Origin of the sequence: Achromobacter piechaudii NBRC 102461, assembly GCF_001571245.1 — a bacterium.
Classification (GTDB): domain Bacteria; phylum Pseudomonadota; class Gammaproteobacteria; order Burkholderiales; family Burkholderiaceae_B; genus Achromobacter; species Achromobacter piechaudii.
Map to the genome: position 1 here is coordinate 286,317 of NZ_BCTK01000006.1, position 57,401 is coordinate 343,717.

Genomic DNA, 57,401 nt, shown 5'->3' on the forward strand with positions numbered 1-57,401 from the left:
CTGAAGCCAGCCCCGCGACGATGCGGCAACTGCCCTTGAGCAAGGGCGGCGATACCAGGCCCAGCCGCGATTATTTTGCCGATGGCAAGCGCGTTTATTTTCATGAGACGCGGCTTGCGTTATCGGATGCCCCCGCGCTGTCCGCGTTCCAGGTGGGCGACATGGATCGGCAGACCTATCTGCGCGATGCGCGCGACGGCATGGTTTATGTGGGCGCGCAGGCATTTGATGCGGCTAAGGCCCCATACCGGCTGTTGACCGATCGCGGCCAGCATATCTACCAGGCGCTGTTCGCGGGCCGGGACGGAATCTATTTCTATAACAGCCAGCAGCAGCGAATCGAGCGGGCGGGCGATGATCCATTTGCGTCGGGCCGGTTTACCGCGCTGTCGCCGTTTGTATTCACGGACGGCAAGACCCTGCTATTTCTGCAAGGCGAAGAGTCATGGGGATCGTCGCGCGGCGGCCGAGGCGGGCTGATCTCCCGGTCTACGTTGATCAAGCGCATGATCGACGCGCCCGTCGGACAGTGGCAAAAGCTGGGAGACGTCTACCACCGCTTTGGATCGGTCTGGCAAAACGGCGAGCAGCTTTTCTATTTAGACGAAACCGGCAGCAGCCAGCTTGTCTTCAGCCCCATCTACCGAATTCTCGATCGCGCGGCGGCGGATTTCCTGGTGGGTTCGCCGCAGACTAAGGAAATCAGGATGGACGATATCCGCAAGCTGATCCGCGAGGGGAAACTGGCCGCGCCTGCCAGTGAAGAGGTGCTGCAAGCCAAGACGCGGTATCGCGGCCTTCTGTCGCTATTTTGAAGCGGCCTTGAAAAGTTTCCGATAGCCCCCACATCAACAGGGTTTCCCGGAACTCGCGCGGGCACTGGTCCGCCGGGCTTTCCTGGCTTGCGATTATCTGATCGTTTCGTCCCTAATTTTTTCGACTTCTTATAAAACCCATGAGCCAAACCGCCACGTCTTCCACGTCCGAAACCCTGGGGTTCCAGGCCGAGGTGAAGCAACTGCTGCACCTGATGATCCATTCGCTGTACAGCAACAAGGAAATTTTCCTGCGCGAGCTGGTGTCGAACGCATCGGACGCCTGCGACAAGCTGCGCTTTGAAGCCATTGACCAGCCTGAGCTGCTGGAAGGCAACGGCGAGCTTGCCATCACGGTCAGCTACGACAAGGCCGCCCGCACCATCACCATTTCGGATAACGGGATTGGCCTGTCGCGCGAAGAAGCCGTGGCCAACCTGGGCACGATCGCACGTTCGGGCACGCGCGAATTCTTCTCGCAGCTGACGGGCGACAAGCAAAAAGACGCGCAACTGATCGGTCAGTTCGGCGTGGGCTTTTACTCGTCGTTCATCGTGGCGGACAAGGTCACTGTGGTCAGCCGCCGCGCTGGTGCTACGGACGCCATCCAGTGGGAATCGGACGGCCAGGGCGAATTCACGATTGCCGCCGCCGAGAAGGCCACGCGCGGCACCGACGTGACGCTGCACCTGCGCGCCGACGAAGACGAATTGCTGAACGGCTGGAAGCTGCGTGAAATCCTGCGCCGCTATTCCGATCACATCTCCTTGCCGATCCGCATGGCCAAGGAAGAGTGGGATCAGGAAAAGGGCGAACAGGTCAAGACCGAAGAACTCGAAACGGTGAACCAGGCCAATGCGCTGTGGGCCCGCAGCAAGTCGGAAGTGACCGAAGAGCAATACCGCGAGTTCTACAAGACGGTGTCGCACGACTACGACGACCCGCTGGCCTGGACGCACAACCGCGTCGAAGGCCGCAGCGAATACACGCAACTGCTGTACGTGCCCAAGCATGCGCCGATGGACATGTGGGACCGCGACGGCCGCCACGGCGTGAAGCTGTACGTCAAGCGCGTGTTCATCATGGACGACGCCGACCAACTGCTGCCGTCGTACCTGCGCTTTGTGCGCGGCGTGATCGATTCGGCCGACCTGCCGCTGAACGTGTCGCGTGAAATCTTGCAGGAAAGCCGCGACGTGCGCGCGATCCGCGAAGGCTCGGCCAAGCGCATCCTGTCGCTGCTGGAAGACCTGGCCGAGAACAAGCCGGAAGACTACGCCACGTTCTGGGCCGAATTTGGGCAGGTGCTCAAGGAAGGCGCGGGCGAAGACTCCGCCAACCTGGAACGCATCGCCAAGCTGATGCGCTTTGCGTCGACGCATTCGGGCGACCAGGCGCAGACGGTATCGTTTGCCGACTACGTGTCGCGCATGAAGGAAGGCCAGGACAAGATCTACTACGTCACGGCCGACACGTTCGCCGCCGCCAGCAATAGCCCGCACCTGGAAATCTTCCGCAAGAAGGGCATCGAAGTGCTGCTGCTGTCCGATCGCGTGGACGAATGGATGCTGTCCTACCTGCGCGAATTCGATGGCAAGTCGCTGGTGTCGGTGGCCAAGGGCGGCCTGGACCTGGCTGAACTGGCCGACGAAGAGGAAAAGAAGCATCAGGCCGAAGTGGCCGAAGACTTCAAGCCTTTGGTCGAGCGCCTGCAAAAGACGCTGGAAGATCAGGTCAAGGAAGTGCGCGTCACGTTGCGTCTGGTGGATTCGCCGGCGTGCGTGGTGGTGGGCCAGAACGAACTCAGCCCGCACCTGCTGCGCATGTTGAAGGCGGCCGGCCAGGAAGCGCCCAACGTCAAGCCGGTGCTGGAAATCAATCCTGAACATCCGTTGCTGGCACGCATCCGCGCTGCCGAAGATGGCGAGTTCGACCAGTGGGCGCGTCTGCTGCTGGATCAGGCGTTGCTGGCCGAAGGCGCGCAAATCGCCGACCCGGCCGCGTTCGTCAAGCGCTTGAACGCGTTGCTGTTGAAGTAATCGGCACGTTGCTGGAACAGGAGGGCGCCTGCGGGCGCCCTCTTTTGCTTGTGGAGGTGGGTTGCGGGGATTGTGGCACGCTGCGCCTTTCCGTAGCCAGGATTCGGCTATCGCAACAGCCTGCCCGTTTCCGAAGCCGGGATTCGGCGATCACGACAGATTGCGCGAACTACCGTTGTGCCACGCGCTAGCCGCCAGCCGACAACCGCCAACCTTAACGCTTACCGCCCATCGCCAACCGCGAATCCGCAATCCGCAAGCCTGACGTCACTGCGCGTCGACCGCCGTGTTCGGAATAAGCACAGCGTCCAGCGCCAACGCACCCTGTCCCTCAGGCAGCGCCAGCAGCGGGTTGATTTCCAGCGACGCAAAATCATTGCGATGCACATGCGCAAAACGCGAAAGCGCCACCAACGCATCGGCTAACGCATCGATGTCGCACGGGGGCGCGCCGCGTGCGCCTTGCAGCAGCGCATAGCCCTGGATTTCGCCGATCATTGCCCGCGCCTGGGCGTGGTCGAAGGGCGCGAGCCGGAAGCTGACGTCTTTAAGCACTTCGACGAACACGCCGCCCAGGCCGAACATCACCACCGGCCCGAAGATCGGGTCGCGGTGCACGCCCACGATGCACTCCACGCCCTTGGGCGCCATGGGCGCGACCAGCACGCCGTCGATCCGCGCATCGGGCCGATGCAGGCGCAGGCTATCCAGAATCGCTGCATAGCCTGCGCGCACGGCGTCTTCGCCGGACAGGTTCAGCTTGACGCCGCCTATGTCGCTCTTGTGCAGGATGTCAGGCGACACGACTTTCAAAACCACGGGTCCAGCGAGGCGGACGGCGGCGGCCACGGCGGCGTCGGCGTCCGTAGCAAGCGTGCAGTCCGGCACCGGCAAGCCCGCTTCGCGCAGCACCTCCATGGCCTGCACTTCGTTGTAGGCATCGCGTTGCAGGCCGGAGCGGGACAAGGCATTGCTGCCGGCATCGGATGTGGCGGCGTCCTCGACCTGCTCAGGCACTGCATCGCCCGCTTCCAAGCCGGACACCGCGCCTATCGTTCGGATCGCCGCGCTGGGGTCCACGAACACCAGCGCGCCCAGGCGTTCGAGTTCGCGGCGGCGTTCGGGGGGGAACAGCGCGCACAAGGCTAGCGGCACGTTGGGATGGCGGGCGCGCATTTCGCGGGCAAAGGTCTCGAAGGTGGGCCACAGCGCTTCGGACGATCCCGCTGCCGCCAGGAAGACGGCCAGCGCATCGTAGCGGCCGTCGGCCAGCATGTCGTCGGCGGTGGCCAGCAACAGGCCGGGTTCGGACACCACCTGGCCCGTGACGTCGACGGGGTTGCGCGGACCGGCGAACGGCACGCGTTCCAGCAGGCGCGCCTGTGCGGCGAGGTCGGGCTCGGGCAGCGACAAGCCGGCCTCCTGCGCCTCGTCCGCCATCAACGCACCCACGCCACCCGAGATCGTGAAGATGCCCAGCCGCTTGCCGGCCGGGCGCTGTTTCCAGGTGTCCAGCGCGTAACCCAGGTTGAAGAATTCTTCGATGCTGCGGGCGCGCAACGCGCCGTACTGGCGGAACAGCGCGTCGTAGACGGCGTCGTCGCCGGCCAGCGCGGCGGTATGAGACGCCGCTGCCTGGGCGCCCGCCTGCGTGCGCCCGATCTTGGTGACGACCACGGGCTTGCCGGCCTCGCGCGCGGCGGCCAGTGCGCGGCGCAGCTTGCCGCCGTCGCGGCAACCTTCCATGTAGGCCATGATGACGCGGGTGTCGGCGTCGCGCGCCAGCCAATCGATGCAGTCCGCCACGTCGATGTCGGCTTCATTGCCGGTGCTGATCCAGTGCGACAAGCCCAGCCCGCGCTCGCGCGCCATGCAGTACGCATAGGCCCCGAACGCGCCGCTCTGCGACACCATGCCGATGCCGCCCGGCGCCACCGCGCCGTTGGCGGGCGCTGGCGAGAACGTGGCGTAGACGTTGTGGCGGACGTTCATGAAACCCAGGCAGTTGGGCCCCAGCAGGCGAATGCCCCGGCTGCGCGCGATGTCGCACAACGCCGCCTGCATGGCGACGCCGGACTCGCCGGTTTCCGAGAAGCCCGACGTGAACACGACCGCACCGCCGACTTGGCCTGGCCGCGCGCATGCCAGCGCCTGCGCAGCCTGCGCGGCGGGCACGGCAAGAATCACCAGGTCCACTGGTCCATCCAGCGCGGCCAGGTCGGGCGCGGTGGGCAAGCCCTGGATGTTGTCGGCGCGCGGGTTGATGGGCAGGATGCGGCCGTCATAACCATGTTGCCGCAGCAGGCTGACGGGCATCGCGCCGATCTTGCCGGGTGTGGCGGATGCGCCGACGACGGCGATGCTGCGGGGGGTGAACAAACGGGTCAGCGAGGAATCGGGATGCAGGCTCATGGGGGCGACGGGTCAGGTTCAGGAAAAGCGCACGACGCTGCGGCCGGTGCTGCCGCGTTCCAGCATGGCGGCCAGCGCGCGGGGCAGGTCCTCGGGCGCGATCACGCGCGCGGCAAGGTCCAGGCGAGTCGGGCGGTAATCGGTGGCAAGCCGTTGCCACAGCGCGCGGCGCAGGGGCATCGGGCTGTTGGCGTTGATGCCCAGCAGCTTCACGCCACGCAGGATGAAGGGGATGACTGAGGTGGGCAGGTCCGCGCCGCCCGCATTGCCGAAGGCCGCTGCCACGCCGTCAGGGCGCAGCGTTGCCAGTGCGTGCGCCAGCAAAGGGCCGCCCACGGAATCGACGACGCCCGCCCAACGCGCGCTCATCAGCGGCTTTACAGGCCCGGACAGGTCGGGTGGCGCGATGACGTCGGCCGCGCCCAGCGAACGCAGATAAGCGGCGGCGTCCGGCTTGCCGGACATGGCGCACACGCGATAGCCGCGCTGGCTGAAGATGTCGATGGCGATGCCGGCCACGCCGCCCGTCGCGCCGGTGATCAGCACGTCACCCTGCTCGGGCGTCAGGCCGCAGTGTTCCATCCAGTGCAAGGACAGCGCCGCCGTGTAGCCGGCTGCGCCCAGCACGGCGGCGTCGCGCAAGTTGATGCCATCGGGCAGGGGCAAGACCCAGTCGTGCGGCACGCGTGCGTATTGCGCATAGCCGCCGTCGCAGTCGACGCCGATGCCAAAGCCGTGCACCACGACCTGCTGGCCGGGCGCAAGTGTCGGGTCGGCGGAGTGCACCACCGTGCCGCTCAGGTCGATGCCGCCGATGCGGGGATAGTCGCGGATGACATTGCCGCGTCCGGCCTGGGCCAGCGCGTCCTTGTAGTTCAGGCCGGCATAGGCCACGCGGATCAGCGTGTCGCCGGGGGATAGATCGTTTTCCTGAAGGGTGTCGAAGCGGCCCTCTGGCGGCGCGCCGTCGGGGCCGGCGTGCAAGCGGTACGCCTGGAATGTCGGGATGGGCATGGGGTCTCCGAAGCGGGGCTGGGCAAGTCAGGGGTGCGCCAACAGACGGCGCGCGAGGGTGGCGCGGTGCAGTTCGTTGGCGCCGTCGTAGATGCGGAAGGGGCGCATTTCCTGCCAGATCATCGCCACGGGCGTGTCGTCCGACAGCCCCGACGCGCCCATCATCTGCACCGCGCGATCGGCCACGCGGTTCACGGCTTCCGACACGAACACCTTGGTCATGGCGCTCTCTTGTTTGACGGACAGGCCCGCGTCCATGCGGTCCGCGCAATCGATCGTCATCAATCGGCTGGCGTGCAGGTCGATGTGCGAATCGGCGACCATCGCCTGAATCTGCTGCAAGTCGGCCAGGCGCGCGCCGAAGGACTCACGCTGGCTGACGTAGGCTTGCGCGGTTTCCAGTGCGCGGCGGGCGCGTCCGATGTAGCGCATGCAGTGCGACAGGCGCGCCGGCTCCAGCCGCAACTGCGCGTATTGCAGGCCGCGCCCGGGTTCGCCCAGCACGGCGTCGTCGCCGACTTCGCACTCATTCAATTCGATTTCCGCATGGCCGCCGATCTGATAGCCGGTCACCATGCCGATGTCGCGCACGACGCGATAGCCGGGCGTGTCGGCGGGCACGATGAACAAAGTTGCGCCGGCCTCGGTCTGCGCCAGCACCAGCGCGAAGTGCGCGCCGACGCCGCCGCTGATGAATTGCTTGTGCCCGGTCAGCACCCAGCGTTGGCCGCGCCGTGTGGCGCGGGTGCGCAGCATGGACGGGTCCGATCCCGCGCCCGGCGCGGGTTCGGTCATGGCGAAGCAGGCGCGTTGTTCGGCACGCACCAGCGGCAGCAGATAGCGTTCGCGCTGCGCGGGCGTGCCCAGCCGCAGCAGCGTCAGCATGTTGGGCTGGTCGGGCGCGGCGCAGTTCAAGGCGGCGGGGCCGAGAAAGCCGCGCCCAGCCGCTTCCAAGACCTGCGCCAGCGCGCGCCAGCCCAGACCCAGGCCGCCAAGTTCCACGGGCAGCTGCGGCGCATACAGGCCCGCACTGCGAGCCTGCTCTCGCAGCCGCGCCACGCAAAGGTCCAGCGCCGCGACGTCACGGGCGATGGCGGGGGATTCCGCCGGGATGGCGATGTCGTCGACAAAGCGGCGAACGCGTTCGCACAAGTCGGCGATGTCCGGGCCGGCGCTGGAAGCTTGAGTGGTCATGACGGCAGCCTCATCGCGGGTCATTGAATGCGGGTGCCGGTGGATTGCACCAGCTTGTTCCACCACACGGTCTCGTCCGCGATCTGCTTGGCGAATTCCGCGGGCGAACTACCCAGCGGTTCCGCGCCCAGTTCCTGGAAGCGCGCGCGCAGTTGCGGGTCCTGCAAGGCCTTGACCACGGCGGCATGCAGACGATCCACCACGGCGGGCGGCGTGTTGGCGGGCGACATCAGCCCCTTCCATGCCATGACCTCGAAGCCGGGCATGCCGGCTTCGCTGAACGTGGGAATGTCGGGCGCGGCGGTGGCGCGGGCATCGCTGGGCACGGCCAGCGCGCGCAGGCTGCCCGCTTTGACCTGCGGCAGCAGCGCGGGCATGTTGTCGATCATGAAGTCGATATGGCCGGCCACCAGGTCGGTGATGGCCGGGCCCGTTCCCTTGTACGGCACGTGTTCGGCTTGCAGTCCGGCCTTCTGCTTGAGCAGTTCGCCTGCCAGTTGCGCGGGCGAGCCATTGCCGGGCGAACCGAACGACAGCTTGCCGGGATGGCTGCGCGCGTAAACCAGAAATTCCTGCAAGGTCTTTACCGGCATCGACTTGGTCACCACCATCAGGTTGTGTTCGCGTTCGATGCAGGTGATGGCGGTCAGGTCCCGCGCGGGGTTGAACGGCATGTTGGCGTACAGGCTGGGGTTGATGACCGTAGGGCCGGCCGCCGCCAGCAGCAGCGTGTAGCCGTCCGGCGCGGCGCGCGCAACGAAGTCCCCGCCGATGTTGCCACCCGCGCCCGGCTTGTTTTCCACGATGACCGGCTGCCCAAGGATGGGATGCAGCGCCTCGGCCAGCAGCCGCCCGAGGATGTCGGTGGAGCCGCCGGGGGCGAACGGGATGATCAGCCGGATCGGCTTGTCGGGGTAAGCGGCGGCGGCTTGGGGCGGTAGCGCGGCGCACGCGAATGCGGCTGTCAGGGCGCCGATCCACTTCGGCAGGTGCTTGTGCAGCATGTCAGTCTCCTTGGGGTTGTGGGCCGCGCGCTTCTGGTGGCGGCGGTCCCGAAAAAGCGTCCGTGCCTAGCGGCCGGGCGCGTAGCCTGCGCGCGCCAGCGTATGGCGGGCGATGGTCAGTTGATGGATCTGGCTGGTGCCTTCATACAGGCGGAACAGCCGCACGTCGCGATAGAAGCGTTCGATGCCCTGATCGGCGATGTAGCCGTAGCCGCCGTGCATCTGCACGCAACGATCCGCCACGCGGCCGCACATTTCCGACGCGAAGTATTTGCAGATCGACGCATTCATGGTGACGTCCTGACCCGCATCGCGCTCTCGCGCGGTTTGCAGCACCAGCGCCAGCGCGGCCTGGATGTCGGTCTGGCAGTCGGCAAGCATGGCCTGGATCAACTGAAATTCCATCAGCGGCTTGCCGAACTGCTGGCGTTCGGCCACGAAGCGCAGCGTGTCGTCCAGCATGCGGATGGCGGGGCCGATGCACAGCGCGGCCAGATGGATGCGCTGTTTGTTCAGCACCTTCATGGCCGTCTTGAAACCCATGCCTTCCTGGCCGCCGATCACGTTGGCGGCGGGCACGCGGCAGTTGTCGAAGTAGATGGCGGACACGGGCGAGCCCGCCTGGCCCATCTTCTCGTAAGGCTGGCCGGTGGACAGGCCCGGCGTGCCGCGTTCAACGATGAAGGCCGAGATGCCCTTGGCGCCGGGTGCGTCGGGGTCGGTGCGCGCCATGACGGTGAACAGGCCCGCAAGGGGCGCATTGGTGATGAAGCACTTCTCGCCGTTCAACACATAACTGTCGCCGTCGCGCACGGCCGTGGTGCGCAGGGCGGTCGCATCCGAACCCGCCTGCGGTTCGGTCAGCGCGAAGCAACCCGTGAGTTCGCCCGACGCCAGGCGCGGCAGGTAGCGGTCCTTCTGCTGCTCGGTGCCATCGGCGACCAGCGCTTCCGAGCCGATGCCCGTGTTGGTGCCGACCCGCGCGCGGAACGCCACGGAGCATTGCGACAACTCGATGGCCGCGCGGATCAGTTCTTCGGTGCTCATGCCCGCGCCGCCGTAGGCCTCGGGAATGGAATAGCCGAACATGCCTTGCTCGGCCATGGCGCGCACCAGGTCGTCGGGCACCTCGTCCAGGCGCGCCACCTCGGCTTCGCGGGGAACCAGTTGCTCGCGAACAAAGCGCCGCAGCGAATCGATGAAGGCGGCAAAGCCGTCGGGGTCCCTGATCATGGCCTGTCTCCGTTTTTTGTCTTGGGTGGGCCGAACGGGTCGACGGATCGGCTCGGGGCATCACGGAATTCAAGGTAGCAAAGCGGCGCGAAATGCGAGACAACTGTTTTGATATCTTGAACGCGTGCGACGCTTCGGCACGCGCGGCTGCTCTATCATCGACATCACTGTCCGGCGCCCGTGCGCGCCCCGCCTTGAACCGGAATGCGACCATGACCACGCCCCTGGGCGGCCGTCACCCCGACCCTGATTTCGCCACCACGTTGGCCCACGGCCTATCGGTGCTGCAAACCTTTCGCCATGGCGAGCCGGCATTGAGCAACCGCGAGCTGGCCGACCGCACCGGGCTGTCCAAGGCCACGATCTCTCGGCTGACCTATACGCTGGTGCAGCGCGGGCTGTTGCGCTACGACGCCAGCCTGCGCCGCTATCGGCTGGGCACGGCGCTGCTGTCGCTCAGTTACCCCTTGCTGGCGAGCATCAAGCTGCGGCAATTGGCGCGGCCGCTGATGACGCGGCTGGCCAACGCGGCGGGCGGCTCGGCGTCGTTGGGCATGCATCACGGCACGCACATGGTCTATGTGGAAACGTGCCGGGGCCATGATGCGGTGGCGTTTCGGCCCGACATCGGCGCCATGCTGCCGCTGCTGCCCTCGGCGATGGGCCGCGCCTGGCTGGCGCAGGCAGAACCGGGCGAGGCGGACGCGCTGCTACAGACGCTGCGCGAGCAGGATCCGATCGCCTGGCAACGGCATGCCGCCGGTTGGGAAGCCGCGCGGCGGGACTATGCCGCGCACGGGTATTGCGTGGCCGAAGGCGAGTGGCATGCGGATGTGCACGCGGTGGCGGTGCCTATGCGCCGTCCGGTAGATGGGCAGGTGTTCGTCTTCAATTGCGGGGTGCCCACGCGGCGGCTGCGGGCGGGCGATCTGCGCCGACGCATCGCGCCGCGCTTGCTGACCTTGGTGGCGCGCGTGGAAAAGATGCTGGAGGCTCGGGATGGCGCTTGAGCGCGACCGCGATTTCGCCACTACCTTGGCGCATGGTATCGATATCCTGGGCTGCTTTCGGGCAGACCGCCCCGAGCTTGCCAACAAGGATTTCGCGCAGCAGACCGGCCTGTCCAAAAGCGCCGTGGCGCGGCTGACGCATACGCTGGTCGAACTGGGGTTCTTGCAGCGCGTGGGCACGCCCGCGCGCTACCGGTTGGGGGCGGGGGTGTTGGCCTTGAGCTACCCCCTGCTGGCCAGCATGCAGATCCGCCAGTTGGCGCGCCCGTTGATGAAGCAGCTGGCCGACCACGCGCGCGGCGCGGTGTCGCTGGTGGTGCGCGATCGGCTACAGATGGTGTACGTGGAGACCGCCCGATCCAATGACGCCTTGCAGACGCGTCCCGACATCGGCGCGGCCTTGCCCTTGCTGTCCAGCGCGGCGGGCAAGGCGTGGCTGTGCCGCGTGGCGGACGCCGAGCGGGCTGCGGTGCTGAACCAGTTGCGCGTGGCCGACGCGGCGCATTATGCCCAGCACTATCCCAGCCTGGCCTCGGCGGCGCGCGACCTGGAACGCAAGGGGTATTGCGGCAACAACGTGCAATGGCGTCCGGACGCCTACGGGTTCGCGGCGCCGTTGTGGCGTCCCTATCAATCGCTGGTCTACGTCTTCAACTGCGGCGTGCCTTCCGGGGACGGACCCTACCGCGAACGCGCGGCGGACATCGGCCCCCGGCTGGTGGCCCTGGCGCGCGAGACGGAGCGGCTGCTGGGCTTGGAGTAGGGGAGTGGGAGCGGGGGCGACGCGGGGCGATTCGTGACTCCAAGTCAAAAGTGTTTGCCCGCTAGGCGGCTTTTTCCGCAAAGATCGCGCCGTCATACTGCACGCCTGTCTTTCCGAATTGCTCCAAGGAATTCGCATGAACCCGCAAGATAATCAACCGGTCAAGGCCGGACTGCCGTTGCTGGCGCTCGCCGTCGGTGCGTTTGGCATCGGCGTGACCGAGTTTTCACCCATGGGCCTGTTGCCCGTGATCGCCGACGGCGTGGGCGTTTCCATTCCCAGCGCCGGCATGCTGATCAGCGCTTACGCCATCGGCGTGATGCTGGGCGCGCCGCTGATGACGCTGGCGTTTTCGCGCTGGTCGCGGCGCAAGGCGCTGATTCTGCTGATGGCGATCTTCACGATCGGCAACGTGCTGTCGGCCTTGTCGCCCAATTACACGACCTTGCTGCTGGCGCGTTTGGTGACCAGCCTGAACCATGGCGCGTTCTTCGGGCTGGGTTCGTTGGTGGCCGCCAGCGTGGTGCCGCGCCACAAGCAGGCCAGCGCGGTGGCGACGATGTTCATGGGCCTGACTATTGCCAACGTGGGCGGCGTGCCGGCCGCGACGTGGTTGGGGCAGGTGATCGGCTGGCGCATGTCGTTTGCCGCCACCGCCGTGCTGGGGCTGATCGCGATGTTGTCGTTGTGGTTCGCCTTGCCCGCGGGCGAGGCCGGCCGCCGTCCCGACGTGCGCCATGAACTGGCGGTGCTCAAGAGCCCGGTCGTGCTGCTGGCGCTGCTGACCACGGTGCTGGGCGCGGGCGCGATGTTCACGCTGTACACGTATATCGCGCCGACCCTGGCGCAAATTACCGGCGCATCGCCCGCCTTCATTACCGGCATGCTGGTGCTGATCGGCTTGGGCTTCACGCTGGGCAACGGCCTGGGCGGCCGCATGGCGGACCGTTCGCTGGACGGCACGCTGATCACGTTCCTGGTCATCGTCATCATCGATCTGCTGGCGTTTCCGTGGGTGGCGTCTACTGAGATCGGCGCGGCGATTTCGCTGTTGATCTTCGGCATCGCCACCTTTGCCGTGGTGCCGCCTTTGCAGATGGGTGTGATGCGCGCCGCGACGGCCGCGCCTGGACTGGCGTCGTCGGTCAACGTGGGCGCGTTCAACCTGGGCAATGCGGTGGGCGCGGCGGCGGGCGGCGCGGTGATCTCGGCGGGACTGGGCTATGCGGCGGTGCCGATTGCCGGCGCCATCATCGCCACTGCCGGCCTGGCGCTGGTGCTGGTGCAGCGGGCAGGCAATGTGCGCCGCCGCAAGCTGGCGGTTCAAGGTTGCTGAGGGGCGATGCCCCCTGGCAACCCGAACCGTCAGCCGGCGCGGGCGGGCTCAAGCGGTTGAACGGCCAGTCGCAAGCCCAGGGCTTTCAGGATTGCCATGAGGCTGCTCAGGGCGGGGTTGCCCTGGGGCGAAAGCGTGCGATAGAGCTGCGTGGGATTCAACTGCGCTTGCGTGGCCACGGCTTGCACACCACCGAAAGCCTGCGTCAGTTGTCGTAGCGCGATCAAGAGTTCGGCCTGGGTTCCGTCTTCCAGCAAGCTGTTGATCAGGTCGACGGCCAGCGCCGGGTCGTCACGGTAAAGCTCTGCCATCGCTTGATCATGGGGTTTGCTTTTCATGGTTGCTCCTGGTTCCAGTGTTGCCAATAGCGCACCGCGCGTTCGATGTCTTCGGCTTGTGAGCGCTTGTCGCCGCCCGATAACAGCAGCTCCACGCGCCGCCCCGCCAGCCCGTAATACACGCGATACCCAGGGCCGACGTTGATCCTGAGTTCCCAGACGCCCGCGCGGCAAGGTTTGTGATCGCCGAAGTTGCCTTGCTCGATGCGGAATACGCGGCGGATGATTGCGACTCTGGCGCGGTTGTCGCGCAGGCTTTTCAGCCATGCCACATACAGGTCGGTACCAGTATCGGCGGTCACGTAGTGTTCAATTTCAAACATGGCCATATTCGTTTATAGACGAAAATAAGTCAAGCTGCTTATCCGTGCCGTCTCGTCCCCGGCGGATATGACTCACCGGGCCTGATGGTCGTTTTTGCGGGGGAAAAGTCAAAGGCGGCAAGGGATGTTCTTCTCTCCTTTCACGGGCGTTCAGGCGTCATCAGTCGCAAAAAAAGGGCGCCGTGCATCCGGCGCCCTTGGTCCTTCCAACCTGTTTGAATCAGGCTTCTATCCGCTCGACTTTGCCGACCAGCAGGATGTAGGACAGCGCGCCCAACAAGGCCAAAGACGACACGTACACGATGGCGGGCGCGAAGTTGTCTTTGGACACCAGGTAGCCGATCACGATGGGCGTGCAGATCGACGAGAGATTGCCGACGAAATTGAACACGCCGCCCGTCAGGCCCAGCAGCCGCACCGGCGCCAGCGCCGACACCAGCGACCACGTGATCGACGCCAGGCCATTGCCGAAGAACGCCAGCGCCAGAAAGAAGATGACCCACGGCGTGGAGTCCGTGAAGTTGGCGCCGATCATCGACGTGGAAATCAACAGGCCCAGGATGATGGGCAGCTTGCGCGCCAGGCCCACGGTGGCGCCGCGCCGCACCAGGAAGTCGGACAGCACGCCCGAGCACAGCACGCCGACGAAGGCGGCCAGGAAGGGCACGGACGCCAGGAAGCCCGACTTGATGAAGTCCATGCCGCGATACTTCACCAGATAGGTCGGAAACCACGTCAGGAAGAACCACAGCGTGGACGTCAGGCAGAACTGGCCCAGATACACACCCCACAGCTTGCGCTGCGACATCACCAGGCCCAGGTCGTTCCAGTTGAACGGCGCTTTCTTGGCGCGCGCGTTGCGGTCCAGATCGACCACGCCGCCGCCTTGCTGGATCAGTGCGATCTCGGCTGCATTGGCGCCCTTGAACTGTCGCGGCTCGCGATAGATCAGATACCACAGCACGCCCCAGGCGATGCCCAGCAGACCGGTGCTGACAAACACCATGTGCCAGCCGTAATGGTGTTGCAGCCAGGCCAGCACGGGCGTCAGGAAAGCCAGGCCCACGAATTGGCCCGAGGTGTAGAAGCCGATGGCGGTGGCGCGCTCTTTCTCGGGGAACCAGGTCGTGACGACGCGGTTGTTGATCGGATAGGCCGGCGCTTCCAGCGCGCCTACGGCCAGCCGCAGCACGAACAGGATGATGAAGCTGCTGGCAAAGCCCATGAAGAACGTTGCGGCCGACCACAGGATCAGCGCGGCGGCGTACAGCACGCGAGGCGACACGCGGTCCACCAGCCAGCCGCCGGGGATCTGCATCGCGGCATACGTCCAGCCGAAGGCGGACAGGATCAGCCCTTCATGCCAGGTGTCCAGCCCGAACTCGTCCTTGAGCGCGGGCGCGGCGATGGACAGGTTGCTGCGGTCCAGATAGTTGATGACGACGGTGATGAACAGCATCACCATAATGATGTACCGGCTGCGCGTAGGGCGCTGGGCCTCTTGCAGGCCGGCGTGGGTGGCGGTCGACACGGATTGTCTCCTCTTGCGCCCTGCGTGGGGCGGGGCCATCGGCAGTTATGCCTTGGGGTTATTGCTGTAGGGGAAAAAAAGCGGCGCTCGTGACCGAAGCAAGAGACGCCGCGCGGGGATCAAAAAATGCGAACCGGCCTCACCACTCGGCGAAGCTGCCGTCGGCGTGACGCCAGATCGGATTGCGCCAGCGGTGTCCCACGGCCGCGCGTTCCTTGACGTATTCCTCGTTGACCTCGATGCCCAGGCCCGGCCCCTGGGGGATGGCGACCATGCCGTCTTCGTACTTGAAGACTTCGCGGTTGCTGACGTAGTCCAGCAGGTCGTTGGCGGCGTTGTAGTGGATGCCCAGGCTTTGTTCCTGGATGAAGGCGTTGTAGCAACCGGCATCGATCTGCAAGCACGTGGCCAGCGCGATGGGCCCCAGCGGGCAATGCAGCGCCAGCGCCACGTCATAGGCTTCGGCCATCGCGGCGATCTTGCGGGTTTCGGTGATGCCGCCCGCGTGCGAGGGGTCGGGCTGGATGATGTCCACATAGCCTTCGGACAGCACGCGCTTGAAGTCCCAGCGCGAGAACAGGCGTTCGCCCAGCGCAATCGGCGTGGACGTCAGCGGAGCCAGTTCCTTGAGCGCTTCGTAGTGTTCGCTCAACACGGGTTCTTCGATGAACATCAGCTTGAAAGGATCCAGCTCTTTCATCAGGACCTTGGCCATCGGCTTGTGTACGCGGCCATGGAAGTCCACGCCGATGCCCACGTTCGGGCCGACCGCTTCGCGCACGGCGGCCACGTTCTCCAGGCACTTTTCCACCTTGTCGAAGGAATCGATGTATTGCAGCTCTTCCGTGCCGTTCATCTTCACGGCGGTAAAGCCGCGATCCACGGCGCTCTTGGCGGCAGCGGCGGTATCGGCCGGCCGGTCGCCACCGATCCACGAATACACGCGGATGCGATCGCGCACATTGCCGCCCAGCAGTTGCGACACCGGCACGCCCAGGTGCTTGCCCTTGATGTCCCACAGGGCCTGGTCGATGCCGGCCAACGCGCTCATGTGGATGGCGCCGCCGCGATAGAAGCCGCCACGGTACAGCACGGTCCAGTGGTCTTCGATGTTGCGCGGGTCTTTGCCGATCAGGTAGTCGGACAGTTCTTCAACGGCGGCGGCCACCGAGTGCGCGCGGCCTTCCACGACGGGTTCGCCCCAGCCGACGATGCCTTCGTCCGTTTCGATTTTCAGGAAGCACCACCGGGGCGGCACGATGTAAGTGTTGAGCTTGGTGATCTTCATGCTTGGGTCTCCTTCACGGAATAGGCGCGTTGCCAGGCCGCGATGAATGCGCGGGCGTTCTGGCCGACTTCGGTGGCCGTCAGGCCGGGTTTGTACAAGGCGGAGCCCAGGCCGAAGCCGCTGGCGCCCGCCTGGGCAAAGACGGAAATGTTGTCGGGCGTGATGCCGCCCACGGGCACCAGCGCAATCGGCGGGCGCATCACGGCGCGCCATGCCTTGAGCACGGCCGGGCCCAGCTGTTCAGCGGGAAACATCTTCAGCACGTCGGCGCCGGCGGCCAGCGCGGCGAACGCCTCGGTGGGCGTGGCGACGCCCGGGCACGACGCCATGCCCAGCGCCTTCGCGGCGCGGATGACGGCGGCGTCGCTGTGCGGCATGACGATCAATTCACCGCCTGCGTCCTGCACGCGCGCGCAGTCATCGGGGTTGAGCACGGTGCCCGCGCCGATCAGGCAGTCGGTGGGCAGCGCGGCGCGCATGGCGCGGATGCTGGTCAACGGGTCCGGTGAATTCAGCGGTACTTCGATCAGGCGAAAGCCTGCGGCATACAGTTCGCTGCCTATGCCTTCCGCTTCGTGCGGCTGGATGCCGCGCAGGATGGCGATCAGGCCGCAGTGGGCCATGGCGGTTTGCAGTCCGGTGTGGTTCATGTCGATGTCCTAGGCGGAAGCCGAAGTGAGAGGGGGGGCCTTGACCAGCCCGGCGCAGACGGCCAGGTGCCACAAGCCGCGTTCGGTGGCGTTCTGCGCTTGTTCGGGCGTGCCCAGCCCGTAGTGCTGCATGGCCACGATGTAGCGTTCGCAAAGGGCGGGGTCGCCGCACAGCACGATGCGCGGCAGCTCGCCTTGTTCGTGCAGCATGCGGGCCAGCGCGGCGATTTCATGGCCGATCAACAGGCCCGACAGATAGTCGGCCTGCGACGTTGATGCCAGTTCGCCAGTCAGGCCCAGAGCGCGCGTACTGAAGATGGTGGACAAGACGCCCGCGCGGCCGGCAGGTGCGCCGGCCACTTTTACGCCACGTTCGAAAGCGGCCATATCGGGGGCGGGCGCTTCGCTCATGGTGCGGCCCAGGATGGTGTGGCCGCGCAGCACGGCGTAGACCTCGCCGGTCATGAAGGTGTCGAAGTGCGTGACGCGGCCACGGCGGGCGTTGACCCATTTGGAATGCGTGCCCGGCAGGCCGATCAGCACGTTGTCGGCCGGGTGCGCGTCCGAGCCGCGCGTTTGGTCGAACATCACGCCGAACACCTGCGTTTCCTCCCCGCGCATGACGTTGGGCAGGCCATGGCGCTGGATCAGGCCGGGCACGATGTGCAGCGGCGTGGCGTTCGGGCCGGCGGCGTGGCGTTCGACCACGGTCAGCAAGGTGCCGATGCGTTCGAGGTCGACGGGTACGTCCAGGTAGGCAGCTTCCTGCCAGCCCTGGGCGCTGCCGACCATGCCGCAGGCGATGACGGGTAGCGTGGGTTCGGCGCGCAGCCAATCGCCGCAGGCCTGATCGAACGCCAGGTCAAAGCCCGACAGCGGCGTGCTGGCCGCGCCGTCCTGCAAAGGCTGCGGCAGGCGCATGATGCCCCAGGGCAGGTGGCGGGTGTCCAGCGTGCGGCCGGCGTTGTCCAGCCGGTACGCGCGTAGCGAAGAGGTGCCCCAGTCCAGCGCGATAAGCGCCGCGCGGGCGGGCGTTGCGGGTGTCATCGGTAGTGTCTCGTCATTGGCCGCCTTGCCTCGCTTGCTTCCCGTGCTGCGCGTGCGTGTCGGCGCGGGCGAGGGCGTTGCGGCCTTGTTGTCTTGATGCGCACCGTCGTTGGAAAAGGCCGGTGCGCGTTGGGAAAAAATTCTAGATCAGAGCTTGAAAAATCTCAAAATATAGAATTAAATCCCACATACAGGGAATTTGAGGGGTGCGAAGCGCGGGTTGTTATTGACGGCGTGCCGCTCGCCAGCACGGGTGGCGCCGCTGATTGCCGGTTGATTCGCGTGTGCCGGATTGTTGGGGTGCTTTGTCGCCAGGTGCCGGCCACGTCTGCATCGCCTCGCTCCCCTTTCCTGCGCTTACCACCCGGCCGCTTCTTCGCCGAGTAGCAGCGCCACCGTCCACCCGGTCGTGATGCAGCTTCGGCCGCCGCGTCATCCCGGGTATGCTTGCCCGCTTCTTGCTGTACATCCACGTTTCATGACCACTTCTCCGACCGACACTCCCATCCCCACGCTTGATCCCGACGCCGCCGCGCCCGCTGGCACGCAGACATTGATGCGCGGCCTGGCGGTGGTGCAGGCGGTGGCGGATGGCGCGCGTGACTTGAAAGACATTTGCGCGCGCATCGGCGTGGCGCGCAGCACCACCCACCGCCTGGCCAGCTGCCTCGTGCAAGAGCGCTATCTACGCGCCTTGCCGGGCGTGGGTTATGTGTTGGGGCCCAAGCTGATCGAACTGGGCTTTCAGGCGCGCGAGGCCTTTCCGATGGCGACGCTGGCGCGCCCCTATCTGGACGCGCTGGCTGCGGAAACGGGCGACACCATTCATCTGGCGGTGCGCGACGCCGACGAAGTGCTGTATCTGGAAAAGATCCCCGGCAAGAAGGGGCTGGAAATGCGTTCGCGCGTGGGGCACCGCATGCCGCTGGCCGCGACGGGGGTGGGCAAGGCGCTGCTGCTTGATACCGAAGAACCGCAATGGAAGGCGCTGCATCGCATCGGCGCGCCGGTGTCTTCGCGCGCGCCGGGCGGTCAGCAAAGCTGGGAAGCGTTCCGCGACCGTATGCGTGAATACGCGGCGCAGGGCTATGCGTTCGACCTGGAAGACAACGAGCCGTCGATCCGCTGCGTGGCCGCGCCCGTGCGCGACGCATCGAGCGGCATCGTGGCGGCGATCAGCGTGTCCAGCACCGTGCCGTACATGTCGCTGGAACGCATGCGCGACATGGTGGCGGTGGTGCAGGGCACGGCCGCCAGGATTTCGGCGGAAATGGGCTGGAGGGTGGACCGCGCCTGAGGCGGACCGGCTATCCGGTGGTCCGGCGATCCGGCGGCCGGCGCTCCGGCGGCCGGCGATCCGGTCGTCTTTATTCCAGCGGCAGCGTCAGCACGCCCTGCGGGGCGGGGCGCATCATCACGCGGCGATACCAGGCAGACAGCGCCGGGGTTTCCGGACGCTCGATGGGCAGGGCCAGCCAGCGGTGCGCCGCGCAGACCAGCGCGATGTCGCCCATGGTCAGATGACGGCCCGCGATGAACTCGCGCCCCTGCAAGGCCTGATCCAGAATCAGCGCGCGGGCGTTGGAACGCTTGACCGAGTTGTCGATGGCGGCCTGGTCGCGCTTGTCTTGCGGCGTGCGGATCAGCCCCAGGAAAGCCGGTCCCATGGCGCCTTGCCATTCGGTCGCCTGCCAGTCCATCCAGCGGTCGGCGTCCGCGCGCAGGCAGGCGTCTTCCGGCCACAAGGTGCCTACGCCGTAGCGCGAGGCCAGATAGCGCACGATGGCGTTCGATTCCCACAGCACGAAGCCGCCATCGTCGATGACGGGCACGGTGCGATTGGGATTGAGCTTGGCGAATTCCGGCGTGTCGACCACGCCGAACGGCCCGCCCGCCTGGATAAACGTATGCGGCAGCGCCAGTTCACGCACGGCCAGCATGACTTTCTGCACGTTGACGGATGTCAGGCGTCCCCAGATCTTCAACATAAGCAATCCTTCAAGAGTGTCAGGCGGGCGGCAACTGCCGCCGCGCAAAGCCGCTGTCGCGCGAAAAACGCGTCCAGTTGAAAGCAGGCCCGGGGTCAGTCTTGCGCCCCGGGGCAATATGTTCGTGGCCCCAGGCCGCCGCCAGCGGATAGCGGGCGCGCAGCACCGGCGTCAGCTTGCGCAGCGCCACGTATTGCTCGTCGGCGTAGGGCAGGGTGTCCGTGCCTTCCAGTTCGATGCCGATGGAAAAATCATTGCAGCGCTCGCGTGAGCCGAAGCGGGACACGCCGGCATGCCAGGCGCGCTGATCCGTGGACACGAACTGGATGATGCGCCCATCGCGCCGAATAAAGAAGTGGGCCGACACGCGCAGGCCGCGCAGTCGTTCCAGCCAGGGATGCGAGGAATAATCCAGCGTGTTCAGGAACAGCCCGGCAACTTCCGGGCCGCCGAATTGGCCGGGGGGCAGGCTGATGTTGTGCAGCACCAGCAACGAAACCTGCGCGTCAGCGGGACGCGAGTCGTGGTTGGGCGAAGGCAGCAAAGTGACGCCAGGGGCGGGCGCAAGCCAGCCGTGTCGATCCAGAAGCAGGGCCATGGGAGAGAACATGCGTGTTGAATCCAACGGGCATTATGCCGTGGTCGCCGCCGCGTCCCAAATCCGCGCCAGGCGCGCGATGCGCTACTTGCGAGCGGGGCCCAAGGCGGCGTGCTCGGTGCTGCACCAGGTCTTGCCGTTCAGCAGCACGGCTTCGGAACGCGGCAGATGGATGCCGCAATGCGCACAGCGCACCATCGATTCCGGGGCAGCAGGCGAGGGCGGCTTGGGGCGGCCCTTGACGGGCTCGCCGGCTTGACGCGCGGCCGCCATGCGGGCGGCGATGCGGGCGACGAACAGCACCGCGATGATCAGAACGATCCAGAACAGCAACTTGCCCACGTCAGCCTCGATGCAGAATCATTTCCAGCACGAACCGACTGCCGGTGTACGCCAGAATCAAAAATCCAAAACCCGTCAGCGTCCAGCGCAGCGCGACGCGGCCGCGCCAGCCCCAAACATGGCGGCCGACCAGCAGCACGCCGAAAGTCAGCCAGGACAGCAGCGTGAAGACGGTCTTGTGGTCGAACGGCAGGATCTTGCCCGTCAGCTTCATGGACGCCACCGACCCCGAACCCACGGCCAGCGTCAGCACGATGAAACCGATCCAGATAATACGGAACAGCAGTTGTTCCTGCACCAGCAACGGGGGTTGCGAGTCCAGCACGCGGCCGATGATGCTGCGTTCGGCGGGCGCGTCCAGCGGCCGGTGCAGGTGGCGGTCCAGCAGGGCCATCATCATGGCGTGCAGCGCGGCGATGGTGATCAGGCCATACGCGGCCAGGGCGATCAGCAGGTGCACGCGCAGCCAGGCGTCGTTGGCGTGGGGTACGAACTGCCCTTGTGGGAACACGGCGGCCAGCGCGCTGGCCAGCGCGGCCGCGGGTAACAGCAGCAATTGCAGGCCGTCGATGCGCACCAGCAGGCTTTCCAGCCAGAAGACCACCATGCCGAGCCAGATGGCGGCGGACAGGGCCAGTGCCCACCCAATGAACAGATGCTGGTCGCCCAGCATCGATTGTTGCAATCCGATTCCATGAAGAACCAGGGCCCCCAGCAGGCAAAGACGGGCGATTTTGCCCGTCTGCTCTACTTCCCCGGCGCCGGCCAGGCGGATCCAGAGTGACCCCCCTAGCACTGCGTACGCCAAGGCAGCCGCTGTGTGAAATACAATGCCGAGTGACATAGAAACCGTTGTCTGGATGGGGCCTTGGGGTGCGTGCCACCCGAAAGCGCAGAATCCGCGCCTGCGGCCACCGTTCAATCAACTAGTTTAAGCGGAAACGCCTCTCATGCTCGATAACCTAACTCAACGCCTTTCGCGCGTCGTCAAGACGCTGCGCGGTGAAGCCCGCCTGACCGAGGCCAACACCCAGGAGATGCTGCGCGAAGTGCGCATGGCGCTGCTGGAAGCCGACGTGGCGCTGCCCGTCGTGCGTGAATTTGTCGCCCGCGTGAAAGAAAAAGCGCTGGGCGAAGAAGTGGCCGCCAGCCTCAGCCCGGGCCAAGCCCTGGTGGGCGTCGTCCACAAGGAACTGACCGCCTTGATGGGCGGCGACCTGGGCGCCGATTCCAACGAATTGTCGCTGGCGGTGCAGCCGCCCGCCGTCATCCTGATGGCCGGCCTGCAAGGCGCGGGTAAAACCACCACCACCGGCAAGCTCGCCCGCTGGCTGTCCGAAGGCCAGCACACGCAGCACGGCCGCAAGACTGGCAAGAAGAAAGTGCTGGTGGTGTCCGCCGACGTGTATCGTCCGGCCGCTATCGATCAGCTCAAAAGCGTGGCGGCGCAGGTCGGCGTCGACTTCCTGCCGTCCGACCCCAGCCAGAAGCCCGAAGACATTGCGCGCGGCGCAGTGGACCACGCTCGCCGTCACCACTATGACGTGCTGATCCTGGATACGGCCGGCCGCCTGGGCATCGACGAAGCCATGATGCGCGAAATCCGCGCGCTGCATGATCTGGTCAAGCCGGTGGAAACGCTGTTTGTCGTGGACGCCATGCAGGGCCAGGACGCGGTCAACACCGCGCGCGCCTTCGCCGATGCGCTGCCCCTGACCGGCGTGGTGCTGACCAAGCTGGACGGCGACGCCCGTGGCGGCGCGGCCCTGTCGGTGCGCCACGTCACCGGCAAGCCGCTGAAGTTTGTCGGTGTGTCGGAAAAGCTGGATGGCCTGGAGCCGTTCTACCCCGACCGCATGGCGCAACGCGTGCTGGGCATGGGCGACATCGTGTCGCTGGTCGAGCAGGCGCAAAAGAACATCGACATCGCCGATGCGCAAAAGCTGGCGGCGAAGATCAAGTCGGGCAACAAATTCGACCTGAACGATTTCCGCGATCAGCTTGGCCAGGTGAAAAAGCTGGGCGACATGGGCTCGTTGCTTGAAAAGCTGCCAGCTCAGTTCCAGCAGGCCGCGGGTCAACTGCAAGGCGGCCAGGCCGAAAAGCAGCTGCGCCGCACAGAAGGCATCCTGAATTCCATGACCGCCGCCGAACGCGCCAAGCCCGAGCTGATCAAGGCTTCCCGCAAGCGCCGCATCGCTACCGGTTCCGGCGTGCCGGTCCAGGAAGTCAATCGCCTGCTGGCTCAGTTCGAGCAGATGCAAGGCATGATGAAGCAGATGAAGAAGGGCGGCATGGCGAAGATGATGCGCGCCATGGGCGGCATGAAGGGCCTGGGCCGCTTCGGCATGAAGTGATGCCTGGACGATGGGGCCGTTATCCCCGTGGTAGCGGCCCTTCTGCCTGACGAGGTGTGGGGCGGCGCCTGCGCCAGACAAAAAAAATGGCCAGACATTGCGTCTGGCCAAGCAATCGCGGCAGGCAGGGGGCGGCGTACCGCGACACAATCCGGAAAACGCATGGGTGTTCTCCGGCTTGTCGAATTCAATGCGCGTTCACGACAGCGGCGGAATGCGCAGCACCTGGCCCGGGTAGATCTTGTCGGGGCTGGTCAGCATGGGTTTGTTGGCTTCGAAGATCAGCGTGTTCTTTGCGCCCTGGCCCTTGCCGTACTGCGCTTCGGCGATCTTCCACAGGTTGTCGCCCTTCTGCACCGTATACATCTTGGCTTCCGGCGTGGCCTGCTTGGCCTTCAACTGGTTGTCCACCGCCGCCACGCCCACCGTGTTGCCCAGCGCCAGCGCAATCTTCTCGGCCGCTTCCGTGCTGGCCGCTTCGCCCGCAACGGTGACCTTGTCGCCATCCACCGTAATCTGCAAGCCGTCGGCGTTCAGGCCGTGCTTATCCAACTCTTTCTTCAACTCGTCCGCCGTCGCGGCCTTGGCCTCGCTGGCGCCGAAGAGCTTTTCGCCTACGTCCTTGATGAAATTGAGCAGACCCATAGTGTTTCCTTTATCTGTCCTGCGGTGAGAAAACCAAGTGCCTTCCTGGCGCGCGGCGAGGCAACATGCTTCTTGAAGCGTGCTTGCCGAGGCGCCAACAGCAACGATTATTACTCGCGCAATCCTCCCCAGACGAGAGGGCACGGTGTAACAGGTTGCTAGGAGCTTGCCAGACTACGCAACAATGCTCACCTCTTTGCACTGCGACTCGCGCGCTTGGCGCAAACCTCGTCGTGCAAGCCCTGTAATAAGGACAGCGCCACACGCGCGCCATGACAAAGGGCCGCTGATTTCAGCGGCCCTTCTTCAAGCGTTTGCAAAACGGCAAATGCGATGGAAGGCGATCAGCCCCCGCCCACGGCAACCACGATTTCGATCTGATCGCCATCGTTCAATGTGGTCTGCTCGTGCTGGCTCTTGGGCACGATCTCGCCGTTGCGTTCCACGGCCACCCGCTTGCCGGCATAGCCCAGCGTTTGCAGCAGTTCGATGACGGTAGTGTCCAGCGGAAATTCGCGCGCGTCGCCGTTCAGGGTGATGTGCATGTCAGGGGTCCTCACTGTTTTGCGTAAGCGTCGGTGGCGGCGATCAGGCGCGCCAGCGTGCCGGGTTCATCAAAGGCGTGGCCCGCGTCGGGCACCAGATGGAAGTCGGCCTCGGGCCACGCGCGATGCAGGTCCCAGGCAGTGCGCGCGGGCGTGCATACGTCGTAGCGGCCTTGCACGATGGTGCCGGGAATGCCACGCAGCTTGTGCGCGTCGCGGATCAACTGGCCTTCTTCCATGAAACCCGCGTTGAAGAAGTAATGGTTTTCGATGCGCGCAAACGCCAGCGCGGCACGGTCGGCGGCGTGGCTTTGCTGATGGCGGGGGCTGGGCAGCAAGGTGATGGTGCTGTCTTCCCACTTGCTCCACGCCTTGGCTGCGCGCAATTGCTCGGCCGGGTCATCGCCCGTCAGGCGCTTGTGATACGCCGTCACCAGATCGCCGCGCTCGGCTTCCGGAATGGGCGCCAGGTATTCTTCCCAGCGATCCGGAAACAGCCACGATGCGCCTTCCTGATAGAACCACTGGATTTCCGCGCGCCGCAAACCGAAGATGCCGCGCACGACCAGTTCGCTGGTGTGCGCGGGATGCGTCTCTGCATACGCCAGCGCCAGTGTCGAACCCCACGATCCGCCGAACACCAGCCATTTCTCGGCGCCCATGATCTCGGTGCGCAGGCGCTCGATGTCGGACACCAGGTGCCAGGTCGTGTTGTTCTCCAGGCTGGCGTGCGGCTTGGAACGGCCACAACCGCGCTGATCGAACAGCAGCACGTTGTAGCGCTGCGGATCGAACAGTTGGCGATGCACGGGCGAACAACCGCTGCCAGGTCCGCCGTGCAGGAACACCGCGGGCTTGCCGTTCGGATTGCCCGACATTTCCCAATAGATCTGGTGTCCGTCTCCGGTATCCAGCATGCCGTGGCGGTAAGGTTCGATCGGCGGATAGAGCATCAGGCGACTCGCTTGAAGATCAGGTCCCAGACGCCGTGGCCCAGACGCAGGCCGCGTGTCTCGAATTTGGTCAGGGGGCGGTAATCGGGGCGCGGCGCGTAGCCGTCGACCGTATTGGCCAACAGCGGCTCACCGCTGAGGACTTCCAGCATCTGCACCGCGTAGTCTTCCCAGTCCGTGGCGCAATGGATGTAGCCGCCCGGCGCGATGCGGCTGGCCAGCAGCGACACGAACGCGGGTTGCAGGAGGCGGCGCTTGTGGTGGCGCTTCTTGGGCCACGGATCCGGAAAGTACACGTGTACGCCAGCCAGCGAGTCCGGCGCGATCATGTCACGCACGACCTCCACGGCATCGTGCTGAATGATGCGCAGGTTCGAGATGTTCGAATCTTCGATGCGGCGCAGCAGCGAGCCCACGCCGGCATTGAACACTTCCACGCCCAGGAAGTTGTCGTCGGGGCGTGCCAGCGCGATCTTCTCGGTGGTCTCGCCCATGCCAAAGCCAATCTCAAGCACCGTCGGCGCTTGGCGGCCAAACGCGGTGGCCGGGTCAAGGCGGCGCGGCGCATACGGGATGGACCATTCGCCCATCAGGCGTTCCAGCGCGGCCAATTGACCTTGGGTGATGTGGCCGCGGCGATGCACGAAGCTGCGGATATGCGTCGCGCCCGGGCTGTTCGGCGCATGGGCAGTGCTGGCCAGCGCGGCCTGGGTTTCAGCGGAAACGGAGGAGGGCGCGGCAGTGGCAGCAGCAGCGGATGCCGGCGCAGCGGCGGCGATGTCGGCGGTCGTGTCGGAGGTGTTCACGGGGGGCGTCGCGGGCTTGTCCGCGGGGTTGTTCGTATTCATAGCCCCGAATTGTAGTGGCAGGGGCCGCGCGCCGGAGTCGGCTGGATGGACTAAATTAGGGACGGCTTAATCCGGCACGATTTGGCGGATGCGCGGCCACGCCGAAAATCCCGCATCTGAACGCGAAAAACCCGCGCTATAATCGCCGACTCTGCCGTGGCCCCGCGCCTCGGCACGACACCCGAGCGGGTGTAGTTCAATGGTAGAACGGCAGCTTCCCAAGCTTCATACGAGGGTTCGATTCCCTTCACCCGCTCCAATCACTCTCCCTGCGCGTGCTTTCCCATGTCGATGGGGCGTCGATGCTTGAGCATGGCGCTCCCGGATTCGCCTGCCGGACAAGCGCAAGCCCCCTGACAAGAATTACATGGGGGCGTACTCAAGCCCGGCCCGCTTCCGCGCGGAACTCCGCGTGCGCCGAGAAGGCGCTTGCTGTCAGCTCAATGTCCGCGCCCGCAATGCCAGCCCGACGCGCCGCGTCCCGCCAACCATCGACCGCTGCCGCGACTTCTTCAATTACCTGACGAGCCTGGTCATCGCGCATTCCATAGAAAGCCGCAGTGCCCAGAACCGTCGTCAAGCTCGGCCGATTGTCCACATCGTCGATGTTCAGGACATGCTCGGCTTTATCGATGTTCGGATTGACATCGAACGCCGGAGCAAGACGCCACCCCGTCTTGCCAAGCACGAAGCCGTGATTGCGCAAATGATCGTCGCGGCTGCCGACCGCGACGTTGAATGCCACGCGACGCAATAGCTGCGCCAAGTCCGAGCCTGCATGATCCGCATCTCCCTGGGCGCGGATGAACTGGGCCAGTTCCAGGTAGCTCGTGCCCTCGCTCTGCGCTCTGCGCAGCAGCGTCATTGCGGACGCATAGAAGCGCCGGGCGCCAGACACGCGATCGAACCTTTGCACGCAGAAAGTGTGAAAGTCGTTGCCCAACTTGATCAGCTTTGCAGGCGGCACCTCTATGCGGGCATTGCGTGCTAGTTGGTGAACGACATACTCCCACGCCCCGACATCGCGGTCATCGTCGCGGGCGGGGAACTTGGCGATCCAAAGCGAGCCGTCGGCTTGCGTGAAGTTGGCCTTCGGCCTGGCCCCGCCCAACGAGGCTCCTGGTGCGACGAGCACCGTCAACCATCTGCGCAACGCGTCCAGGTCGTCGATGCGCCGGCTGCTGAGTTGATAGGCCACGGCTTCCAGTTCGCGCAGACTTGTCACGGGGGGCGCTGCCAGCTTCTCGTCACCGAGGAATGTCTCCGTGCCCGGCAGGCGAAAGCGCAACGCACCTTGGCGCGTCTGGTCCTGGACGCCGATCAGGAAGTCCCAGGCATAAAGGGTGCGCAGGGGACGCTTTTCGTCCTTGGCCTGCAGGGCCTCGCGGCGCTTCATGAGCGTTTGGCCCCAGCGGTCAGGCGACGAGTCCAGAAAAATGCCGAAATTGCCCAGTTCCGGTTTCGGAAAGAAGGGATGCTCGTCCAAAGACAGATCGGGGTCCAACGCGAAGGCGCGGGGTTCTTTCAGCCAATCCCGTTCATAGTGAAAGCGGATCTGGCCTCGGTCATGGGCAAGCGTGCCGACCAGACTTGCTGGGCCAAGGTCATCGTCCAGCCAGACTTCCAGGACGTTATTCAGCTTTCTCATGCAGATTCCTCGCCATCGGAGTCGGGCGGCGAGGGAGTCCTTTTTCGCTTGGGGCGCGGCGGTGGCTCAAGTGCCAGATCCTGCAACTTGCGTCCGATCCGATCGTCTGCGGCCAGCAGCTTGAGATCGTCTTCAAGACCCAGTACGGCCAACACTCGGACATAGGTCCCCAATGTGGCGCCTGGGTCGCCGGCCTCGACTTTGTACACCGTGGTTCGGGACACCCCAGCTCGCTGCGCCACCACCGTATTGCTCAACTTGCGCCGCTTGCGAGCCAGGCGCAGCCGTTCACCCAGCTCAGAGAGTAGGCGTTGCTCTTGCGGAAAGACGACGGGTGGTTTGCGAGGCATGTCCGCTATTAAAGTCAAAAAATAGAAATTTTGTCCATAATAAAGGAAATATATACGTTTTGATCTGCTAATTCTTACAAGCCTCAAGCTCCCAAGCTCCAGCCGATCCGCGGCATCGCGCGCCTTGCCAGCCACCGCGCTAAGGCAACCCCGCCTTACCCGCCAGCGGCCGCGCGCGGGTTGCGCTGCCCAGGATCAGCAGCGTCGAGACGATGATCATTGCCGCCCCGAGCAGCACGGCGGGCGTCAGCGCTTCTCCCAGGAAGGCGACGCCCCAGACGATTCCGAATAGCGGAGTCAGGAACGCGACCATCATCGCGCGCGCCGGACCGATGTCGCGGACCAGGCGGAAATAGAGCAGAAAGCCCAGTCCGCTGCTCAACACGCCCAGGCCCAGTACGTTGAGCGCGATGTTCAGATCCACCTGTCCCTGCGGGGGCGCGACGAACCAGAAGGGCAGCAGCGCCACGGCGGCGAACAATTGCGCGCAGCCAGCCGACTCCAGCGGATTGACATGCGAGGCGCAGCGCTTGATGTAGATGCCCGCGCTCGCGTACGAGGCGGCGGCGGCCAGACAGGCCAGGATGGCGGAGACGAAGGATGCCGAGGCGGCCATGGGCGGACCGACGCCGGTGATCGTGGCCACGCCGAGCAGTCCCAGGAGCAGGCCGACGCCCTTGGTCCGCGTCATCGAATCGCCCAGCCATAGCACCGAGAATACGGTTCCGAATAGCGGCGTCGTGGCGTTGATGATGGCGGAGTACGACGCCGGAATGTGCTGGGCCGCGTACGAGAACATCAGGAAAGGCAGGCCGACGTTGAAGGCGCCCACGATGGCGTATTGACGCCAATGCGCGCGCCAGCGGGGCTTGAACCGGATCAGCGCGAAGTACAGCAGCAACACGCCCGCGCCGATCGCCACGCGCAAGTCCGCCGTCACGACGGGCCCCAGCACGGGCTCCACCACGCGCATGAAAATGAACGACGCTCCCCAGACGGCGCTGAGCACCAGCAGCCGCAACCAATCCCCACCGCGCATGATTATTCTCCTGGTCTTGCCTGAAGCCTGCGCCGGGTCGGCCCGATCCTGGCGCGGCTCGCCGTGCGATGCCGGCGGCTAGCGCCGGGCGCGCGTCGGATGTCCAACTTCAGGCGATCCAACGTGCGGCGCGCATCGCTGTCCGGACGTCCGCGCAACCGGACCCAACGCATCTCATTGTGCAAACCGCCGCATCGCGTGTGCGATGTATTCGGCCTTGCTGATCCGCCCGTCCCCATCGGCGTCCATGGCGGCCAGTTGTTCGTCCGTCATTTCTTTCACGAGGATTCCGTTGCTGAGGTAGCCGTCCGCGTTCAAATCTTGTTTGTTGAACGCGCGCTCCATTTGCGCCCGGTAGTCTGCGGCCGTCACGACCGCATCGGGGGGCGCGGGCTGCGCGATGGCCTGGGCAGCCGGCACGGCCAGCATGAGCACAAGCGCCAACGCGCGAACAGGTGGCTTCATCGTTTTCCTCTGCAGGTTCAGCGACGCCATATCGTAAGCCAATCGCAGTCAGGCCGCGCCGCATGGAGTGATAACGCAGACACGCGTCACGGGCACCGCCCCGGCCCACGCCAACCGCGCCTCTGCGCTGAAAAGCGGCGCGGGCTTTTAGCGCTAGGCCACCACCAGCGCCGGTTGATAGAAGCAATAACCGCTGCTGCGCAACGTCTTGACTGGCAGCGTCTGCCCGCTCGCGTCTTCCACGCGGCGGCGCAGCCGGCGCATCTGGGTATCGAGCCGCCGCTGGTCGTAATCAAGAAAGTCAAAGCCGAGTGCTTCGATGATCTGGCGGCGGCTGATGTTTTCGCCGGCCTGGCTCATCAGGCAGCGCAGCACGATCAGGTCCTGGTGCGACAGCGACACGGGGGGCGCGTGCGGGATGATCAAGCGGCGCGGGCCCACTTCCAGCGTCCAGGCGCTGGGGGCGGCCTGGGCCGGCGCTTGTTGCAGCCCCAGCCGGCGCACCAGCGCCGACAGCACTGCCGCCAATTCGTCCAGGTCGCAGCCCTTGCCCAGGTAATGATCGGCGCCGATGCCCAGGCCCGAGATGCGGTCCGCGCTGGTCTGGCGCGCACTGAGCACCACGATGCCGACCTGCTGGCCTTCCTGGCGCAGCCGTTGGATCAGGTCCAGTCCGCAACCATCGGGCAGGCCGATGTCGATGATGGCCAGGCGATGGCGGGCGGCGTCGAAATGATGATCGAATTCGCGCAGGCTGGAGACGCAGCGCGGCGCATAGCCCAGCTCTTCCAGGAACTCGCCCAGCTCTTGGCGCAGCACCGGTTCATCTTCGAGCAGGATGACGTCAAGCATGCGGACTGCCTGCCGGAACTTCGTGTGAGGGGTGGTGTAATCTGCGTGGCTGCACGGGATTGCGACTTGATGAAACGGAAATATTACCCCACGCTCTGGGCATGGCTGGCGCTGTTTACGCTGGGCGTTATTGCCGCGATGGCGGGCGTAGCAACGGCGCATGCCGAGCCGTTGCGGCTGGATGCGAAGGCGCCTTTCGTGGATGCGGCAGGCCACCTCGAACGCCTGAACGACCCATCGGGCGCGTTGACGGCAAGCCAGGCGGGCCAGGCCCCCGGCTGGACGCCGCTGCCCGGCAGCCTGAGCGCAGGTTTCACTTCCGACACGGTATGGATGCGCCTGCCCTTGCAGGTCGACGACGTGCCGCGCGGCGGCTGGATGCTGCGCCTGAGCAATTCCTTGCTGGACGATGTCAGCATCTATCTGGCCGATACCGATGCCGGCCCATGGACCTTGCTGGGCCGCAGCGGTGAAGACGTGCCGCGCCGCAATTGGCCGGTGGATTACCGCAGTCCCGTGATTCAGTTCGACCCGCCCGCGCCGGGCGCCTACGTGATCCTCGCGCGGCTGCAAAGCAAGAACGCCGTGGCCACCCGGTTCGAAGTCTGGCAGCGGCTGGCGTTTGATAACCAGTCACGCCGCGAGGGCCTGTTGTTCGGCCTGTACTTCGGCTTCTACCTGCTGCTGATCTGCGTGCACGCCGTGTTCTGGTGGGCCACGCGCGCGCCCATGAGCGGCCTGTTCCTGGCCTACATCGGCAATTGTGTGTTCAACGAGGTCATGTCGCTGGGCCTGGTGCAGCAGTTGACGGGCCTGCCCGTGCAGTGGAGCGACCGGATGCTGGGCGTGGGCATCGCCGTCAGCCTGCCGGTGGCCTTGCGTATCGCCTTCGCGCAGTTGAACCTGGCGGCGCTGTATCCGCGTGCCGTGCGCGCGACAGAGGCGATTTTCTGGGGCATCGCGGCGGCGTGTTCAACCCTGGTCGTGACCGGAAATTATGCCTGGGGCATCCAGCCGGTCCAGGTGTTGGCGCTGGGCTTGATCGTCGGTTTTTCGGCGTTGGCGGTGTACCTGCTGAAGAAGGGCTGGCGGCCAGCGCGCCTGTTTGCGTTGGCGTTCGGTGTGTTCTATTTCAGCGTGCTGATCGCGTTCCTGCGCAACCTGGGCGTGCTGCCCGTCAACGCGTTCACAGAATACGTATCCACGGCGGGCACCATGCTGCATATGCTGCTGCTCAGTCTCATCATCGTGGGGCGTCACGAACGCCAGCGCCGTGAAAAAGAACGCGAACAGGCGAACCTCGCGGCGGACCTGGCGCGCCAGCACAGCCACCGGCTGGAACAGGAAGTGGCGCTGCGCACGATTGAAATGCAAGGCGAAATCCAGCGCCGCGTGCAGTTGGAAGACGAGCTGCGTTCGTCGCTGGAATCCGAGCGCCGTGTGTTTGCCGAGCAGCGTGAATTCGTCGCCATGGTGTCGCACGAATTCCGCACGCCGCTGGCGATCATCACCACGTCCGCGCAGCAGTTGGGCCGCAATCTGAGCGCGCCGGTGGAAAAGAGCCTGGCGCGTTGCGGCAACATCCGCGAAGCCGCCATGCGCCTCTTGGCGCTGGTGGACGAATACCTCACGCACGACCGCATGCGCGAACCCAGCGCGGCGCTGCGGCTCACGCAGTGCGACCTGCTGGCGCTGCTGGCCGACCTGGACCGGGAGTTTCCCGCCGGACGCATCCAGTGCGTCTATGGCCAGGGCGACCAGGTGCTGCTCAGTGATGCGGGCATGCTGCGCATTGCCTTGCGCAACCTGCTGGCCAATGCCGACAGGCACTGCCCGCCGGGGCGCGCGGTCCGCGTGACGCTGCGCGAGGAAGCCGATGTCATGCACATCGAAGTCGCCAACTCGGGCGACCGCATCCCCTCCGCCGAACAGCAGCGCCTGTTCCAGAAGTACTACCGTGGCCCGAACGCCATGCGTCATCCCGGGGCGGGGCTGGGCTTGTATCTGGTCCGGACGATCGCCGAGCGCCTGGGCGGCACGGTATTCCTCAAGAACGGAGGCGGGTCCGAGCCCGTTTGTTTCTGCCTGAGCCTGCCCCGTCATCGGGCGAGCGACGCGCTGGCGTAACCCCGTCCTCTGTCTCCGCCTCGACGGGTTCGCTTGTCGACATCCGACAATGTGTTGCGCAGCCGCATCAATATGTATCTGCCTTGATTTTCAAGGCGAACACAACTTGCGCGCATCTTCTGGCTATGTCTGCTTACACCGAAAATTTACAGGGCAGACTCAGCCAAATCTCAGAATTGCTTAGATTTGCTCAGATTTGAGGACGCAATCATCGGTATATTTCAGCAGCGAAATTTACAAATTGTGACGCTGCCCGTTTCAGGAATATCCCATGAAGAAGCCCTCCCTCAATCACGTATTCCGCCTGGTCTGGAATGACGCCCTGGGCGTTTACGTCCCGGTTGCCGAACACGCCAGCGCCCGTCGCAAACGCAACGCCTCCAGCGCCGCCGCTCTGAGCGCCGCGCTGCTCTTGTCCGGACCGGCGCTTGCCGCGGACCTGCCCACGAGCGGCAACGTGGTGGCGGGGTCGGGCTCGATCAGCCAGAACGGCACGTCGATGACGATCAACCAGCAGACCGGCAAGATGGCCATCGACTGGCAGGGCTTTTCGATCGGCAAGGGCAACAGCGTCACATTCAACCAGCCGGGCCGCGATGCGGTCGCGCTGAACCGGGTGCTGGGCCCCGACGTGTCGGTGATCCAGGGTGCGCTCAATGCCAACGGGCAGGTGTTCCTGGTCAACCCGAACGGGGTCGTGTTCACGCCGACCGCGCAGGTGAACGTGGGCGGCATCGTGGCCAGCACGCTCAATATCAGTACGCAGGACTTCATGGCCGGCAACTACCGGTTTGAAGGCGCCAGCAGCAACGCCATCGTCAACCAGGGCAACATCACCGCAGCGGCGGGCGGCAGCATCGCGCTGATCGCGGCCAAGATCACCAACACCGGCAACCTGACCGCCGACAAGGGCAACGTCCTGATGGGCGCGGGCAGCCGCGTGAAGCTGGACCTGGGCGGCCCCGTCAAGATCGAAGTGGAACAAGGCGCGATCGACGCGCTGATCGAGCAGGGCGGCGCCATTCGCGCCGACGGCGGCGTGGTCTACCTGACCGCCAAAGCGGCGGGCGACCTGGCCAGCACCGTCATCAACCACACCGGCATCACGCAGGCCAAGACCCTGGCCACCGGCGAGAACGGCAAGATCGTGCTGCTGGGCGACATGGTCAACGACCGCGTGGCGGTGGGCGGCACGCTGGACGCCAGCGCGCCCAACGGCGGCAAGGGCGGCTTCATCGAAACCTCGGCGGCCAAGATCAGCGTCGCGGCGGGCGCGGTCATCTCGACCAAGGCCGTCAGCGGCCAGCATGGCAACTGGTTGATCGACCCCACCGACTTCACGGTCAGCGCGGGCGCGGGCAGCGCGAGCGACAGCGGCATCGGCGCGGACACGCTGGCAGCCAGCCTGAACAGCAGCAACGTCGAACTGCGCACCGTCGATGCCGGTAACGATGCGGGCAATATCAACGTCAACGCCAGCGTGAAGTGGAGCGCCAGCACCAAGCTGACGCTCAGCGCGCATGGCGATGTGGTGATCAATGCACCGATCACGGCCACGGGCGCGGCCGCCGGGCTGGAAATCAACGTCGGGGGCTTCCAGCAACGCGGCTGGTCGTCGGGCGGCAGCTACGCCGCCAATGCGCCGGTGACCTTGAGCGGCGCGCAGTCCACCTTCAAGTCGAACGGGCAGGAATACACCATGCTGCGTTCGGTCCAGGACTTTCAGTCACTGAACTGGCTGGGCTATGGCTTTTACGCCCTGGCGCAAGACCTGGACCTGACTGGCATGATCTTCTCGGGCTCGCTCGTGGGCAACCTGCAAGGCACGCTGGCCGGCCTGGGCCACAACGTCGACAACCTCACCATCAACGCAGGCAACGGCCATTCGGCGGGCCTGATCGGCACCATCGCTGAAAGCGCCGTCGTGCGCGACCTGACGTTGCGCAACGCAAACGTCACGGGCGGCAGCGACCTGGGCACCCTGGCGTCAGCCAACTTGGGCACGATCCGCAACGTCTCGGCCTCGGGCAGCGTGACCGGCACGTCGACGCTGGGCGGCCTGGTGGCAAGCAACTACTCCATCATCACCGGTTCGAATGCGCGCACGTCGGTGACGAGCACGACAAAAAGCTATTTCCTGGGCGGGCTGGCGGGCATCAACGGCGCCAATGCGACGTTGGACAACGTCTACGCCACGGGGAACGTCAGCGGCGCCAGCACTGACATGGGCGGCCTGGTGGGCGCCAACCTCGGCGTGATCCGCAACGCCTACGCCACCGGCGATGTCACTGCGGCGGCTGATAGCAGTGGAACCGGCATCGGCGGGCTGGCAGGCACGGCGCGCGACAACAGCATCATCTCGAACGTGTACGCCAGCGGACGCGTCGTCGCCAGCGGCCACACCGGCGGCGTGGTGGGCCTGAACAACGGCGTCAACATCACGCTGCAAAATGCGCAGTGGGACCCCGCCTCGACTGGCCAGGCCAACGCTGTCGGCGGTGGCGGCGACGCGACAGGAGCTTTGTCGGTAGCCAACCCGTACTCGTACACGTCCTATGGCAACCTGGGCACCTGGTCGCAGGTGCCGGGAGCCGAGAACGTCTGGGTGGCCAAGGACGGCGCGGGCAAGGCGCAGTGGATTATGCTCGACGGCTTCACGCGTCCCTTCCTGGCCAGCGAATACAGCCTGGCGGTGTCGAACGATCACCAGTTGCAGTTGATGGCCTACAACCTGGGCGCCAACTACAACATCGTCCGCGACATCGACGCCAAGGCGACGTCGGTGGTGGGCAGCGGCATGTGGAACGTGAACGGCTTTACCCCGATCGGCGTTTATTCCGAGTTCACGGGTAGCCTGAACGGCAACGGCCACACGATCGCCAATCTGAACGTCGGCAACTATGGCGCCTTCGCCGGTCTGTTCGGCATCATCGGCGCCGCGGCTACTGTGCAGAACGTGGGCCTGACCAACGCCACTGTCAACAGCTTTACGCAAGCGGGCGGGCTCGCGGGCATCAATTACGGCACCATCAACAACACCTATTTCAACGGCACCGTGCGCGCCGATGGCCTGGGCGGCGGTATCGGTGGCCTGGTGGGCATGAACTTCGGCACCATTTCGAATTCCTATTCGTCGGGTGTCGTGTCGAACAACATGCCTTTGGTTGGCCAGATGGGCGGTCTGGTGGGCTACAACGCCGGGACGATCAACAAGTCTTACACGACCACCACGATCTCCAATCAATTCTTCATGCCGGGCGTGGGCGCCTTGGTGGGCTATAACATCGGTACCGTGAACGACAGCTTTGCCGCCAGCACGGACGCGGCCGGCTTGCCGGTCTCGCCGATGCCCTTGCAACTGGTCGCAAGCAACGGCGGCGTCGTCAGTGCAAGCAGCGGCATGAAGACCTACGAGCAACTGGGCCAGCTGTCCACATTCACCGACGCGGGCTGGAATATCGACACCATCGGCGGCACGGATTCGATCTGGCGCATGTACGAAGGCCAGGGCGGTCCCCTGCTGCGCAGCTTCCTCAAGCAGGTCACCGTCAGCCTGGCCGACAAGGTCTATGACGGCCAGGTCAGCGGCGGCGCGGGCTACATTTCCTCCAATCCCAACGCGACGTTGGGCGGCAGCATCAACTACATCACCAACTCCAAGAACGCCGGCACCTATCGCCAGGAAGATGGTTCGCTGACCGTCACCGGCGGCCTGTACTCCAACCAGCAAGGCTACGACGTCATCTACGCCGACAACCTGAGCCTGACCGTTCAGAAGAAGGGCGTGGCGGCGCTGCTTTCGGGCCAGGACAAGGTCTATGACGGCACGACCAATGCCACGTTGACGGCGGCGGCCATCACCGGCTATGTCGCAGGCGATGAGCTGGGCGGCACGGGCAGCGGCACGTTCTCGGACAAGAATGCGGGCGCTGGCAAGTCGATCACCATCAACACCTACGGTTTGTCCGGCGCGGATGCCGACAACTACTTCATCGCGACGCTTATCCCCGGCACCGCATCGGCCTCCATTCTTGCCCGCCAGATCACTGGCGAACTGACAGCTACCGACAAGGTGTACGACGGCACGACGTCCGCCAACTACTCGGGCTGGCTGTCCGGCCCGCTGGGTAGCGACAACGTGATGGTCGCCAGCAATTTTGCCGACAAGAACGTGGGCCAGCAAAAGCAGGTCACCTACAGCCTGGCGGGCGCCGATGCCGGCAACTACGTGCTGGCCGGCAACCTTGCGCTGGGCAGCTCGGCCAGCATCACGCCCAAGACCCTGACCGGCATCATCACCGTTGCCGACAAGGTCTATGACGGCACGACGGTGGCCACCATCGACGGCCACATGACGGGTGGCATGGTGGCGGGCGACAACGTGTGGATTTCCGGCACGGGTACGTTCTCGGACAAGAACGTGGGCGTCTCCAAACTGGTTTCGGTGAGCAGCGCGCTGTCGGGCGAAGACGCCCAAAACTACGTGATCTCGGCCAACGAAACGGCCGCCGCCAGCATCACGCCCAAGACCTTGACGGGCGCGATCACCGCCGCCGGCAAGACCTACGACGGCACCCGTGACGCCACCGTTTCGGGCGAACTGAGCGGCGTGGTCCAAGGCGATGCGGTGACGATGTCCAGCTCGGGCCTGTTCGCCGACAGGAACGCCGGCGTGGGCAAGCGGGTCGACGTCGTCGCCGAGCTGTTCGGCAACGATGCCGGCAACTACGTGCTGTCGCATAACGAGACCACCTCCGCGACCATCGCACGCAAGATGCTGACCGGCGCCATCACGGCCTCGGGCAAGACGTATGACGGTTTGCTGACCGCCAGCACGAGCGGAACGCTGGACGGCAAGATCGCCGGCGACAACGTGACGCTGTCCACCAGCGGCGCCTTCGGCGACAAGAACGTCGGCGTGGGCAAGCTGGTCAGCGTCAACGGCGTCCTGGTGGGCGCGGACGCGGATAACTACAGCGTCTCTACCAACACCAGTTCCATCGCCACGATCACCGCACGCCAACTGACCGGCGCGCTGGGCGCGCTGGACAAGACCTACGACGGCAACCAGGAGGCCGTGGTCACCGGCGCGGGCAGCCTGAACGTGGTGCAGGGCGACGCGTTGACCGTGTCGGGCAGCTTCAGCGACAAGAACGTGGGCGCCGGCAAGTCGGTGGCCTACGCCATCAGCGGCGCTGATGCCGGCAACTATGCGCTGGGCGACGGCGTGGTCCAGCTCAAGGCCAGCATCACGCAGCGTGACCTCAGCGGCGCCATCACCGCGTCGGGCAAGATCTACGACGGCAGCCTGGCGGCCAGCACCAACGGCAGCCTGGATGGCGTGCTGCTGGGTGATGTGGTTTCCCTGTCCACCACGGGTTCGTTCCTGGACAAGAACGTAGGCAACGGCAAGACCGTGAACGTGAGTGGCTCCCTGTTGGGTCTGGACGCCGGCAACTATCGCCTGTCGACCAATGCCACGACCACCGCGAACATCACGCCCAAGGCAATCAGCGGCGCGTTGACGGCGGCCAGCAAGGTCTATGACGGTTCGCGCGATGCCGCGACGTCGGGCACGCTTACCGGCGTGGTCAACGGCGACAACGTGGGCGTCAGCGGCACGGGCCAGTTCTCCGACAAGAACGTGGGCAACGGCAAGGCCGTGGCCGTAGCCGGTCTGTTGACCGGCGCGGACGCCGGCAACTACCTGCTGACCACCAACACCACGACGCAGGCGAACATCACGCCCAAGGCCTTGACGGGCGCGATCACCGCTGCCGGCAAGACATACGACGGCACCACCGCCGCCGAAACCTCGGGCGCGCTCAATGGCGTGGTCGAGGGCGACCTGGTTGCGCTGTCGACGCTGGGCGCGTTCTCCGACAAGAATGCAGGCGTGGGCAAGCAGGTCAATGTCAGCGGCGCGCTGGTCGGTGGTGACGCGGGCAACTACACCGTCACCTCGAACAGCACCACGCTGGCCACCATCACGCCCAAGACTCTGACGGGCGCGCTCTCGGCCGCTGGCAAGGTCTATGACGGCAACACCGTCGCAACCGTGGGCGGAGCGGACTCGATCAACGGCATCGTCGAAGGCGATTCGTTGGGCGTGGCGGGCACGTTCGCCGACAAGAACGCCGGCGAACGCAAGGCCGTGGCCTTCTCGCTGACGGGCGCCGACGCAGGCAACTACGTGCTGAACGCCGCGAATGCGCGCGCCACCATCAGCCAACGCGTGCTGGCCATCATCGGCACCACCGTCTCGGACAAGACCTATGACGGCAGCACGGCGGCGCAAGCCAATGCCGGTTCGCTCGCCAACCTGGTCGAAGGCGAAACGCTGGGCGTGGGCGCAACGGCGCAGTTCGACAGCGCCAACGCCGGCAAGCGCAACGCGAATGTCAGCTACGCCCTGTCCGACACGGGCAGCGGCCTGGCCGCCAACTACGTGCTGGCCGATACGCAGCACCAGGCCGACATCGGGCGCCGCGCGATCACCGTCGTGGCGGACGACAAGACCAAGCGCGCGGGCGATGCGGACCCGGCGCTGACTTGGCGCGTTGCGCAGGGCAACCTGATCGGCAACGACACGCTGGCCGGCGCGCTGAACCGCGCGCTGGGCGAGACCGCGGGCAACTACGCGATCAGCGCCAATGGCCTGTCCAACAGCAACTACCTGGTCGCCGCGCAGGATGGCACGCTGGTCATCAGCAACGCCGTGCAGCCTGACAGCCGCCGCGAGTCGGCGCTGTCGTCCGCGCAGTGGTTGCAGGCCGCCGTGGGCAACGCCAATTCGACGCCGCCCAACCTGACGGGCGATCTGAACTACGTGCCGGTCAGCTCCAACTCGCAAAACCAGAATCAGAACGGCAACGCGCAACCCGCGCCGAACGCAGGCCAGGGCGCGCGCGCCATGCAAGGCCCCGCGCAGGTGCTGGTGATCGACGGCGGCATCCGCCTGCCCGAAGGCCTCGTGCAGGGCAGCCTCTGATCCCGACACGCTGACCCGTCCATTTCAATCTTTCCGCATGCCGGCGCCTGCGACCCCAAGGGGTCGCGGGCAGCCGCTACGAACACCTGATTTCACACGATCATGACGCTAGCTTCTTTTACCGCCCGCCCGCATTACCTGGCCCTGGCGCTGGCCGCGCTGCTGCCCTCGGCGGTCATCGCCCAGCAAATCCCCAACGCCGGCCGCGTGCTTCAGGAACAGGCGACCGAACCGCAACCGCCCGCGCCGTCGCCCGAACTGAACCTGAGCAGCCCCATCCCCGGCACCGTCGCGCCCGGCGGCCCGAGCGTCAGCGTGACCCGCGTCGACCTGACGGGCAACCAGGCGTTCCCGTCGGCGCAACTGCTGGCGCAACTGGGTGACTACGAAGGCAAGCAGTACGACATGGCCGGCATGCAAGGCCTGGCCAACCAGCTGACGCGCTACTACCACAATGCCGGCTACCCGTTCGCTCGCGTCTACCTGCCGGCTCAGGGCCTGGAAGGCGGCGTGCTGCGCCTGCAAGTCGTCGAGGGCCGCTACGGCGAGGTCAAGGCCGAGGGCGATGCTGCGCTGACCGCGCGCGCGCAGTCCTACCTGAGCCCGCTCAAGTCGGGCGACATCATCGAAAGCGCGCCGCTGGAACGCGCGGCGCTGTTGCTGTCGGACCTGCCCGGCGTGACCGCCAGCCCGCTGATCCGTCCGGGCCAGCAGATGGGCACGGGCGACCTGGTGGTGCAGGTTGAGCGCGGCGACCGCGTCAATGGCAGCGTGGGCCTGGACAACCAGGGCAACCGCTATACCGGCCAGTACCGCGCCAACGCCGCCCTGGCGATCAACAGCCCCTTCATGCTGGGCGACCAGATCACGCTGCGCGCGCAACGCACCAGCGAAGCGCTGAACTACGGCGACGTGGGCTATAGCGCGCCGCTGGGCAGCTCGGGCCTGCGCGGCCGCATCGGCTACGGCTACACCGGCTACGAGCTGGGCAAGGAATTCTCGGACCTGGACGCGCACGGCACCGCCAAGGTCGCCAGCGCGGGCTTGAGCTATCCGCTCATCCGCTCGCAAAGCCGCAACCTGACGTTGGGCATCGACTTCATGCACAAGAAGTTGCGCGACGATTACCGCGCCGCTGAAATCGTGCAGAACAAGTTTTCCAACAGCGTGCCGATCGCCGCGCAGTTCGACGTGCGCGACAGCCTGGGCGGCGGCGGCCTGACCTACGGCGCGCTGACCTGGACGCCCGGCACCTTGAAGCTGGATGGCGCGCTGGCAACGGCCGATGCACTCAGCGCCAACACGGCCGGCCATTACAACAAGCTGAATCTGGACATCGCCCGCATCCAGGCGATTTCCTCGCGCTGGAGCCTGTTTGGCCGCTTCAGTGGCCAGTGGACCAACGACAACCTGGATTCGTCCGAAGACTTCGGCCTGGGCGGCCCGGCCGGTGTGCGCGCCTATCCCGTCGGCGAAGGCTATGGCGACCGAGGCTGGTTGACGCAGCTGGAAGTGCGTTACGCGGCAGGCGCGGTCACCCCGTTCGCCTTCTATGACGCGGGCCGCGTGCAGATCTCGGCCCACCCGTGGCAGGCCGGCGAGAATTTCCGCCAGGTGGCGGGCGCGGGCGTGGGCGCACGCGTGGCGGTGGCCGGCTGGCGTGGCGAGGCCACGGTGGCATGGCGCACCGATGGCGGCGCGCCGCAGTCCGACAGCCGCGACCACAAACCGTTGTTCTGGGTAAGCGCGCAGTACCTGTTCTAGGCCAGCGCGCCGGCTTCGCCCCTGCCTTGTGATGGCAGGGGCTTTTTTTTGCCCGCGCGGCCTATCCGTATAAGCCGGGGTTTGCGCGCGGAGGGCTTTTCCATAAACTGGCTGGCCCACCCCATAACGAGAACGCCATGAGACAGAGTCTTCCCAGCCTGGGCGCCGCCCTGGTTTTGTCAGCGTGCGCGCACGCCGCGCTGGCCCAGCCGGCGCCCGCCGCCGCGCCCGCCAACGCCGCTGCCGCCGCCGCCCCGACACCGCGCGATCCCTTCTTCTGGTTGGGTGAGATGAACAAGGCCACCACCGTCATCAATACCGACGAAGGCCTGCTCGACAAGTCCATGGCGCCGCGTCTGGCGGCCGGCGTGGCCAAGGTCATCCACGACGGCAACCAGCCGGGCGCCAAGCGCCCCGCCACGGTCATCACGTTCGAACCGCTGTTGATCAAGGCGGCCGGCGAAGACATCACCTTGCTGCACGCGGGTCGCTCCAGCCAGGACATGCACGCCACCTACCGCAGCGCCATCCTGCGCGACAAGCTGCTGGATCTGGCGGACCAGCTGAACAAGACCTCGACCACGCTGGTGGAACTGGCGGCCAAGCATGCGGGCACCGTCGTGCCCAACTACACCAATGGCGTGGCCGCGCAGCCCAACAGCTATGGACACTACCTGCTGGGCCAGGCGGCCGGGCTGGCGCGCGATGCGCAGCGCATCCGCGAAGCCTATGTGCGCATCGACCGCTCGCCGATGGGAACCACCGTGCTGAACGGCACCAGCTGGCCGCTGGATCGCAAGCGCATGGCGCAATACCTGGGCTTTGAAGCGCTGGTGGACAACGCCTACGATGCGTCGCAGATTTCGTCGATGGACCAACCCGTCGAGGTCGCTTCCATCGTGACCAGCATCGCGCTGCGCACCGGAAATTTCGTTGAAGACGTCATGACGCAGTACGCGCAGTCGCGTCCGTGGATCCTGCTGGAAGAGGGCGGCGGCAACACCTATGTGTCCAGCGCCATGCCGCAAAAGCGCAACCCCGGCCTCTTGAACGACACCCGCAGCGACGCGTCTACCGCCATCACGCTGGCGATGGGGCCCGTCATCCAGACGCACAACATCACGCCCGGCATGAGCGACCCGAAAGACGTGAAGCAGAATTCCGCGATGGTCGACAGCGGCATCTCGGCGCTCAAGCGCTGGGACCGCGTCTTGCGCGCCATGGTCATCAGCCCCGACCGTGCGCTGGAAGAGTTGAACAGCGATTGGACGGCTTCGCAGGAACTGGCCGATGTGCTGATGCGCAAGTACAAGCTGCCGTTCCGCGATGGCCACCATTTCGCCTCGGAAGTGGTCAGCTACGCCAAGGTCAACAACATCAAGCCGCTGGACTTTCCGTATGAGCAGGCGCGCCGCATCTATGCGGACGCCATGAAGGATTCCAAGTACGGCACTGAACTGCCCATGAGCGAAGCGGAATTTCGCGCCACGCTGGACCCCGTGGCCATTGTGAAGAACCGCGCGACCATCGGCGGTCCGCAACCGGCGGAAATGGACCGCATGCTGAAAGAGGCGCGCGAGCAGCTGGCGTCGCAAGGCAAGTGGATCAAAGAACGCCGCGACCACATCAACCAGTCGTTGGCTAGCCTGGACAAAGCGTTCGACGCGTTGGCGGCCAGCGCATCGAAGTAGGTCTACGCGTTACGGGCCGGGGGCCGCTTGCACGGCCTCCAGCATGCAGCCGCGCAGCCAGCGATGCGCGGCGTCGGCATCCATGCGCGGATGCCAGAGCATCGACACGGTGATGGGCGACATGGCAAAGGGCAGCGCGAAGGTGTGCATGCCCGCACGCAGGCCGCCCGTGTGCCGTTCGGGCACGGTGGCGATCAGGTCCGAACCGCGCGCAAGCGCCAGCGCGGCGGAAAAGCCGCTTACGCTGGTGGCGATGTCGCGCTGGCGGCCCGTGGCGGCCAGCGCGTCGTCCACCAAGCCGCCGTCGCGGTCGCGCCGCGTGATCAGGATGTGGCGCGCGTTGGCGTAACGAACCAGCGTGATCTTGCCGGCGCTCAACGGATGGCCCGCGCGCATCGCGCCGACGAAACGGTCTTTGAACAGGGCGCGCGTGCGCAGTTCGGGACTGGCTTCATCGCCCACCACGCCGGTTTCCAGATCAACGCTGCCTTCGCGCAGCGGGGTGCTGTCCTTGTCGGTCTTTTGCACGAAGCGCAGCCGCACGCCGGGCGCTTGTTGCGCGGTGCTGGCCAAGAGGCGCGGACCGAAGTTCTCGACAAAGCCGTCGCTCATGCGCAGCGTGAAGGTACGCGTCAGCTGTCTCAGGTCCAGCTGCGCGACGGGCCGCAGCACTGCTTCCACATCCTGCACCAAGCCGTGTACCTTGCCGCGCAACTCCAGCGCGCGCGGCGTCGGCACCAGCCCGCGACCGGCGCGCACCAGCAGCGGGTCGCCCGTGGTGTCGCGCAGCCGCGCCAGCGCGCGGCTCATGGCAGACGGACTCAGATGCAAGCGGCGCGCGGCGCGCGCGACACTGCCTTCGTCCAGCAGCACGTCCAGGGTGATAAGCAGATTCAGATCGGGATGGCTCATTCGGCAAACGTAGCATGGGCGAGCGTGGCCCGGGAAGTTTGGCATGGCGTCATATGCAGGTATTCAATGCAAATGCTGCGCCTTCCGCCTGGTCACTATCGCGCCTAGCATGGGTTCCGGGGCGTCGTGTTGACGCTCCGCGTTCCTTGCAGGTCACGATCATGTCTACCGCCACCTCTGCCGTCCCCGTCTCCGCCAGACCCTCCCCGCGCCTGCTGGCGTGCCTGTCCCTGAGCATGTTGCTGCCCGCGCTGGGCGCCAGCGTCGCCAACGTGGCCTTGCCAACCTTGGCGCAGGCATTCGGTGCGCGCTTCCAGGACGTGCAGTGGGTGGTGCTGGCGTACCTGCTTGCCATCACCACGCTGATCGTCAGCGTGGGGCGTCTGGGGGACCTGCTGGGGCGGCGGCGGCTGATGCTGGCGGGTATCGGGCTGTTCACGGTGGGCTCGCTGGCTTGCGGCGCAGCGCCGGGGCTGGGCGGCTTGATCGCCGCGCGCGCCGTGCAGGGCCTGGGCGCGGCCATCATGATGGCGTTGACGCTGGCGTTTGCCAGCGACGCCGTTTCCAAAGAGAAGACCGGCAGGGTGATGGGATTGCTGGGCACGATGTCGGCGGTCGGCACCGCCTTGGGACCCACGCTGGGGGGACTGTTGATCGGGGACTGGGGCTGGCCGTCGATCTTCCTGATCAATCTGCCCTTGGGCGTGTTGGCGTTCGCTCTGGCGTGGCGCTACCTGCCTCGCGATGAGACGCGTCCTGCACAAGCGCGTGCGCGCTTCGATGTGCAGGGCTCGGCGTTGCTGGCCTGCGCTGTTGCAGCCTATGCACTGGCGATGACGGCCGGTGGCGGTTTCGGCCAGACGCGCGCTGCGTTGCTGGCGGCCGCCGTGCTGGCGGGCGTGGCCTTCGTGCGAGGGCAGGCCCGCTCGGCCTCGCCGCTCATCCGGCTGGCGTTGTTCCGCCAGCCGGCGCTGGGCGCGGGCGTGGCGACGAATGGGCTGGTGTCCACCGTGATGATGACCACGTTGGTGGTCGGCCCCTTCTACCTGGCGGGCGCATTGGGACTGGACGCCGCGCGGACCGGGCTCGTGATGTCCTGCGGCCCCGTCGTCGCGGCGTTGGCGGGCGTGCCGGCAGGGCTGGCGGTGGACCGCTATGGCGCGCAGCGCGTCATGCAGGCCGGCTTGCTGGCGATGACGCTGGGCGCGGCGCTGTTGCCCTGGGTGCCGGCAAGCGTCGGCATGGCGGGATACATCGCGCCGCTTGCCATCATCACCAGCGGCTATGCGCTGTTTCAGGCCGCCAACAGCAGCGTCGTCATGGCCAGCGCGCAGCCCGATCAGCGCGGAGCGGTGTCGGGCTTGCTGAACCTGTCTCGCAACCTGGGCTTCATTACGGGCGCATCGCTGATGGGCGCGGTGTTCGCGTGGGCCACCGGCGCGGATGATATGCGGATGGCCTCGCCCGCCGCGTTGGCGGCGGGCATGCGGTGGACCTACGCGCTGGCCGTGGCGCTGTTGCTGACGGCGCTGTCCGCCGCCGCCCGGGGCCGCCAGCACGCGCGCGTGCCGGCCTAGAACGACACCATGTCGGCCGGGTTGAGAATGCCCATCACGCCCAGCGCGCCCTTGATCAGCGGGATCGCCACCGGCGACAGATGGCGGCCCAACGGAATGCCGGCGTGGTCAAAGCGCGTCAGCATGGCGTAGTCGGAATTGCGCCCGGTCAGGTCGTCGCTGATGGCGCGGCCGATGCGTACCGTTTGCGCCACGCCGTGGCCGCTCCAGCCATGCACCATGTACACCGGCACATCGCCCGCGCTCTTGCGGCTGTCGGTCGCGCCGTTCAACGTCAGGTCGCTGATGCCGCTCCAGGAGTATTCCAGCGCCGGATTTTCCAGCTGCGGAAACACGGTCTTGATGCGGTCCAGCAGGTAGTTGTTGACGTCGCGCGGCGACCACGAGTTGCCGGTGCCCTGGCCGCCGAACAGCAGCCGGTTGTTGCGCACGGGGCGGTAGTAGTCGATTTGCAGCTGCGTGTCGTAGACGGGCAGGCCCGACGGGATCAACGCGTTCAAGGTGTCGCCCAGCGGCGGGGTGACGGCCACGTAGGTGAAGAAGGGCACGGTGGTGGAGCTGCCCGGCATGAATTGGAACGTGGCGCTGTGTACGGCCAGCACCACGGCGCGGCGCGCCCGGATGGTGCCTTGCGCCGTGGTCACGCGCGTGTCGCCCGGGGCTTCTTCGATGGCCTGCGCGGCGGTGTTGTCGTACACGCGGCCGCCCAGCTTGACGAAGGCGTGGATCAATCCACGCAGCAGCGCCAGCGGTTGCACCTGTCCGCCGCCGCTATCGATCGCCGCGCCGAAATAGATGTCGGACTTCACGTACCGGTCTTTCAGTTCGTGCCGGCCGATGATCTTGACGGCTTCATCGCCCAGCCGGCGGCGCGCGTCGGCGTTTTCGACCAGCGCGCCCATGTGGCCGCCGTGTACCGCCGCCGTGACGTGGCCGCGCCTGCGGTCGCAGTCAAAGCCGTAGCGGTCGCGCAGGCCGTCCACGGTTTCCATGGCTTCAACCGACGCAAAGCGCCACAGCCGACGCGCGTCGTCCAGCGGCAGCTTGTCCAGCATGGTGCCGGCTTCCCAGCGCGCCAGGCCGGGTGTCATCTGGCCGCCGTTGCGTCCCGAGGCCCCCGAGCCGATGTGATCTTTTTCGATCAGCACCACGTCCACGCCGGCTTCTGCCAGATGCAGCGCCGTGGACGCGCCCAGCAGGCCGCCGCCGATGATGACGACTTCGCAGTCCAGGTCGCCGGGCAAGGTGCCAAACGCGGGCCACTCGGACAGCGAGGCCTCGTAATAGTTGGCGGGCATGGGGTCGGTGGGTTGGGCGTCGCGGCGCCAGTTCCAGATGCGCGGATCGATGCCCAGGCGCGTGGGTGTCGGTTGCGCGTCGTGCAGCAGTCGGGCGGGGGGCAGCATGGCGTCGTGCGGCGGGACGCTGGCGTTCGCGTTGGTCAGGGCGCGTGCGGTCGCGGGCCACAGGCCCAGCGCGCCCACTGCCGATGCGGCGGTGGCTGCGGTGGCGACGGTCGAGGCCGCCGCCGTTTTGAAGATGAATTCGCGTCGATTCAATGTCATGTCGATGTTCCTGGAATCGGGGGGAAGGCTCAGGCCGTCGGCGCCGGGCCGTAGCGGTTGGAGCCGCGCGCGCCGGCGGGCAGCATGAAGGCCTGCAACAGCAGCGTGCCGACGACGGGCACCGCGTGCAGCAGGCCCCACCAGCCGCTGCGGCCGGTGTCGTGCAGGCGGCGGATGCTGACGGCCAGGGCGGGCAGCACGGTCAGCATCAGAAAGGCCGCCGTGTACCAGCCGAACAGGATTTCCGGGTTGGCGATGGCCAGCGCGCGTTCAACCGCCGAGATCGCCAGCACGGCGGCAATCTGGAACAGCACGAAGTACCAATACTCGCGGCGGCGCGCGCGCCCCTGGAAGACGGCGTAATGTTTGAGGGCTTGCAGATACCACTTCATGGTGGGGGCTCCTGGTTGTGACGTAGTGCGGCGTCCTCGCCCTCTGCGCCGGTATGGGCGTGGGGCGTGGATAGGGAGCGAGTAGCGCACAAGGCGCTGTCGCGAAAAGGAAAAGGGGGCGAGCGTGGGCGCGCGGTGCGTGCCCTGGACCGGATCAGCTGCCGGGGCTGAGCGCCAGTCCGGGCAACTGGGGCGGGCCGACATGCCCGCCTGCCGGGTGTGGCGGCGAATCGGGCAGCACCGCCAGTCGCAGCGGGGCGGGCGCGCCGATCAGGCGATCCCCGGGTTGCGGCCGCCACAGCGCACCCGCGCGAATGCGGTGCGCGGTGGACATGACCACGCGCGAATCGGCGTTGAGCACCAGCGCGGGCTTGCCGATGCGGCGCAAGGCGGGCAACAGCATGCGGTCCAGCGTCGAGACCAGCACGTCCACGGCGGCAACGCCCACGAAGGCTTGCCGAACCAGCAAGGGATGCGCGGCGGTGATGGTGTAGGCCCCGTTGCAGATGTAGTCGACGTAGGGGCCTTCCACCACGGGGCGGAGCAGGCGCGCGGGCTGGTCAAACCAGGCGAACGCACGAAAGTCCAGGCGTCGCCGGGTTTCCTGGTTGCGCTCCAGCGGCACCTGTTGCAGCGTCTTGCCTTCCTGCTGCCACCATTCCAGCGTCCAGTAACCAACGTCGGAAGCGGGATGCGCTTCGTAGCTGGCGAAACCGGCGCCATTGCACCAGGGGTTCAGTTGCAGCGCGACCTGGATGTGGGTTTGCAACGCGCGGCGCTGGTCGGCCGAGAGCCGCAGGCCGCTGCCTGGCGCCGGCGTCTGTCCCGACAGGATCTGTGCGGCCGCTTCGGCCAACGCGGCCGCCGTGTTCTGGGCATCGTTCACTACGCAATCCAGAATGCCGTTGGCGCGGTCGATATGCGCGTCTTCGTTCATCTGCCGTCTCCCTTGGCCGAGCTTGCCGCCGGCTTCAGCGGCCCTCGGTCTGTAATGGCGGGGGCGCCGTGGCGTCCAACCGCAGTTTGTGTTCAAGCAGGTGGTCGGTCTGCGCGCTGATCATGTCCAGCGCGCGCGCACTGCTGGCCTGTTCGTCGCCAGCTTGCAGCGCGGCTTGCAGGCGTCGATACGCGTTGACCGCCTCGGCATGCATCGCCGCGTGCGGATACAGCGAGGCGACCAGCGGGGCCCATTCCGCCTGGATCTCAAGTTCCTGGTTGGCCAGCCGCGCAGAATGCGCGTGCGTGGCCAGCATGAGCAGGCAGCGCATGTCGGCCTGGGCGCGGGCCTGGGGCGCCGTGGCCGATTCGAATTGGTCGATCTCGCGCGCCAGGCGCTGGTGTTCCTCGGCCGTGGACCGCTGCGCGGCCAGCTTGGCGCTATGGACGATCACGGCGCCATGCAGCTCGCCCAGGTCGGCCAGGTCGCCCGGCGTGGCCAGCCGCAGCGGGTGCCGGTCATGCATCATCTGCGCCGGCACCGGACACACGAAGCTGCCGCCATTGCGCCCGCGCCGGGTGTCGATCAATTGCCGCGCGCGCAAGGTGTTCAGGGCCTCGCGCACGGTCACGGGCGACACGCCCATCAGGCGCGACAACTCGTTTTCGTTGGGCAGTTGCTCATCGGCATGCAGCAGGCCGGAGACGATCGCGTTGCTGAGGCGTTCGACGACCTGCTCCGAGCGTGTGCCTTGGCCGATCGGTGCATAGACGATGGCGTGGGCGGTCATGGTGGGGCTCCGGGGCGCGAATGGGAAACGTGCATCATGCCATGGCGTTAGAAGATGCCGTGGCGATGCAGCGCCTGGCTATCTTCGGGCACGGGCGTGATGGCGTCCCAGAGTTCGGCGACCTTGCCGTCGTCGACCCGCCATAGCTCGAAGTAGGCGTGGCGTTGGCCGGCGATGTTGCCTTCGGAGTGTGTCAGCACGAAATCGCCTTCGGCCACGCAGCGATGGATGCGCTTGTATTGCAGCCCCTGGCCCGATTCGCGCAACTGGTTCAGGAACGCGATCACCGCGGCCGCGCCGTCGGCGATGTCCGGGCTGTGTTGACGGAAGTCTTCGCCGTTGCAGTCGTCGTGAAACGCCTGATAGTCGCCTTCGATCAGGGCGCGCGAGAAAAAGCCCAGCACGCGGGCGCGATTTTCGTCGACGTCCTGGTCCTTGCGGGGTTGCGTCGGACCGTCCAGCTGGGTGCGGCCACTGGCGTTGGCGGGCGCTTCTCGAACCAGGCCATCCCAGTGTTCGACGATGCGGTTGTCGGACACGCGATAGATGTCAAAGCCCACCAGCGGGTGATCGCCCAGCCCCGTATAGCGGCCATGGATGGCGACCAGATCGCCGTCCACCAGCACGCGGCGCGCTTCGTGCTGCAAGTGCGGGTGTTCGTGGACCAGTCGATACAAGCTCTCCAGGCCGTTCTTCACCAAGGGCGAATGCTCGATGAAGCGCGGAGAGAAGTAGCGATCGAGCGCGCCCGTGTCGCGCAACGTGAAAAGTTCGTGGTGCGCGCGCGCCACGCGTTCGCGCAGGGCATCGGCTTGCGTTGCGTAAGTGTCAGGTGTGGTCATGGTGATCCCCCGGTCAGTCGTGCGCGCTCATCACGTGCTTGACGCGCGTGTATTCCTCGAAGCCATAGGCGGACAGATCCTTGCCGTAGCCGGAACGCTTGAAGCCGCCATGCGGTGCTTCCGCCGTCAGCGGAATGTGCGTGTTGATCCATACGGTGCCGAAATCCAGTTCGCGCGACAGGCGCTGGGCGCGTCCGTGGTCTCGCGTCCAGACGCTGGCGGCCAGGCCGTATTCGACGTCGTTGGCCATGGCGATGGCTTGCTCTTCGTCGGCGAACTTCTGGACCGTGATGACGGGGCCGAAGACTTCGGTCTGGATGGCTTCGTCTTCCTGGTGCAGGCCGGTGATGACTGTGGGCTCGAAGTAATACCCCGCGCGGGCGGCCTGACGGCCACCGGTTTCGATGCGGGCGTGGGCGGGCAGGCGCTGGATGAAACCCTGCACGCGCTCAAGTTGTGCGGCGTTGTTGAGCGGGCCGTAGAGCGCGTCCTGGTCGTCGGGGTCGCCGAAGCGGGTTTCGATGGCGGCGGCCACCAGCTTGGAGACGAAGGCGTCATGCACGGATTCCGCAACGATGACGCGGGTGGCGGCGGTGCAGTCCTGGCCGGCGTTGAAGTAGCCGGTCAGGGCGATGTGTTGCGCGGCGCGGTCCAGGTCGGTGTCTTCGAAGACGAGCACCGGAGCCTTGCCGCCCAATTCCAGATGCGCGCGGGTCAGGTTGGCGGCGGCGGACGCGGCAACCTGCAGGCCGGCGCGCACGGAACCCGTGATGGACACCAGCGCGGGCGTCTTGTGCGACACCACCTTCGCGCCGGTGGCGGCGTTGCCCAGCACCACGTTGAATGCGCCGGCGGGGAAGAAGGGGGCGGCCAGCTCGGCCAGCAGCAAGGTGCTTTCGGGTGTGCTGTCGCTGGGTTTGAGCACTACGGTGTTGCCCGCCGCCAGCGCCGGCGCGATTTTCCAGACGGCCATCATCAGGGGATAGTTCCACGGCGTGACTTGGCCCACTACGCCCAGCGGTTCGCGGCGGATGCTGGAGGTCAGGCCTTCCAGGTATTCGCCGGTGGCCTTGCCTTCCAGGAAGCGCGCGGCGCCGGCGAAGAAGCGGATCTGATCCACGCAGACCGCCACTTCTTCAGAGGCGATCAGATGTTTGAGCTGGCCGGTGTTGCGGCTTTGGGCTTGAACGAGGCGGTCGCTGTTGGCCTGGACCGCGTCGGCCAGCTTGAGCAGCGCCTGCTGGCGCGCCGACGGCGTGCTGCGGCCCCAGGTCTTGAATGCGCGGCTGGCGGCGGCGTAGGCGGCGTCGACATCGGCGTTGTTGGCGTTGGGAGAGCGGGCAATCGGCTGGGCGGTGACCGGACTGATCAGGTCGAAATATTCAGAGCCCGAGGACTCGGCGTATTCGCCATTGATGAAATGCTTGAGGGTGGGCAGCGCCATGGTTTGTCTCCCGTGGGGGGTGTGTTGTTCTGTTCGGAGTCGATCCGATAGTTATATTCTCTGAGGTTATAGGTATTTATTCAGCTGGGGTTAACCCGGGGATGTCGGGACGGATCGCGAAGACTCGCGGCGCAATGCAAAAGCCCGGGCGCTCAAGGCCCGGGCAGCGTGAATCAGACGGTTTTGGGCTCGGCGCTATTCCGCCTTCAGCCCCGCCTGGACGATCAGCGGTTCCCACTTGAGCCGCTCGCTGCGAGCGAAGGCGTCCAGTTCTGCGGGCGTGCCGCCGCCCGGTTCGTGGCCCAGCTCCAAGAGCCGCTGGCGCACTTCGGGTCGCGTCAAGGTCTTGGCCAATTCGGCATTCAGCTTCTGCACGACGGCGGGCGGCGTGCCCTTGGGCGCGTACAAGCCATTCCACGCAATCACCTGGAAGTCCGGCAAGCCTTGCGCCGACACGGGTTTCACGCCCGGCAGCAGCGCGGATTCCTTCAACGAGGTCACGGCCAACGCGCGCAGCTTGCCACCCGTGATGAAGGGGCGGGCGGCGCTGACGGTGTCGATGCCGACCTGCACCTGACCACCCATCAGGTCGGTGGTGGCGGTGGCCGAGCCCTTGTACGGAATGCCCCGGATGCTGCTCACGCCCTGCTGCTTGAGCAGTTCGAAAACCAGCCGCGCCGTGGTGCTGGGCATGCCCACGTTGATGCTGTCGGCCTTGGCCTTGGCGGCATCCTGCAGATCGCTCAGGCTGGTGTACGCCGAGGTGGGCGTGGTCAGCAGCACCATCGGAAACGAGCTGACCAGCATGATGGGTTCGAAGTCTTTCGCGGGATCGAAGTTGGTGGACGCATACATGTACTGGTTCAGCACGTGCGTGCCGTTGGTGCCCATCAGCAGCGTGTAGCCGTCGGGCGCGGCGCGGGCCGCTTCGGATGCGCCGATGTTGCCGCCCGCGCCCGGTCGGTTCTCGATGATGAAGGGCTGGCCCAGCGCGCGGGCCAGATAGTCGCCGAGATAGCGCGCGGCGACATCCGTGCCCTGGCCCGCCTGATAGGGCACGATGATGCGCACCGGCTTGGATGGGTAGCTGTCCGCCGCTACGGCCGGCAGGGTGAATAGAACGGATGCCGCAAGCGCGGCGATCATGCGTAAGGGTTTCATGGTGGTCTCCTGGATTTTTTTATAGGGGGTGATCGTGCTGCCAACGCTCTTGCTGCTGCTGTTGCTGCTGCTCTCGCTGCTGCTGTTGCTGCTGCTCTCGCTGCTGCTGTTGCTGCGACTACCGCTACCACAACCACTTCTGCTACCGCTCGATACCGCGACCGCCGCTATTGCTTCGGGGAAGGCTTGCCCGGCAGGACGTCGAGTTCGCGCAGCCGCGCGATCTGCGTGTCATCAAGGCCGGCTTGCCGCAACACTTCATCCGTGTGCTGCGCGAACGCCGGTGGCGGACGGCCGATGCGCGCGGCGGCTTGCGACAGGCGCGTGGCGGGGCCGATGCCCTGATAGCCGTCGCGCTGGACGTGCATGCCGCGATGCGCCGCGTGCGTCTGCGCGAAGGCTTCTGGCACGCTGTTGACGGGCCCGGCCGGTACGCCCAGGCGCATGAGGTCGTGGCAAAGCTCGTCGCGCGTGCGCTCTGCCAACGCGTCCTGGATGGCCGAACGCAAGGCCTCGCGGTGTTGCAGACGTTCGCGGTTGGACGCGAAGCGCGCATCTTGCAGCAAGCCTCCCAGCCCCACGTAGTCGCAGAACTTGCGGAACTGCCGGTCGTTGACGACGCCCAGGAAGATCTGGCCGTCGCGGCAGGCGAAGCAGTCGTAAGGCGCGATGTTGGGATGCGCGCTTCCCAATAGTCCGGGCGCCTGGCCCGTGTGCATCCAGTTGGCGGCGTGCGGCACCAGCAAACTCAATGCGGTGTCGAACAGGGTCACGTCCACGCGTTGGCCCTGGCCGGTGCGCGCACGGTGGTACAGCGCCAGCAGGATGCCGGACTGCGCGGTGTAGGCGGTCAGGTGATCCACGATGGGGATGCCGATGCGGGTGGGTCCGCTGGCCGCGTCGCCGTTCACGCTCATCAGTCCGCACATGGCTTGCAGGATGGCGTCGTAACCGGGCAGGCCGCCCAACGGGCCGTCTTCGCCAAAGCCGGAGATCGCGCAGTAGATCAGCTGCGGAAAGCGCGGCCGGATGTCGGCTTCATAATCCAGGCCCCATCTGGCCATGGTGCCCGGGAGGAAGTTTTCCACCAGCACGTCGGCGTCTTCCAGCAGGCGCAGCAACACATCGCGCCCCTCTTGCAAGGACAGGTCCAGGCCGATGGCGCGCTTGCCGCGATTGACGGCGGTGAAGTAGGCCGCGTCGCCGTGCGCGTTGGCGGGCGGACCCAGCGCGCGGGTCTCGTCGCCGCCCGGCGGCTCGACCTTGATGACGCTGGCGCCCTGGTCGGACAACATCTGGGTGCATAGCGGCCCGGCCAGCACCCTGGATAAATCGATGACCCGAACGCCTTCCAGCACGCCGGCGGCGCGGGCGGGCGGGGCGTGTGCGGCATGCTCCGATGAACCAGACATCATTGACCTCGGTTTGGTCATGTCCAACGCGCGGGCGGCGAACGCCCGCGCGCGATCATGGCAAGCAGCGGCGGCCGGTCAGCCGTCGTAATCGGGCCACGTGGCGCAGCGCGCGCCCTCGTGGCCCACGCGTCATCCGCGGGTGGGCAATTCAACCACGCCCGAGCCCAGCACGGAAAGTTCGTCGTCCTGGTTGCGCGCTTCCTGTTCGATTTCAACCAGATGGCGTCCGTCTTCCACATACTTGCGCTTGACGCGGCCTTTGAAGAACAGCATGTCGCCTTCGGGATTGTGGCGGCGGATCTTGCAGGTGGACTTGCGAAGGAAACCGTCGTCGCCCATCCAGTTCGTCAGGTGATGCGTCAGCCAGGAATTGCGTTCAGGGCCGTAGTCGTACGCGCCGGGGGCGCCCACTTCCAGTGCGAATTCCTCTTCCCAGTGCACGCGTTCAGGCACATCGGGAATGCCGAAACGGTTGGTGATGCCCACGCCGGGATGCGCGTCGATCAGTTGCCAGGCCAGTTTGTTGGCGCGGATGTACAGCCCGCCCCAGCCCTGTGCGTAGGCGATGAAGCCGGTGACCGTCATGGGGCCCTTGAACATCACGGGCAGGGCTTCGCCTTCTTTCACGTCTTCCCAATAGCGGGGCGTGGCGCCGCGCACTTCTTCCTGCGCGTACAGCTTGTAGGCTTCCTTGATTTCTTCGGGGCTGTAGCGGCGTGGTTCGCGCGCGCGCACTTCCTTGTATTTGCTGCCTTGCTCGCGGGCGTGGTCGCGTTCGGTGCGGAAGCACCAGCTGTCGGCCTCGGCCACTTTGTCGCCGTCCTGATTGAAGAAGTCCACGTGATAGATCTGCTGTACCGCGCGGCCGGCGAAGCGGGTCTGGTGTTCGATCAGGTCCTTCAGGTGCGCTTCGGTGGAGATCACGTCGTTGCGCTTGACGGTCTTGTGCCAGGTCCAGTCGGCGCCCGACCACATCGCATGCACGCCGGGCAGGCCGCCCACGTAGCCGGACACGATGCGGCTGGTGGAAAACAGAAAGCTGGGCAGGGCGATGATGCCGCCGTGCTGCGTCTTGGCGGCGTAGTCGGGGTCGGACCAAAGCGGGTTGTCGTCGCCGATGCCATGGGCATAGTGGCGGATGTTGTCGCGCGTGGCCTCATAGCACCAGGGCTCGGCGGTGGCGCCGATCTTCACGCCGATCCGCGCGCGCAATTCGTCCAGTCCACGTTCGGTGATCTTCGGGAAGCTGCGTTCGGTCTTGGCCGGCGCCGGGCTCGGCGTCTGGATCTGCGGTTCGGTCTGGGTCAGCATGATGTCTCCTTGGGATGGGTCAGACGTGCGCGGCGGGCGCGGCGTTTTGGTTGTCAGCGGGGGTGTTTGAAGATGCGGCGGTAGCAGCGGCGAGTTCCTGCTCACGCAGTTTTCGGCGATGGATCTTTCCGGCTGGCGTCTTGGGCAGTTCAGGCACGAACACCACCTGACGCGGATATTCGTGCTGCGCCAATTGGCTGCGCACGGTGTTCTGGATTTCTTCCACGAAGGCGTCGTCGCCTGGTCGGGCGGACACCACGAAAGCCTTGACGACCTGGCCGCGCAGCGCGTCCGGCACGCCGATGGCGGCGGCTTCCGTTACGTCGCAGTGCTTGAGGATGGCGTCTTCGATTTCCACGGCGCTCATCGTCCAGCCGGCTGAGATGATGACGTCGTCCGCGCGGCCGCCATGCCAGAAGTAGCCGTCTTCGTCGACGCGACCCAGGTCCTTGGTGGCGAGCCAGGCGTCGCGCCGCCATAGTTTGAGTTCGCCCGTCACGCCCGGGGGGCAGGGCGCGCCGTTGGCGTCCTGCACCTGCACCTGCAAGCCCGGCACCGGCTTGCCCAGCGAGCCGGGCTTGACGGTGAAGTCCGCCGCGCCCGGATAGTTCACCAGGCAGACGCCGATCTCGGTGGTGCCGTACATGCTGCACACGGGACGCCCGAAGGTGGCCTGGACGAAGGCGGACGTTTCGCTGTCGATAGGCTCGCCGGTGAAGGACACCTTCTCGATCCGATAGCGGTAGCGATCGGCCGCGCCCGAGTTGCGCATCATGCGGTAGTGCGTGGCGGCGGCCGAGATGTTGTTGAACGCGTGGTCCTGCAAGGCTTGCAGCAGGCGTTCGGCGTTGAACTTGCCGGCATACGCGCCGATGGTCACGCCCAGCGCCAGCGGGGCGAGCGTGCCGTGCCACAGGCCATGACCCCAGGCGGGCGAGGACGGGCACATGTAGCGGTCGCCCGGCCGCACGCCGGTGCCGTACAGCGCGGCCAGCATCAACGTGACCAGCGCCCGATGCGTATGGCGCACGGCGTCGGGCAGTTCGCGGGTGGTGCCGGACGTGTATTGGAAGATGGCCAGGTCGTCCGCTTGCGTGTCGCAGTCGTAGCTGGCGGGAAAGCGGGCCAGCGAATTGATGAATGCGTCGTCCGCGATCACCACCTGCATGTCGTCCGAAGCCGCCACCATGGGCGCCTTGTCTGCGTTGGTGACCAGCATGCTCGGCTGGCAATCCTGCACGCGCAGGCGGATGCCGTCGGGGCCGAACAGGGTGAACAGCGGTACGGCGATGGCGCCGCGCTTCATCGCGCCGAACATCGCCACATAGAACGCCAGCGACGGTTCCAGCATCACCGCTACGCGGTCACCAGCGCCGACACCTTGTTCCGCCAGGTAATGCGCGAAGCGCGAGGACGCTTGCGCGATCTGCTGGAAGCTGAAGGTTTCATCGTCGCCCACCGCCCGCACCAGGATGATCGCGGGCTGATCCTTGTCCACATGGCGGTCGATGCATTCGTGGGCAATGTTCATGCGTTCGCGATTGCCGTCGAACAATTCCCAAAGCTTGTCGGAAGAGCAGAGCGCCTGGGCGTCCGCGTAAGAAGTGGTCTGCGTCAGCATCGTCATGTCGTCGTACCTGAGTGGGGTCGGCAAGCGTTGAAGTGACTATGCGCGTCGGCTTTTAAATTGTCAATGGCGTTCATCAATTGTATATATACAATTATTACGACCAATGAGGCGGCTCGGCAGCCGCCGTCCAAGGTATGCTTGCCGCAATAAAAACCGGAGAGTCAGATGAGTGAAGCCAGTACCCAGGAATCCGCCGCCGTGGCGGGGCCGCGCGTGCGCCCCGTG

48 protein-coding genes and 1 tRNA gene (2 of these 49 cut by a window edge) are annotated in these 57,401 nt (G+C 65.9%); 14 read left to right on the top strand and 35 right to left on the bottom strand.

Annotated elements, in window-relative coordinates; translation table 11 throughout:
* Positions 1-815 carry the 3' portion of a DKNYY domain-containing protein gene (locus API01S_RS13470; protein WP_061304784.1) on the top strand. The gene continues 586 nt to the left of window position 1, outside the view, so the window shows 815 of its 1,401 coding nt (coding positions 587-1,401); its start codon lies beyond the left edge, outside the window; it ends in the stop codon at positions 813-815.
* Positions 816-955: 140 nt separating this feature from the next.
* Positions 956-2,854, top strand: coding sequence for a molecular chaperone HtpG (gene htpG, locus API01S_RS13475; protein ID WP_061304786.1), 1,899 nt, complete (start codon positions 956-958; stop codon positions 2,852-2,854).
* A gap of 267 nt (positions 2,855-3,121) precedes the next feature.
* On the opposite strand, the gene API01S_RS13480 is transcribed toward htpG, so the two are convergent.
* The 5 genes from API01S_RS13480 to API01S_RS13500 all read right to left on the bottom strand — a co-directional run bounded on the left by API01S_RS13480 (position 3,122) and on the right by API01S_RS13500 (position 9,711).
* The gene (locus tag API01S_RS13480; RefSeq protein ID WP_061304788.1) at positions 3,122-5,266 is read right to left on the bottom strand and encodes an acetate--CoA ligase family protein; all 2,145 of its coding nucleotides are present in this window, start codon (positions 5,264-5,266) and stop codon (positions 3,122-3,124) included.
* Between the two features lie 18 nt (positions 5,267-5,284).
* On the bottom strand, positions 5,285-6,280 hold the full coding sequence (locus API01S_RS13485; RefSeq protein ID WP_061304790.1) for an acrylyl-CoA reductase family protein: 996 nt from the start codon (positions 6,278-6,280) through the stop codon (positions 5,285-5,287).
* Between the two features lie 27 nt (positions 6,281-6,307).
* A complete protein-coding gene (locus tag API01S_RS13490) occupies positions 6,308-7,474 on the bottom strand; it encodes an acyl-CoA dehydrogenase family protein (protein WP_061305559.1) in 1,167 nt (388 codons plus the stop codon).
* Positions 7,475-7,494: 20 nt separating this feature from the next.
* Complete coding sequence (locus API01S_RS13495) at positions 7,495-8,478, bottom strand: Bug family tripartite tricarboxylate transporter substrate binding protein (protein WP_006215914.1); 984 nt, start codon at positions 8,476-8,478, stop codon at positions 7,495-7,497.
* Between the two features lie 66 nt (positions 8,479-8,544).
* Positions 8,545-9,711 carry an acyl-CoA dehydrogenase family protein gene (locus tag API01S_RS13500; RefSeq protein WP_061304792.1) on the bottom strand — a complete coding sequence of 389 codons (1,167 nt, stop codon included), beginning with the start codon at positions 9,709-9,711 and terminating at the stop codon, positions 8,545-8,547.
* A 212-nt stretch (positions 9,712-9,923) separates the two neighbouring features.
* Here API01S_RS13500 and API01S_RS13505 point away from each other — a divergent pair, with 212 nt between their 5' ends.
* From API01S_RS13505 to API01S_RS13515, 3 genes are all read left to right on the top strand, one after another.
* Complete coding sequence (locus tag API01S_RS13505) at positions 9,924-10,721, top strand: IclR family transcriptional regulator (protein WP_050729638.1); 798 nt, start codon at positions 9,924-9,926, stop codon at positions 10,719-10,721.
* On the top strand, positions 10,711-11,484 hold the full coding sequence (locus API01S_RS13510) for an IclR family transcriptional regulator (protein ID WP_061304794.1): 774 nt from the start codon (positions 10,711-10,713) through the stop codon (positions 11,482-11,484). The genes API01S_RS13505 and API01S_RS13510 overlap by 11 nt, the downstream gene beginning before the upstream one ends.
* Before the next feature lie 136 nt (positions 11,485-11,620).
* Complete coding sequence (locus tag API01S_RS13515) at positions 11,621-12,820, top strand: MFS transporter (protein ID WP_061304796.1); 1,200 nt, start codon at positions 11,621-11,623, stop codon at positions 12,818-12,820.
* A gap of 29 nt (positions 12,821-12,849) precedes the next feature.
* Here the strand turns inward: API01S_RS13515 and API01S_RS13520 are convergent, their stop codons facing one another.
* The 6 genes from API01S_RS13520 to API01S_RS13545 all read right to left on the bottom strand — a co-directional run bounded on the left by API01S_RS13520 (position 12,850) and on the right by API01S_RS13545 (position 17,997).
* Positions 12,850-13,158, bottom strand: a complete 309-nt coding sequence (locus API01S_RS13520) for a helix-turn-helix domain-containing transcriptional regulator (protein WP_061304798.1) — start codon at positions 13,156-13,158, stop codon at positions 12,850-12,852.
* Positions 13,155-13,481, bottom strand: coding sequence for a type II toxin-antitoxin system RelE/ParE family toxin (locus API01S_RS13525; protein WP_174544675.1), 327 nt, complete (start codon positions 13,479-13,481; stop codon positions 13,155-13,157). The genes API01S_RS13520 and API01S_RS13525 overlap by 4 nt, the downstream gene beginning before the upstream one ends.
* Before the next feature lie 220 nt (positions 13,482-13,701).
* Positions 13,702-15,051, bottom strand: a complete 1,350-nt coding sequence (locus API01S_RS13530; RefSeq protein WP_409360608.1) for an MFS transporter — start codon at positions 15,049-15,051, stop codon at positions 13,702-13,704.
* Positions 15,052-15,151: 100 nt separating this feature from the next.
* Positions 15,152-16,300, bottom strand: coding sequence for a galactonate dehydratase (gene dgoD, locus API01S_RS13535; RefSeq protein WP_061304802.1), 1,149 nt, complete (start codon positions 16,298-16,300; stop codon positions 15,152-15,154).
* Positions 16,297-16,950 (bottom strand): 2-dehydro-3-deoxy-6-phosphogalactonate aldolase, encoded by a 654-nt coding sequence (locus tag API01S_RS13540; protein WP_006215905.1) that lies wholly within the window; start codon positions 16,948-16,950, stop codon positions 16,297-16,299. Before API01S_RS13540 ends, dgoD begins: the two co-directional genes overlap by 4 nt.
* A 9-nt stretch (positions 16,951-16,959) precedes the next feature.
* Complete coding sequence (locus tag API01S_RS13545; RefSeq protein ID WP_061304804.1) at positions 16,960-17,997, bottom strand: 2-dehydro-3-deoxygalactonokinase; 1,038 nt, start codon at positions 17,995-17,997, stop codon at positions 16,960-16,962.
* A 478-nt stretch (positions 17,998-18,475) separates the two neighbouring features.
* Between API01S_RS13545 and API01S_RS13550 the strand changes: the two genes are divergently transcribed.
* Positions 18,476-19,294, top strand: coding sequence for an IclR family transcriptional regulator (locus tag API01S_RS13550; protein WP_050729631.1), 819 nt, complete (start codon positions 18,476-18,478; stop codon positions 19,292-19,294).
* 70 nt (positions 19,295-19,364) lie between these two features.
* On the opposite strand, the gene API01S_RS13555 is transcribed toward API01S_RS13550, so the two are convergent.
* From API01S_RS13555 to API01S_RS13570, 4 genes are all read right to left on the bottom strand, one after another.
* The gene (locus API01S_RS13555) at positions 19,365-19,985 is read right to left on the bottom strand and encodes a glutathione S-transferase family protein (RefSeq protein ID WP_006215902.1); all 621 of its coding nucleotides are present in this window, start codon (positions 19,983-19,985) and stop codon (positions 19,365-19,367) included.
* A 19-nt stretch (positions 19,986-20,004) separates the two neighbouring features.
* Positions 20,005-20,583 carry a 1,6-anhydro-N-acetylmuramyl-L-alanine amidase AmpD gene (ampD, locus tag API01S_RS13560; RefSeq protein WP_061305561.1) on the bottom strand — a complete coding sequence of 193 codons (579 nt, stop codon included), beginning with the start codon at positions 20,581-20,583 and terminating at the stop codon, positions 20,005-20,007.
* Positions 20,584-20,667: 84 nt separating this feature from the next.
* Positions 20,668-20,925, bottom strand: coding sequence for a PP0621 family protein (locus tag API01S_RS13565; RefSeq protein WP_006215900.1), 258 nt, complete (start codon positions 20,923-20,925; stop codon positions 20,668-20,670).
* A 1-nt stretch (position 20,926) separates the two neighbouring features.
* Complete coding sequence (locus tag API01S_RS13570; protein ID WP_006215899.1) at positions 20,927-21,769, bottom strand: cytochrome C assembly family protein; 843 nt, start codon at positions 21,767-21,769, stop codon at positions 20,927-20,929.
* Positions 21,770-21,875: 106 nt separating this feature from the next.
* On the opposite strand from API01S_RS13570, the gene ffh reads away from it, so the two are divergent.
* On the top strand, positions 21,876-23,282 hold the full coding sequence (gene ffh, locus API01S_RS13575) for a signal recognition particle protein (protein WP_046806677.1): 1,407 nt from the start codon (positions 21,876-21,878) through the stop codon (positions 23,280-23,282).
* 198 nt (positions 23,283-23,480) lie between these two features.
* Here ffh and lysM read toward each other — a convergent pair whose 3' ends face one another.
* The 4 genes from lysM to trmB all read right to left on the bottom strand — a co-directional run bounded on the left by lysM (position 23,481) and on the right by trmB (position 26,273).
* The gene (gene lysM / locus API01S_RS13580; RefSeq protein ID WP_006215897.1) at positions 23,481-23,927 is read right to left on the bottom strand and encodes a peptidoglycan-binding protein LysM; all 447 of its coding nucleotides are present in this window, start codon (positions 23,925-23,927) and stop codon (positions 23,481-23,483) included.
* Between the two features lie 344 nt (positions 23,928-24,271).
* On the bottom strand, positions 24,272-24,472 hold the full coding sequence (thiS, locus tag API01S_RS13585) for a sulfur carrier protein ThiS (RefSeq protein ID WP_006215896.1): 201 nt from the start codon (positions 24,470-24,472) through the stop codon (positions 24,272-24,274).
* Positions 24,473-24,483: 11 nt separating this feature from the next.
* Positions 24,484-25,425 (bottom strand): prolyl aminopeptidase, encoded by a 942-nt coding sequence (gene pip / locus API01S_RS13590; protein WP_050729630.1) that lies wholly within the window; start codon positions 25,423-25,425, stop codon positions 24,484-24,486.
* Entirely contained in the window at positions 25,425-26,273 is an 849-nt protein-coding gene (gene trmB / locus API01S_RS13595) for a tRNA (guanosine(46)-N7)-methyltransferase TrmB (RefSeq protein WP_050729629.1), read from the bottom strand. The genes pip and trmB overlap by 1 nt, the downstream gene beginning before the upstream one ends.
* Before the next feature lie 185 nt (positions 26,274-26,458).
* Between trmB and API01S_RS13600 the strand changes: the two genes are divergently transcribed.
* Positions 26,459-26,532 (top strand) — tRNA-Gly (locus API01S_RS13600).
* A gap of 120 nt (positions 26,533-26,652) precedes the next feature.
* Here the strand turns inward: API01S_RS13600 and API01S_RS13605 are convergent.
* The 5 genes from API01S_RS13605 to API01S_RS13620 all read right to left on the bottom strand — a co-directional run bounded on the left by API01S_RS13605 (position 26,653) and on the right by API01S_RS13620 (position 30,627).
* Positions 26,653-27,921 (bottom strand): type II toxin-antitoxin system HipA family toxin, encoded by a 1,269-nt coding sequence (locus tag API01S_RS13605; RefSeq protein WP_050729628.1) that lies wholly within the window; start codon positions 27,919-27,921, stop codon positions 26,653-26,655.
* On the bottom strand, positions 27,918-28,271 hold the full coding sequence (locus tag API01S_RS28840) for a helix-turn-helix domain-containing protein (protein ID WP_006221851.1): 354 nt from the start codon (positions 28,269-28,271) through the stop codon (positions 27,918-27,920). The genes API01S_RS13605 and API01S_RS28840 overlap by 4 nt, the downstream gene beginning before the upstream one ends.
* A gap of 139 nt (positions 28,272-28,410) precedes the next feature.
* Positions 28,411-29,310, bottom strand: coding sequence for a DMT family transporter (locus tag API01S_RS13610; protein ID WP_050729627.1), 900 nt, complete (start codon positions 29,308-29,310; stop codon positions 28,411-28,413).
* A 174-nt stretch (positions 29,311-29,484) separates the two neighbouring features.
* Positions 29,485-29,805: an EF-hand domain-containing protein gene (locus tag API01S_RS13615; RefSeq protein ID WP_082306074.1), complete on the bottom strand. Its 321-nt coding sequence runs from the start codon at positions 29,803-29,805 to the stop codon at positions 29,485-29,487.
* A gap of 123 nt (positions 29,806-29,928) precedes the next feature.
* Positions 29,929-30,627 carry a response regulator transcription factor gene (locus API01S_RS13620; protein ID WP_050729625.1) on the bottom strand — a complete coding sequence of 233 codons (699 nt, stop codon included), beginning with the start codon at positions 30,625-30,627 and terminating at the stop codon, positions 29,929-29,931.
* A gap of 69 nt (positions 30,628-30,696) precedes the next feature.
* On the opposite strand from API01S_RS13620, the gene API01S_RS13625 reads away from it, so the two are divergent.
* The 4 genes from API01S_RS13625 (at position 30,697) to API01S_RS13640 (ending at position 43,200) form a co-directional block, all read left to right on the top strand.
* The gene (locus API01S_RS13625) at positions 30,697-32,754 is read left to right on the top strand and encodes a sensor histidine kinase (RefSeq protein WP_061304805.1); all 2,058 of its coding nucleotides are present in this window, start codon (positions 30,697-30,699) and stop codon (positions 32,752-32,754) included.
* Positions 32,755-33,025: 271 nt separating this feature from the next.
* Entirely contained in the window at positions 33,026-39,745 is a 6,720-nt protein-coding gene (locus API01S_RS13630; RefSeq protein WP_061304807.1) for a YDG domain-containing protein, read from the top strand.
* Positions 39,746-39,847: 102 nt separating this feature from the next.
* Positions 39,848-41,509: a ShlB/FhaC/HecB family hemolysin secretion/activation protein gene (locus tag API01S_RS13635; RefSeq protein ID WP_061304809.1), complete on the top strand. Its 1,662-nt coding sequence runs from the start codon at positions 39,848-39,850 to the stop codon at positions 41,507-41,509.
* Between the two features lie 137 nt (positions 41,510-41,646).
* Complete coding sequence (locus API01S_RS13640; RefSeq protein WP_061304811.1) at positions 41,647-43,200, top strand: argininosuccinate lyase; 1,554 nt, start codon at positions 41,647-41,649, stop codon at positions 43,198-43,200.
* Positions 43,201-43,209: 9 nt separating this feature from the next.
* Here the strand turns inward: API01S_RS13640 and API01S_RS13645 are convergent, their stop codons facing one another.
* Positions 43,210-44,112 carry a LysR family transcriptional regulator gene (locus tag API01S_RS13645; protein ID WP_061304813.1) on the bottom strand — a complete coding sequence of 301 codons (903 nt, stop codon included), beginning with the start codon at positions 44,110-44,112 and terminating at the stop codon, positions 43,210-43,212.
* A gap of 161 nt (positions 44,113-44,273) precedes the next feature.
* On the opposite strand from API01S_RS13645, the gene API01S_RS13650 reads away from it, so the two are divergent.
* The gene (locus API01S_RS13650) at positions 44,274-45,689 is read left to right on the top strand and encodes an MFS transporter (protein WP_061305562.1); all 1,416 of its coding nucleotides are present in this window, start codon (positions 44,274-44,276) and stop codon (positions 45,687-45,689) included.
* Here API01S_RS13650 and API01S_RS13655 read toward each other — a convergent pair.
* The 10 genes from API01S_RS13655 to API01S_RS13700 form a co-directional block, all read right to left on the bottom strand.
* Positions 45,686-47,095, bottom strand: coding sequence for an NAD(P)/FAD-dependent oxidoreductase (locus API01S_RS13655; protein ID WP_156487125.1), 1,410 nt, complete (start codon positions 47,093-47,095; stop codon positions 45,686-45,688). The genes API01S_RS13650 and API01S_RS13655 overlap by 4 nt on opposite strands.
* A gap of 188 nt (positions 47,096-47,283) precedes the next feature.
* Positions 47,284-47,646, bottom strand: a complete 363-nt coding sequence (locus API01S_RS13660; protein WP_061304816.1) for a DUF805 domain-containing protein — start codon at positions 47,644-47,646, stop codon at positions 47,284-47,286.
* Between the two features lie 154 nt (positions 47,647-47,800).
* Positions 47,801-48,583, bottom strand: a complete 783-nt coding sequence (locus API01S_RS13665; RefSeq protein WP_061304818.1) for a cache domain-containing protein — start codon at positions 48,581-48,583, stop codon at positions 47,801-47,803.
* A gap of 34 nt (positions 48,584-48,617) precedes the next feature.
* Complete coding sequence (locus API01S_RS13670; RefSeq protein ID WP_006221837.1) at positions 48,618-49,373, bottom strand: FadR/GntR family transcriptional regulator; 756 nt, start codon at positions 49,371-49,373, stop codon at positions 48,618-48,620.
* A gap of 47 nt (positions 49,374-49,420) precedes the next feature.
* The gene (locus API01S_RS13675; protein WP_061304820.1) at positions 49,421-50,215 is read right to left on the bottom strand and encodes a nuclear transport factor 2 family protein; all 795 of its coding nucleotides are present in this window, start codon (positions 50,213-50,215) and stop codon (positions 49,421-49,423) included.
* Between the two features lie 13 nt (positions 50,216-50,228).
* The gene (locus API01S_RS13680) at positions 50,229-51,659 is read right to left on the bottom strand and encodes a gamma-aminobutyraldehyde dehydrogenase (protein ID WP_006221835.1); all 1,431 of its coding nucleotides are present in this window, start codon (positions 51,657-51,659) and stop codon (positions 50,229-50,231) included.
* A gap of 195 nt (positions 51,660-51,854) precedes the next feature.
* On the bottom strand, positions 51,855-52,820 hold the full coding sequence (locus API01S_RS13685; protein ID WP_006221834.1) for a Bug family tripartite tricarboxylate transporter substrate binding protein: 966 nt from the start codon (positions 52,818-52,820) through the stop codon (positions 51,855-51,857).
* Positions 52,821-52,987: 167 nt separating this feature from the next.
* Positions 52,988-54,235, bottom strand: a complete 1,248-nt coding sequence (locus tag API01S_RS13690; RefSeq protein ID WP_061304822.1) for a CaiB/BaiF CoA transferase family protein — start codon at positions 54,233-54,235, stop codon at positions 52,988-52,990.
* Positions 54,236-54,364: 129 nt separating this feature from the next.
* Positions 54,365-55,546, bottom strand: coding sequence for an FAS1-like dehydratase domain-containing protein (locus API01S_RS13695; RefSeq protein ID WP_061304824.1), 1,182 nt, complete (start codon positions 55,544-55,546; stop codon positions 54,365-54,367).
* 19 nt (positions 55,547-55,565) lie between these two features.
* On the bottom strand, positions 55,566-57,173 hold the full coding sequence (locus tag API01S_RS13700; protein WP_061304826.1) for an acyl-CoA synthetase: 1,608 nt from the start codon (positions 57,171-57,173) through the stop codon (positions 55,566-55,568).
* A 168-nt stretch (positions 57,174-57,341) separates the two neighbouring features.
* On the opposite strand from API01S_RS13700, the gene API01S_RS13705 reads away from it, so the two are divergent.
* Positions 57,342-57,401, top strand: partial view of an IclR family transcriptional regulator gene (locus API01S_RS13705; RefSeq protein ID WP_061304829.1) — the 5' end (the start) only. It continues 741 nt past the right edge of the window; 60 of the gene's 801 nt are visible here — the first part of the coding sequence; it begins with the start codon at positions 57,342-57,344; the stop codon falls past the right edge of the window.

Bases quoted from the DNA above. Each gene is read 5' to 3' on its own strand.
- API01S_RS13695 (WP_061304824.1), bottom strand. From the start codon at position 55,546: ATGCTGACCCAGACCGAACCGCAGATCCAGACGCCGAGCCCGGCGCCG.
- API01S_RS13530 (WP_409360608.1), bottom strand. From the start codon at position 15,051: ATGGCCCCGCCCCACGCAGGGCGCAAGAGGAGACAATCCGTGTCGACC.
- API01S_RS13680 (WP_006221835.1), bottom strand. From the start codon at position 51,659: ATGGCGCTGCCCACCCTCAAGCATTTCATCAATGGCGAATACGCCGAG.
- API01S_RS13660 (WP_061304816.1), bottom strand. From the start codon at position 47,646: ATGAAGTGGTATCTGCAAGCCCTCAAACATTACGCCGTCTTCCAGGGG.
- pip (WP_050729630.1), bottom strand. From the start codon at position 25,425: ATGCTCTATCCGCCGATCGAACCTTACCGCCACGGCATGCTGGATACC.
- API01S_RS13610 (WP_050729627.1), bottom strand. From the start codon at position 29,310: ATGCGCGGTGGGGATTGGTTGCGGCTGCTGGTGCTCAGCGCCGTCTGG.
- API01S_RS13670 (WP_006221837.1), bottom strand. From the start codon at position 49,373: ATGACCGCCCACGCCATCGTCTATGCACCGATCGGCCAAGGCACACGC.
- ffh (WP_046806677.1), top strand. From the start codon at position 21,876: ATGCTCGATAACCTAACTCAACGCCTTTCGCGCGTCGTCAAGACGCTG.
- lysM (WP_006215897.1), bottom strand. From the start codon at position 23,927: ATGGGTCTGCTCAATTTCATCAAGGACGTAGGCGAAAAGCTCTTCGGC.
- API01S_RS13630 (WP_061304807.1), top strand. From the start codon at position 33,026: ATGAAGAAGCCCTCCCTCAATCACGTATTCCGCCTGGTCTGGAATGAC.
- API01S_RS13700 (WP_061304826.1), bottom strand. From the start codon at position 57,173: ATGACGATGCTGACGCAGACCACTTCTTACGCGGACGCCCAGGCGCTC.
- API01S_RS13480 (WP_061304788.1), bottom strand. From the start codon at position 5,266: ATGAGCCTGCATCCCGATTCCTCGCTGACCCGTTTGTTCACCCCCCGC.
- API01S_RS13690 (WP_061304822.1), bottom strand. From the start codon at position 54,235: ATGATGTCTGGTTCATCGGAGCATGCCGCACACGCCCCGCCCGCCCGC.
- API01S_RS13525 (WP_174544675.1), bottom strand. From the start codon at position 13,481: ATGTTTGAAATTGAACACTACGTGACCGCCGATACTGGTACCGACCTG.
- API01S_RS13510 (WP_061304794.1), top strand. From the start codon at position 10,711: ATGGCGCTTGAGCGCGACCGCGATTTCGCCACTACCTTGGCGCATGGT.
- API01S_RS13620 (WP_050729625.1), bottom strand. From the start codon at position 30,627: ATGCTTGACGTCATCCTGCTCGAAGATGAACCGGTGCTGCGCCAAGAG.
- API01S_RS13570 (WP_006215899.1), bottom strand. From the start codon at position 21,769: ATGTCACTCGGCATTGTATTTCACACAGCGGCTGCCTTGGCGTACGCA.
- dgoD (WP_061304802.1), bottom strand. From the start codon at position 16,300: ATGAAGATCACCAAGCTCAACACTTACATCGTGCCGCCCCGGTGGTGC.
- API01S_RS13635 (WP_061304809.1), top strand. From the start codon at position 39,848: ATGACGCTAGCTTCTTTTACCGCCCGCCCGCATTACCTGGCCCTGGCG.
- API01S_RS13500 (WP_061304792.1), bottom strand. From the start codon at position 9,711: ATGATCAGGGACCCCGACGGCTTTGCCGCCTTCATCGATTCGCTGCGG.
- API01S_RS13515 (WP_061304796.1), top strand. From the start codon at position 11,621: ATGAACCCGCAAGATAATCAACCGGTCAAGGCCGGACTGCCGTTGCTG.
- API01S_RS13545 (WP_061304804.1), bottom strand. From the start codon at position 17,997: ATGACACCCGCAACGCCCGCCCGCGCGGCGCTTATCGCGCTGGACTGG.
- trmB (WP_050729629.1), bottom strand. From the start codon at position 26,273: ATGAATACGAACAACCCCGCGGACAAGCCCGCGACGCCCCCCGTGAAC.
- API01S_RS13555 (WP_006215902.1), bottom strand. From the start codon at position 19,985: ATGTTGAAGATCTGGGGACGCCTGACATCCGTCAACGTGCAGAAAGTC.
- API01S_RS13655 (WP_156487125.1), bottom strand. From the start codon at position 47,095: ATGCTGCCCCCCGCCCGACTGCTGCACGACGCGCAACCGACACCCACG.
- ampD (WP_061305561.1), bottom strand. From the start codon at position 20,583: ATGGCCCTGCTTCTGGATCGACACGGCTGGCTTGCGCCCGCCCCTGGC.
- API01S_RS13490 (WP_061305559.1), bottom strand. From the start codon at position 7,474: ATGACCACTCAAGCTTCCAGCGCCGGCCCGGACATCGCCGACTTGTGC.
- API01S_RS13550 (WP_050729631.1), top strand. From the start codon at position 18,476: ATGACCACTTCTCCGACCGACACTCCCATCCCCACGCTTGATCCCGAC.
- API01S_RS13540 (WP_006215905.1), bottom strand. From the start codon at position 16,950: ATGAACCACACCGGACTGCAAACCGCCATGGCCCACTGCGGCCTGATC.
- API01S_RS13520 (WP_061304798.1), bottom strand. From the start codon at position 13,158: ATGAAAAGCAAACCCCATGATCAAGCGATGGCAGAGCTTTACCGTGAC.
- API01S_RS13505 (WP_050729638.1), top strand. From the start codon at position 9,924: ATGACCACGCCCCTGGGCGGCCGTCACCCCGACCCTGATTTCGCCACC.
- API01S_RS13605 (WP_050729628.1), bottom strand. From the start codon at position 27,921: ATGAGAAAGCTGAATAACGTCCTGGAAGTCTGGCTGGACGATGACCTT.
- thiS (WP_006215896.1), bottom strand. From the start codon at position 24,472: ATGCACATCACCCTGAACGGCGACGCGCGCGAATTTCCGCTGGACACT.
- API01S_RS13665 (WP_061304818.1), bottom strand. From the start codon at position 48,583: ATGAACGAAGACGCGCATATCGACCGCGCCAACGGCATTCTGGATTGC.
- API01S_RS13675 (WP_061304820.1), bottom strand. From the start codon at position 50,215: ATGACCACACCTGACACTTACGCAACGCAAGCCGATGCCCTGCGCGAA.
- htpG (WP_061304786.1), top strand. From the start codon at position 956: ATGAGCCAAACCGCCACGTCTTCCACGTCCGAAACCCTGGGGTTCCAG.
- API01S_RS13625 (WP_061304805.1), top strand. From the start codon at position 30,697: ATGAAACGGAAATATTACCCCACGCTCTGGGCATGGCTGGCGCTGTTT.
- API01S_RS13650 (WP_061305562.1), top strand. From the start codon at position 44,274: ATGTCTACCGCCACCTCTGCCGTCCCCGTCTCCGCCAGACCCTCCCCG.
- API01S_RS13485 (WP_061304790.1), bottom strand. From the start codon at position 6,280: ATGCCCATCCCGACATTCCAGGCGTACCGCTTGCACGCCGGCCCCGAC.
- API01S_RS13685 (WP_006221834.1), bottom strand. From the start codon at position 52,820: ATGAAACCCTTACGCATGATCGCCGCGCTTGCGGCATCCGTTCTATTC.
- API01S_RS28840 (WP_006221851.1), bottom strand. From the start codon at position 28,271: ATGCCTCGCAAACCACCCGTCGTCTTTCCGCAAGAGCAACGCCTACTC.
- API01S_RS13495 (WP_006215914.1), bottom strand. From the start codon at position 8,478: ATGCTGCACAAGCACCTGCCGAAGTGGATCGGCGCCCTGACAGCCGCA.
- API01S_RS13645 (WP_061304813.1), bottom strand. From the start codon at position 44,112: ATGAGCCATCCCGATCTGAATCTGCTTATCACCCTGGACGTGCTGCTG.
- API01S_RS13640 (WP_061304811.1), top strand. From the start codon at position 41,647: ATGAGACAGAGTCTTCCCAGCCTGGGCGCCGCCCTGGTTTTGTCAGCG.
- API01S_RS13615 (WP_082306074.1), bottom strand. From the start codon at position 29,805: ATGGCGTCGCTGAACCTGCAGAGGAAAACGATGAAGCCACCTGTTCGC.